At 73.9% G+C, this 56,028-nt stretch carries 52 protein-coding genes and 2 pseudogenes (2 of these 54 cut by a window edge); 24 read left to right on the forward strand and 30 right to left on the reverse strand.

All coding sequences use genetic code 11. The features are described from left to right. On the reverse strand, positions 1-1,219 hold the 5' portion of the coding sequence (locus BMX65_RS09080) for a family 2B encapsulin nanocompartment shell protein (protein ID WP_074999645.1). The gene continues 194 nt to the left of window position 1, outside the view; 1,219 of the gene's 1,413 nt are visible here — the first part of the coding sequence; it begins with the start codon at positions 1,217-1,219; its stop codon lies beyond the left edge, outside the window. A gap of 493 nt (positions 1,220-1,712) precedes the next feature. Here BMX65_RS09080 and BMX65_RS09085 point away from each other — a divergent pair, with 493 nt between their 5' ends. Then, positions 1,713-2,315 carry an Rv1733c family protein gene (locus BMX65_RS09085; protein WP_074999646.1) on the forward strand — a complete coding sequence of 201 codons (603 nt, stop codon included), beginning with the start codon at positions 1,713-1,715 and terminating at the stop codon, positions 2,313-2,315. A gap of 184 nt (positions 2,316-2,499) precedes the next feature. Beyond that, positions 2,500-4,989: a right-handed parallel beta-helix repeat-containing protein gene (locus BMX65_RS09090; RefSeq protein WP_074999647.1), complete on the forward strand. Its 2,490-nt coding sequence runs from the start codon at positions 2,500-2,502 to the stop codon at positions 4,987-4,989. Here the strand turns inward: BMX65_RS09090 and BMX65_RS09095 are convergent. Beyond that, the gene (locus BMX65_RS09095) at positions 4,959-7,466 is read right to left on the reverse strand and encodes a hypothetical protein (protein WP_074999648.1); all 2,508 of its coding nucleotides are present in this window, start codon (positions 7,464-7,466) and stop codon (positions 4,959-4,961) included. The two genes, BMX65_RS09090 and BMX65_RS09095, sit on opposite strands and share 31 nt — an antisense overlap. Before the next feature lie 224 nt (positions 7,467-7,690). Here BMX65_RS09095 and BMX65_RS09100 point away from each other — a divergent pair, with 224 nt between their 5' ends. After that, positions 7,691-8,548 carry a DeoR/GlpR family DNA-binding transcription regulator gene (locus BMX65_RS09100; protein WP_074999649.1) on the forward strand — a complete coding sequence of 286 codons (858 nt, stop codon included), beginning with the start codon at positions 7,691-7,693 and terminating at the stop codon, positions 8,546-8,548. Positions 8,549-8,765: 217 nt separating this feature from the next. On the opposite strand, the gene BMX65_RS09105 is transcribed toward BMX65_RS09100, so the two are convergent. Then, positions 8,766-9,905, reverse strand: coding sequence for a PLP-dependent cysteine synthase family protein (locus BMX65_RS09105; RefSeq protein WP_074999650.1), 1,140 nt, complete (start codon positions 9,903-9,905; stop codon positions 8,766-8,768). 154 nt (positions 9,906-10,059) lie between these two features. Between BMX65_RS09105 and BMX65_RS09110 the strand changes: the two genes are divergently transcribed. Both BMX65_RS09110 and BMX65_RS09115 read left to right on the forward strand, forming a co-directional pair. Continuing rightward, the gene (locus BMX65_RS09110) at positions 10,060-10,371 is read left to right on the forward strand and encodes a hypothetical protein (RefSeq protein ID WP_074999651.1); all 312 of its coding nucleotides are present in this window, start codon (positions 10,060-10,062) and stop codon (positions 10,369-10,371) included. A 142-nt stretch (positions 10,372-10,513) separates the two neighbouring features. Beyond that, on the forward strand, positions 10,514-11,104 hold the full coding sequence (locus BMX65_RS09115) for an ATP-binding protein (RefSeq protein WP_074999652.1): 591 nt from the start codon (positions 10,514-10,516) through the stop codon (positions 11,102-11,104). Positions 11,105-11,337: 233 nt separating this feature from the next. Here BMX65_RS09115 and BMX65_RS09120 read toward each other — a convergent pair whose 3' ends face one another. From BMX65_RS09120 to BMX65_RS09130, 3 genes are all read right to left on the reverse strand, one after another. Next, positions 11,338-11,625, reverse strand: coding sequence for an SHOCT domain-containing protein (locus BMX65_RS09120; RefSeq protein WP_074999653.1), 288 nt, complete (start codon positions 11,623-11,625; stop codon positions 11,338-11,340). Between the two features lie 160 nt (positions 11,626-11,785). Further along, a complete protein-coding gene (locus tag BMX65_RS09125) occupies positions 11,786-12,334 on the reverse strand; it encodes a GNAT family N-acetyltransferase (protein ID WP_074999654.1) in 549 nt (182 codons plus the stop codon). Positions 12,335-12,338: 4 nt separating this feature from the next. Beyond that, positions 12,339-13,568, reverse strand: coding sequence for an ROK family protein (locus BMX65_RS09130; RefSeq protein ID WP_074999655.1), 1,230 nt, complete (start codon positions 13,566-13,568; stop codon positions 12,339-12,341). A gap of 17 nt (positions 13,569-13,585) precedes the next feature. Between BMX65_RS09130 and BMX65_RS09135 the strand changes: the two genes are divergently transcribed. The 3 genes from BMX65_RS09135 to BMX65_RS09145 all read left to right on the forward strand — a co-directional run bounded on the left by BMX65_RS09135 (position 13,586) and on the right by BMX65_RS09145 (position 16,376). Beyond that, positions 13,586-14,875 (forward strand): MFS transporter, encoded by a 1,290-nt coding sequence (locus tag BMX65_RS09135; RefSeq protein WP_074999656.1) that lies wholly within the window; start codon positions 13,586-13,588, stop codon positions 14,873-14,875. 93 nt (positions 14,876-14,968) lie between these two features. Beyond that, positions 14,969-15,799: an alpha/beta fold hydrolase gene (locus tag BMX65_RS09140; RefSeq protein ID WP_074999657.1), complete on the forward strand. Its 831-nt coding sequence runs from the start codon at positions 14,969-14,971 to the stop codon at positions 15,797-15,799. 112 nt (positions 15,800-15,911) lie between these two features. After that, positions 15,912-16,376: a DUF4442 domain-containing protein gene (locus BMX65_RS09145; protein WP_074999658.1), complete on the forward strand. Its 465-nt coding sequence runs from the start codon at positions 15,912-15,914 to the stop codon at positions 16,374-16,376. Between the two features lie 85 nt (positions 16,377-16,461). Here BMX65_RS09145 and BMX65_RS09150 read toward each other — a convergent pair whose 3' ends face one another. The 4 genes and pseudogenes from BMX65_RS09150 to BMX65_RS09165 all read right to left on the reverse strand — a co-directional run. Continuing rightward, entirely contained in the window at positions 16,462-17,127 is a 666-nt protein-coding gene (locus BMX65_RS09150) for a response regulator (protein WP_074999659.1), read from the reverse strand. Positions 17,128-17,155: 28 nt separating this feature from the next. Then, positions 17,156-18,463 carry a sensor histidine kinase gene (locus BMX65_RS09155; protein ID WP_074999660.1) on the reverse strand — a complete coding sequence of 436 codons (1,308 nt, stop codon included), beginning with the start codon at positions 18,461-18,463 and terminating at the stop codon, positions 17,156-17,158. 118 nt (positions 18,464-18,581) lie between these two features. Continuing rightward, on the reverse strand, positions 18,582-19,289 hold the full coding sequence (locus tag BMX65_RS09160) for a TetR/AcrR family transcriptional regulator (protein WP_074999661.1): 708 nt from the start codon (positions 19,287-19,289) through the stop codon (positions 18,582-18,584). 118 nt (positions 19,290-19,407) lie between these two features. Continuing rightward, positions 19,408-19,620: pseudogene (locus BMX65_RS09165) on the reverse strand (endonuclease/exonuclease/phosphatase family protein); the annotation flags it as partial. Between the two features lie 315 nt (positions 19,621-19,935). Here BMX65_RS09165 and BMX65_RS09170 point away from each other — a divergent pair. Beyond that, a complete protein-coding gene (locus BMX65_RS09170; protein WP_074999662.1) occupies positions 19,936-20,388 on the forward strand; it encodes a nitroreductase family deazaflavin-dependent oxidoreductase in 453 nt (150 codons plus the stop codon). A 382-nt stretch (positions 20,389-20,770) separates the two neighbouring features. On the opposite strand, the gene BMX65_RS09175 is transcribed toward BMX65_RS09170, so the two are convergent. After that, positions 20,771-22,219 carry a geranylgeranyl reductase family protein gene (locus tag BMX65_RS09175; RefSeq protein WP_107437433.1) on the reverse strand — a complete coding sequence of 483 codons (1,449 nt, stop codon included), beginning with the start codon at positions 22,217-22,219 and terminating at the stop codon, positions 20,771-20,773. A 287-nt stretch (positions 22,220-22,506) separates the two neighbouring features. On the opposite strand from BMX65_RS09175, the pseudogene BMX65_RS09180 reads away from it, so the two are divergent. Then, positions 22,507-23,862 (forward strand): annotated as a pseudogene (locus tag BMX65_RS09180) (M20/M25/M40 family metallo-hydrolase); the annotation flags it as partial. 259 nt (positions 23,863-24,121) lie between these two features. Here the strand turns inward: BMX65_RS09180 and BMX65_RS09185 are convergent. Together BMX65_RS09185 and BMX65_RS09190 are read right to left on the reverse strand one after the other, a co-directional pair. After that, positions 24,122-25,168 (reverse strand): NUDIX hydrolase, encoded by a 1,047-nt coding sequence (locus tag BMX65_RS09185; RefSeq protein ID WP_074999664.1) that lies wholly within the window; start codon positions 25,166-25,168, stop codon positions 24,122-24,124. A 431-nt stretch (positions 25,169-25,599) separates the two neighbouring features. After that, positions 25,600-26,169, reverse strand: a complete 570-nt coding sequence (locus tag BMX65_RS09190; protein ID WP_074999665.1) for a TIGR03086 family metal-binding protein — start codon at positions 26,167-26,169, stop codon at positions 25,600-25,602. 63 nt (positions 26,170-26,232) lie between these two features. Here BMX65_RS09190 and BMX65_RS09195 point away from each other — a divergent pair, with 63 nt between their 5' ends. Next, positions 26,233-27,219 carry a helix-turn-helix domain-containing protein gene (locus BMX65_RS09195; RefSeq protein ID WP_074999666.1) on the forward strand — a complete coding sequence of 329 codons (987 nt, stop codon included), beginning with the start codon at positions 26,233-26,235 and terminating at the stop codon, positions 27,217-27,219. 26 nt (positions 27,220-27,245) lie between these two features. On the opposite strand, the gene BMX65_RS09200 is transcribed toward BMX65_RS09195, so the two are convergent. Further along, complete coding sequence (locus tag BMX65_RS09200) at positions 27,246-28,190, reverse strand: ROK family protein (RefSeq protein WP_074999667.1); 945 nt, start codon at positions 28,188-28,190, stop codon at positions 27,246-27,248. 357 nt (positions 28,191-28,547) lie between these two features. On the opposite strand from BMX65_RS09200, the gene BMX65_RS09205 reads away from it, so the two are divergent. Both BMX65_RS09205 and BMX65_RS09210 read left to right on the forward strand, forming a co-directional pair. Then, entirely contained in the window at positions 28,548-29,552 is a 1,005-nt protein-coding gene (locus BMX65_RS09205; RefSeq protein WP_074999823.1) for a LacI family DNA-binding transcriptional regulator, read from the forward strand. Positions 29,553-29,698: 146 nt separating this feature from the next. Then, positions 29,699-30,193, forward strand: a complete 495-nt coding sequence (locus tag BMX65_RS09210) for a MarR family winged helix-turn-helix transcriptional regulator (RefSeq protein ID WP_074999668.1) — start codon at positions 29,699-29,701, stop codon at positions 30,191-30,193. Between the two features lie 260 nt (positions 30,194-30,453). Here the strand turns inward: BMX65_RS09210 and BMX65_RS09215 are convergent, their stop codons facing one another. After that, positions 30,454-31,731, reverse strand: coding sequence for a DUF6986 family protein (locus tag BMX65_RS09215; RefSeq protein ID WP_074999669.1), 1,278 nt, complete (start codon positions 31,729-31,731; stop codon positions 30,454-30,456). 382 nt (positions 31,732-32,113) lie between these two features. On the opposite strand from BMX65_RS09215, the gene BMX65_RS09220 reads away from it, so the two are divergent. Next, a complete protein-coding gene (locus BMX65_RS09220) occupies positions 32,114-32,563 on the forward strand; it encodes a subtilase-type protease inhibitor (RefSeq protein ID WP_074999670.1) in 450 nt (149 codons plus the stop codon). Positions 32,564-32,680: 117 nt separating this feature from the next. On the opposite strand, the gene BMX65_RS09225 is transcribed toward BMX65_RS09220, so the two are convergent. The 3 genes from BMX65_RS09225 to BMX65_RS09235 form a co-directional block, all read right to left on the reverse strand. Then, positions 32,681-33,643, reverse strand: coding sequence for an electron transfer flavoprotein subunit alpha/FixB family protein (locus tag BMX65_RS09225; protein WP_074999671.1), 963 nt, complete (start codon positions 33,641-33,643; stop codon positions 32,681-32,683). Between the two features lie 90 nt (positions 33,644-33,733). Next, positions 33,734-34,525, reverse strand: coding sequence for an electron transfer flavoprotein subunit beta/FixA family protein (locus tag BMX65_RS09230; protein WP_074999672.1), 792 nt, complete (start codon positions 34,523-34,525; stop codon positions 33,734-33,736). Between the two features lie 210 nt (positions 34,526-34,735). After that, positions 34,736-35,092 (reverse strand): TlpA family protein disulfide reductase, encoded by a 357-nt coding sequence (locus tag BMX65_RS09235; RefSeq protein ID WP_239501892.1) that lies wholly within the window; start codon positions 35,090-35,092, stop codon positions 34,736-34,738. A gap of 175 nt (positions 35,093-35,267) precedes the next feature. On the opposite strand from BMX65_RS09235, the gene BMX65_RS09240 reads away from it, so the two are divergent. Then, positions 35,268-35,987: a lysophospholipid acyltransferase family protein gene (locus BMX65_RS09240; RefSeq protein ID WP_074999673.1), complete on the forward strand. Its 720-nt coding sequence runs from the start codon at positions 35,268-35,270 to the stop codon at positions 35,985-35,987. Between the two features lie 340 nt (positions 35,988-36,327). On the opposite strand, the gene BMX65_RS09245 is transcribed toward BMX65_RS09240, so the two are convergent. Both BMX65_RS09245 and BMX65_RS09250 read right to left on the reverse strand, forming a co-directional pair. Then, positions 36,328-37,644 (reverse strand): MFS transporter, encoded by a 1,317-nt coding sequence (locus tag BMX65_RS09245; protein ID WP_074999674.1) that lies wholly within the window; start codon positions 37,642-37,644, stop codon positions 36,328-36,330. Next, complete coding sequence (locus tag BMX65_RS09250; RefSeq protein ID WP_074999675.1) at positions 37,644-38,627, reverse strand: NAD(P)/FAD-dependent oxidoreductase; 984 nt, start codon at positions 38,625-38,627, stop codon at positions 37,644-37,646. Before BMX65_RS09250 ends, BMX65_RS09245 begins: the two co-directional genes overlap by 1 nt. 92 nt (positions 38,628-38,719) lie before the next feature. On the opposite strand from BMX65_RS09250, the gene BMX65_RS09255 reads away from it, so the two are divergent. Continuing rightward, positions 38,720-39,298 (forward strand): helix-turn-helix domain-containing protein, encoded by a 579-nt coding sequence (locus BMX65_RS09255; RefSeq protein ID WP_074999676.1) that lies wholly within the window; start codon positions 38,720-38,722, stop codon positions 39,296-39,298. A 144-nt stretch (positions 39,299-39,442) separates the two neighbouring features. Here BMX65_RS09255 and BMX65_RS09260 read toward each other — a convergent pair whose 3' ends face one another. From BMX65_RS09260 to BMX65_RS09275, 4 genes are all read right to left on the reverse strand, one after another. Then, positions 39,443-40,024, reverse strand: coding sequence for a transglutaminase-like domain-containing protein (locus BMX65_RS09260; protein ID WP_074999677.1), 582 nt, complete (start codon positions 40,022-40,024; stop codon positions 39,443-39,445). Between the two features lie 92 nt (positions 40,025-40,116). Then, the gene (locus tag BMX65_RS09265) at positions 40,117-41,226 is read right to left on the reverse strand and encodes a threonine aldolase family protein (RefSeq protein WP_079171783.1); all 1,110 of its coding nucleotides are present in this window, start codon (positions 41,224-41,226) and stop codon (positions 40,117-40,119) included. Beyond that, positions 41,205-41,987, reverse strand: a complete 783-nt coding sequence (locus BMX65_RS09270) for an SDR family NAD(P)-dependent oxidoreductase (RefSeq protein ID WP_019357324.1) — start codon at positions 41,985-41,987, stop codon at positions 41,205-41,207. Before BMX65_RS09270 ends, BMX65_RS09265 begins: the two co-directional genes overlap by 22 nt. A 53-nt stretch (positions 41,988-42,040) precedes the next feature. Further along, complete coding sequence (locus tag BMX65_RS09275; protein ID WP_074999679.1) at positions 42,041-43,453, reverse strand: DUF6421 family protein; 1,413 nt, start codon at positions 43,451-43,453, stop codon at positions 42,041-42,043. 266 nt (positions 43,454-43,719) lie between these two features. Here BMX65_RS09275 and BMX65_RS09280 point away from each other — a divergent pair, with 266 nt between their 5' ends. Then, complete coding sequence (locus BMX65_RS09280) at positions 43,720-44,448, forward strand: glycerophosphodiester phosphodiesterase (RefSeq protein WP_107437447.1); 729 nt, start codon at positions 43,720-43,722, stop codon at positions 44,446-44,448. A gap of 57 nt (positions 44,449-44,505) precedes the next feature. On the opposite strand, the gene BMX65_RS09285 is transcribed toward BMX65_RS09280, so the two are convergent. Beyond that, positions 44,506-45,057: a GNAT family N-acetyltransferase gene (locus BMX65_RS09285; RefSeq protein ID WP_107437434.1), complete on the reverse strand. Its 552-nt coding sequence runs from the start codon at positions 45,055-45,057 to the stop codon at positions 44,506-44,508. 44 nt (positions 45,058-45,101) lie between these two features. Between BMX65_RS09285 and BMX65_RS09290 the strand changes: the two genes are divergently transcribed. Next, entirely contained in the window at positions 45,102-45,503 is a 402-nt protein-coding gene (locus BMX65_RS09290) for a VOC family protein (RefSeq protein WP_074999680.1), read from the forward strand. Between the two features lie 4 nt (positions 45,504-45,507). Here BMX65_RS09290 and pdxR read toward each other — a convergent pair whose 3' ends face one another. Then, entirely contained in the window at positions 45,508-47,073 is a 1,566-nt protein-coding gene (pdxR, locus tag BMX65_RS09295) for a MocR-like pyridoxine biosynthesis transcription factor PdxR (protein WP_074999681.1), read from the reverse strand. A 28-nt stretch (positions 47,074-47,101) separates the two neighbouring features. Between pdxR and BMX65_RS09300 the strand changes: the two genes are divergently transcribed. Further along, positions 47,102-47,707, forward strand: coding sequence for a LysE family translocator (locus BMX65_RS09300; protein WP_074999682.1), 606 nt, complete (start codon positions 47,102-47,104; stop codon positions 47,705-47,707). A gap of 183 nt (positions 47,708-47,890) precedes the next feature. Here BMX65_RS09300 and BMX65_RS09305 read toward each other — a convergent pair whose 3' ends face one another. Then, positions 47,891-49,126, reverse strand: coding sequence for an acyl-CoA dehydrogenase family protein (locus tag BMX65_RS09305; RefSeq protein ID WP_074999683.1), 1,236 nt, complete (start codon positions 49,124-49,126; stop codon positions 47,891-47,893). Between the two features lie 162 nt (positions 49,127-49,288). Here BMX65_RS09305 and BMX65_RS09310 point away from each other — a divergent pair, with 162 nt between their 5' ends. Next, positions 49,289-49,978, forward strand: coding sequence for a TetR/AcrR family transcriptional regulator (locus BMX65_RS09310; protein WP_074999684.1), 690 nt, complete (start codon positions 49,289-49,291; stop codon positions 49,976-49,978). Between the two features lie 73 nt (positions 49,979-50,051). On the opposite strand, the gene def is transcribed toward BMX65_RS09310, so the two are convergent. Continuing rightward, the gene (gene def, locus BMX65_RS09315) at positions 50,052-50,621 is read right to left on the reverse strand and encodes a peptide deformylase (RefSeq protein WP_074999685.1); all 570 of its coding nucleotides are present in this window, start codon (positions 50,619-50,621) and stop codon (positions 50,052-50,054) included. 117 nt (positions 50,622-50,738) lie between these two features. Between def and BMX65_RS09320 the strand changes: the two genes are divergently transcribed. From BMX65_RS09320 to BMX65_RS32795, 4 genes are all read left to right on the forward strand, one after another. Then, entirely contained in the window at positions 50,739-51,977 is a 1,239-nt protein-coding gene (locus tag BMX65_RS09320; RefSeq protein ID WP_074999686.1) for a Mur ligase family protein, read from the forward strand. Between the two features lie 70 nt (positions 51,978-52,047). Then, on the forward strand, positions 52,048-52,776 hold the full coding sequence (locus tag BMX65_RS09325) for a type 1 glutamine amidotransferase (protein WP_019357313.1): 729 nt from the start codon (positions 52,048-52,050) through the stop codon (positions 52,774-52,776). A gap of 128 nt (positions 52,777-52,904) precedes the next feature. Continuing rightward, positions 52,905-53,861 carry a cytochrome c oxidase assembly protein gene (locus BMX65_RS09330; protein ID WP_074999687.1) on the forward strand — a complete coding sequence of 319 codons (957 nt, stop codon included), beginning with the start codon at positions 52,905-52,907 and terminating at the stop codon, positions 53,859-53,861. 194 nt (positions 53,862-54,055) lie between these two features. After that, positions 54,056-54,229: a hypothetical protein gene (locus BMX65_RS32795; protein WP_158687595.1), complete on the forward strand. Its 174-nt coding sequence runs from the start codon at positions 54,056-54,058 to the stop codon at positions 54,227-54,229. 293 nt (positions 54,230-54,522) lie between these two features. Here BMX65_RS32795 and BMX65_RS09335 read toward each other — a convergent pair whose 3' ends face one another. After that, a complete protein-coding gene (locus tag BMX65_RS09335) occupies positions 54,523-55,062 on the reverse strand; it encodes a type 1 glutamine amidotransferase domain-containing protein (RefSeq protein ID WP_074999828.1) in 540 nt (179 codons plus the stop codon). 187 nt (positions 55,063-55,249) lie between these two features. Then, positions 55,250-56,028, reverse strand: the 3' portion of a protein-coding gene (locus BMX65_RS09340; RefSeq protein ID WP_107437435.1) for a DMT family transporter. It continues 136 nt past the right edge of the window; the window shows 779 of its 915 coding nt (coding positions 137-915); its start codon lies off the right edge, out of view; its stop codon occupies positions 55,250-55,252.

Raw genomic sequence — 56,028 nt, forward strand, 5'->3', positions numbered from 1 at the left:
CGGTGCGCATCGCCAGGACGGAGGTGCTGCCCTGCGGGGTGACCGGGATCTTGTTGCAGGGCAGGATGGGGACGCCGCGCCAGGCGGGCACCGAGTGCCCCTCGTGGTCGGCGGACTGCGGGTAGAGCCCACGCCTGCTGCACTCCCGGCCGATGGCGGCGATCGCCTTGGGGTGGGCCAGGATGACGCTGGGGTCCTTCCACACGGTGGCCAGCAGTTCGTCCAGGTCGTCGGGGGTGGGCGGACCGGAGCGGGTGTGGACGCGCTGCCGCATCCCGGCGTTGTGCAGCAGACCGATCTCGCGGTTGTTGACCAGTTCGTGCTCCTGGCGCTCGCGCAGCGCCTCGACGGTGAGCCGCAACTGCTCCTCGAGCTGGTTCATCGGGTGGTTGTAGAGGTCGGCGACCCTGGTGTGGACGCGCAGCACGGTCTGGGCGACTTCCAGTTCGTACTCGCGGGGGCTCAGCTCGTAGTCGACGAACGTGCCCGGCAGCGGCGCCTCCCCCAGGTGTCCGGAGGCCAGCTCGATCGCGGACTCGCCGTTCTCGGTGCGCCGGGAGGGGATGGAGGCGCCGGCGGAGGCCAGGTGGGAGCGGAGCGAGTCGGCACCGGCCAGGACGGTGTCGAAGGCGCCGCGCTCCAGGGTGAGGACGGTACCGCTGGTGAGCGCGGTCAGGGTGCGGTCCCAGGTGCCCGTCTCGCCGGTCATCAGCTGGTCGCCGACGAAGTCCCCGTCCGCGAGCACGCCCTGGGTGACGTCCTCGTCGTACCGGCCCCGGACCGACTGGCGCAGTTTGCCGTGTGCGATCAGTACCAGCCGGTCGGCGGGCCGGCCCTCTTCCAGGATCACCTCGCCGGGGCGGAAGTCGCGCTGCTCGCACCGGTCGGCGAGGCTCTCCAGCACCGCGTGGTCGTCGTAGCCGCGCAGCAGCGGGAGCTCGGTGAGCTCCAGCGGGACGACCCGGACCTCGGCGCCGGTGGAGACGAACTCCACCCGGCCGTCTCCGAGCGTATGGGACAGCCGCCGGTTCACCCGGAAGGTCCCGCCCGTCACCTGTACCCACGGCAGGGCCCGCAGCAGCCACCTCGAGGTGATCCCCTGCATCTGCGGGGGCGTCTTCGTGGTGGTCGCGAGATTCCGTGCCGCTTCCGTGGCGAGACTCTGCTGCGCCTGGTCCGCACTCCCGTTCCCGGAATTCCGCTCCGCCGCAGTCGTCATCCGACACCGCCAATCTTTGTTGATGCGCCGTCATATCGCTTGTTGCGGAATGAAGTTAAGTACGCGGCACGGGAAGCGGCAATCGCCCGAAAGAGACGGCTGCGCCCCGAATGCCCGCGCGATTCCCGGGTAAGATCACCAACTTTTCCTACCGAGCGTGACGACTGCGCGAGTGATCTCACTGTGTGCGACCTCCGTGTCGCACAGCGACCCTCCCCGCATCCGGGTCCGAGCAGATGTGCGGAAAACAACGGCGTACACACGTCCGACCCGCGCCCGGTGTCCGGCACCGGAAGGCGACTCAGTAAACTCGGCGGATCACGAGGGGAACGCAGTGCACCGGCGAGCCCGACGACCAGGAGAGGGGACCGACGGACCCGAAGACCCGGCAGCCGGTCGTGCGGCAGTCGGCCGGCTCGACGGCCCGTGGCCCGACGGCTCCTCTCGTGCGGGTACCGCACCCGGTGCACGGACGGCGAGAGGGGGTGCAGCGGTGCGCACTGTCGCCGGTCTGTGGCGCTGGCGGAGCAACCCGCTGTGCCGGCGCACCGACCGCCGGGAGGCATGGCTGTCCTTGTGCGCCGTGCTGCTGATCGCCCTCGCCGCCCCGCTGGCGGGATGGGCCGCCGCGGAGACCGCCCACGCGGCGCTGCTGCGCACCGCCCACGAGCAGCAGCACCAGCGGTCGCGGATTCCGGCGACGGTCCAGCGCGTGACGGTGCTGCCGCCGTTGGACTCCGAGACCGAGACCGGCGCCGGGGCGCAGAACCGCCACCGGATCACGGCCCGGTGGGAGGGACCGGACGGCACCCCGCACACCGGGGTCATCGTGCTCCGCCACCCTGTGGAGCCCGGCTCCCGCTTCCCGGTGTGGACGGACGCGCACGGGCGTCTGACCTCCCGTCCGATGAGCACACACAGCGCCCGGTCCTACTCGCTGCTGGCCGGGCTGGCCATCGGCGCGCTCGCCGCCGGAGGGCTGGAGGCCGCCAGGCGACTGACCGTACGGCTGCTGCTGCGGCGCAGGTACGCGCGCTGGGACGAGGAGTGGGTGCGCATCGGCCCCGACTGGGGCCGCACCGGAACCAGCACCTGAGAAACGCCCCTTCCCGGCATGTCCCGTTCCGAACGGGTGTCCGCGCCGGTCACTCGGTCGGACCCGTCACCGCAGAGCACCAGCGCACGCTACGGTGGTGCGGCCGGCCCGGACAGCGCACGCAGTGCTCCGTGCGACCGGCGCAACGCATCTCCGCACGAACGAGGTTGGGGCACAGCACTCCATGGCACAGGGCTCGGTCCAGGTGACGCACAGCGGCACGTCGCGGTGGCGGCGGCGCACGGGCGAATACGCATCGTTGTCCGCCGCACTGGAGGTGGCGGGCGACGGCGACGTCCTCACCGTGGCACCCGGCACCTACCGGGAGAACCTGGTCATCGAGCGCATGGTGACCCTGCGCGGCCCCGAACGCGGCGGCTCCGGACCGGTCAGGATCGCCCCCGCGGACGGGGTGGCGCTCACCGTGCGCTCCGCCGCGCTGGTCCAGGACCTGCAGATCGAGGGCCAGGACTCGGCCGTGCCCGCCGTGCTGGTGGAGGACGCGGCACCGGAACTGGCCGGGCTGCGGGTGATGACCCGCTCGGCCTCGGGGATCGAGGTGCGCGGCAGCGCGCGGCCCACGGTACGGCGCTGCACCGTGGACAATCCGGCCGGTCTCGGCTTCAGCATCACCGGGGGCGCCGGGGGCGTCTACGAGGAGTGCGAAGTGGTGGCCGCGGGCCAGTCCGGTGTCCTGGTGAGAGACGGCGCCCGGCCCCGGCTCGCGCACTGCAGGGTGCACCTCGCCTCGGGCGCGGGCATCGCGCTGCAGGGCGAAGGCAGCACCCTGGAGGCGCTGGACTGCGAGATCTACGAGATCAAGGGCAGCGGCCTGCGCGTCGCCGGGCGCGCCAGCGGGCACTTCACGGACTGCCGGGTGCACCGGACCTCGACCGACGGGGTCACCCTGGACACCGACGCCGTGCTCACCCTCGCGGACTGCGACATCCACGACATCCCGGAGAACGCGGTCGACCTGCGGTCCCGCTCCGTGCTGACCCTGACCCGCTCCACGGTGCGCCGGTTCGGCCGCAACGGCCTGTCCGTGTGGGATCCGGGAACCCGCGCGGACGCCAACGGCTGCGAGATACACGAGAGCACCGGCGACTACCCGGCGGTGTGGGTCAGCGACGGTGCCACCGCGGTACTCGACACCTGCCGGGTGCACTCGGTGCCCGACGCGCTGTTCGTCCTGGACCGGGGCTCGCGCGCCGACGTCCTGGACAGCGACCTCTCCCAGGTGCGCGGCACCGCCGTCTCGGTGAGCGACGGCGCCGTCGTACAACTGGACGACTGCCGCATCAGCAAGGCCGCCACCGGCGCCTGGTTCCGCGACCACGGCAGCGGCGGAGTGCTCAACGGCTGCACCATCGACCAGGCGGCGACCGGCGTGATCGTCACCAAGGGCGCCGATCCCACCATCGAGCGCTGCACGGTCAGCGGTTCCGGCGAAGCCGGGTTCTACGTCTCCGCCGAGGGGCGCGGGACGTTCCACAACTGCCGGGTGTCCGGCTCGCGCGGCTACGGCTTCCACGTGATCGACGGCTGCCGCACCACGCTGCGCCGCTGCCGCACCGAGCGCTGCACGCGCGGCGGCTACGAGTTCGCCGAGGAGGGGCCGACCGTCGAGGACTGCAGCAGCGACGAGAGCGCCTCCGCGGTCACCGCTGCGCCCGCCGCGCCCTCCCCGGCGCCCGTCTCCCCCACCCCGCCCGCCGAGGGTCCGGCCGGGCTGCTCACCGCGCAGGCCGCGGTGCCCCGGCAGCGCTCGGAGAGCCCGTCACCGACGGCGCCGACGGCGGCAGCCGCACCCGGCGACGGCACGGCCGGCGAGAACGTGGAGGACGCGGCGGAGGAGGCACCGCGCCCCGCCAAGGAAGTGCTGGGGGAACTCGACGGGCTGGTCGGGCTGGACGCCGTCAAGCGCGAGGTCCGGGCACTCACCGACATGATCGAGGTCGGCCGCAGGCGGCAGCGTGCCGGGCTGAAGGTGGCGTCCGCACGGCGGCACCTGGTCTTCACCGGATCGCCCGGCACCGGCAAGACCACGGTCGCCCGGCTCTACGGCGAGATCCTGCACTCGTTGGGGGTGCTGCGCCGCGGGCATCTGGTGGAGGTCTCCCGCGTGGACCTGGTCGGCGAGCACATCGGGTCCACGGCGCTGCGCACCCAGGAGGCGTTCGAGAAGGCCAAGGGCGGTGTGCTGTTCATCGACGAGGCGTACGCGCTCGCCCCGCAGGACTCGGGCCGCGACTTCGGCCGCGAGGCCATCGACACCCTGGTGAAGCTGATGGAGGACCACCGGGACGACGTGGTGGTCATCGTGGCGGGCTACACCACCGAGATGGAGCACTTCCTGGCCGCCAACCCCGGTGTGGCCTCACGCTTCTCCCGCACGATCACCTTCGGCGACTACGCCCCGGAGGAGCTGCTGAGCATCGTCGAGCAGCAGGCCGAGGAGCACGAGTACCACTTGGGCGGCGGCACGCGGCAGGCGCTGCTGGAGTACTTCGGGCAGCTTCCCAAGGGCCCCTCGTTCGGCAACGGGCGCACCGCGCGGCAGACGTTCGAGGCGATGGTCGAGCGGCACGCGGGCCGGGTCGCGCAGCTTCCCGACCCGAGCACCGAGGACCTCACCCTGCTCTACCCCTCGGATCTGCCCGGCCCGGTCTGAGCGGCCGGCGGGTCCGCCGCACCGGACCCCCGCCGGTCCGGCTGCCGACCGGGCCGCCGGTCGGCGTCCTGGTCCTGCCGCGGGCACGGGCAGGCGCCGGTTGCGGGGAGAGCCCGCCGGGCGCGGTCCGCGAGGCGGGCCAGCAGCCCCGCCCGCTCCTCGGCGAAGGCCGGGTCCGCCTGGTAGTCCCCGTGCGCCAGGACCGGTTCGGGCAGCGGCAGCGCACGGGTGCGGCCGTAGGCGACGGGGTCGCGCAGCGGGCCGCGGTCGACTCCGCGGCAGTCCTCGGGCGGTCCTGGCTCGGGAGCGTCGGCGCGCTCGGGCCGCACCGGACCGCCGATCGGGTCGGTCAGCCGCCACAGGTTGCGCCAGCACTCCAGATCACCGTGCAGGGCGGCCAGCCGGTGGGGGCCGAAGTAGGCGGGGAACCAGCGCCCGTAGAGCCGTTCCAGGGGTGAGCCGTAGGTGAGGAGCGCGACCTGGCGGCGGGTGCCGGGATCCAGTTGCCAGACCGCCGCGGCCGCCAGGACGCTGCCCTGCGAGTGGCCGGAGATCACCAGGCGCCGTTCGGGCCGCCGGTCGGTCCACATCGCCATCCGCCAGGCCAGGTCGGGCACGGCGCGTTCGGCGTAGCAGGGCGGCGCGAACGGGTGGGCGCAGCGCGGCCAGAAGGTGCCCACATCCCACAGGATGCCGATGGTGCGGCGGGCCGAGGCGTCCCGGTAGGCGCGGCGGCCCCAGGCGAGGAGCAGGACGAAGGCGAACCCGACCAGCCAGGAGCCGAGGGCCTGCACGGCGTCGGCGGACCCCGCCACGACGCCCGGCGCTCCGTCCGTCGCCTGCCCGGGCACCTGGCCGGTCAGCAGCGTGCCGAGCACGGCCGCACCGCCCATGACGAGTGTGGCGGCGGCGACGGCCGCCACCAGCCGGGGCGCCCGGTCGGTGAGTCCGGCGCGGGCGATGGTGGCGGCGATCCGGCGGGAGCGGGACGGGTCGGGCAGCGATTCGGGGTACCCGGCCGCCACGTCGTCGGTGAGCCGCCGGGTGTCGCGCCACACGCGCACGGCGGACCAGCCCGCCAGCAGCAGCACCAGGACCAGCAGAACGGGGATGACGGACGCCTGCCAGGTGAGGATGGTCGGCGGTCCGGCGATGCGGCCGCCGCTGCCGCCGGACGCGCCGGGGCCGTCGAGCCAGTCCCCGACCCGTTGGCAGACCCCGCCGGAGAGCACGCCGCCCAGCGCGCAGGCGAGCATCGCCACGCATCCGGAGGCCGTCCCGCGCAGCGCCGTGCGGGGGACCCGCGTGCGGCGGTGCAGTCGCAGGCCCAGCACGCCGAGCGCGACCACGAGCGTGCCCTGGAGCACCGCGAGGACGCTGAACGTCTCGTCGCCGGGGAGGGTGCCGCCGGAGGTCCAGTCCGGACGGCTCCAGCCGGTGTGCACGACGGCCGAGAGCAGTACGGCGAGGGAGGCCGGGGGCAGCCCGCGCACCGCGAGCGAGTCGACGCCGTCGTCCGGTGCGGTCTCCTTGCGGCCCCGGCCGCAGACGACGAACAGCACCCAGGCGGCTCCCGCCAGCACCAGCCCCGTCAGCAGCCGTCCGGTGAGGTCCAGCGGGGTGCTGCCGCCGGGCGCCCGGTCGTGCCCGGCGGTGGCCGCGGTGAGCGCGGCGGCGACGGTCAGGAATCCGGCGGCGGTGTGCGCGGCACGCAGCCGGGCGACGAGGCGCTTGCCGTACCAGAAGCCGGGCAGCGACAGCGGTGGCCGCCCCTCGGCCGCGGGGGCGCCTTCGGGAACGGTGCGCTCCAGCGGCGGCTGGGATTCGTAGGCGCTCCAGGTGCGGTGCGAGAGCCACCACAGCAGCACGGTCACGGCAGCGGGCAGCACGGCGGCGAGGGCGAGCCGGCGGCCCGGCTGGCTCCACCAACTGCCGGGGTCCGCGGGTTCTTCGGGCGCGGCCAGGAACGCCAGCCAGGAGTGTTCCCCGGCGCAGCGGGCGGCCCCGGCGCACTGCCAGGCGACCAGGTCGAGCGCGACCTCGCAGGCCGCGGCGACCAGCAGCACGGTCAGGGAGAGGGCCAGCAGCCGCACCAGCAGGCCGTGCAGCCGTACGGTGCGGGCACGGCCGCAGGAGGCGGGCCGGGTCCAGTGGGCCAGATTGGCCACCATGAACGGCAGCAGGATCAGCCACAGGGCGCGGGCGCCGTTGCCGGAGGTCAGGTTCGACCAGCAGTACGCCTCCGGTACCGCTCGGCCCGTGTAGTCCTCCGGGCGCTGCTCGGCGTCCGTGTCGTCCGTGCGCCGGTGGATCGCCGCCGTGCCGTCCCCGGTGACGCGCTCGGTGCGCGGGTCGCCGAGCATCTCGGCGGCGGACGTCCCGCCCACTCCGTGTACGAGCAGTTCCAGCGCGAGGCCCGGCGGGCTGCCGGGTGCACTGGGTGCGCCGGGTGCGTTGGCTGGGTGGTCTGTCGGCACTGCGCTTCCCCCGGTTCCCCCGAACGGTGTGTCAGCTTCGTGTCGGCTCCGGTGCCAGCATCACTGCCCGCGGCGCCCTGTGCCAGCCCCCCACGGGTGAGAGCGGGGTGCGCGGGGCTCGATCGAGACAGCGGCGCGGCTGTGGCGCGCGTGGGAGGATGGGCCGACCGGTGGCCTCCCCACAGCCCCGACACCCGGTCACGAAAGGAACGGAGACAGCGGCAGTGAGCGACAACCAGAACCTCCTCGCCGAACAGCGGCGCGCGCTGATCCTGGAGGAGGTACGGCGCCGGGGCGGCGCCCGGGTCAACGAGCTGACCAGGAAGCTGTCGGTCTCGGACATGACGGTGCGGCGCGACCTGGACGCGCTGGCCCGGCAGGGCGCCCTGGAGAAGGTGCACGGCGGCGCCGTGCCGGTCGCCGAGGCCAGCACGCACGAGCCGGGGTTCGAGGCGAAGTCCTCGCTGGAGCTGAGCGCGAAGGAGGACATCGCGCGCGCTGCGGCCACCATGGCCCAGCCCGGCAGCGCGATCGCCCTCTCGGGCGGTACGACGACGTTCGCGCTGGCGCGGCACCTGCTGGAGGTGCCGAACCTGACGGTGGTCACCAACTCGGTGCGGGTCGCCGATGTCTTCCACGCGGCGCAGCGGAGCGGCACCGGGGCCGGGACCGCGGGGAGCCGTCCGGGCGCGGCGACGGTGGTGCTGACCGGCGGGGTGCGGACGCCCTCGGATTCGCTGGTGGGTTCGGTGGCGGACGCGGCGATCCGCTCGCTCCACTTCGACGCGCTGTTCCTGGGGGTGCACGGCATATCGGTGGAGGCGGGGCTCTCCACCCCGAATCTGGCGGAGGCGGAGACGAACCGGCAGTTCGTGGGCTCGGCCCGGCGGGTCATCGTGGTCGCGGACCACACCAAGTGGGGCACGGTGGGGCTGAGTTCGTTCGCCTCGCTGGACCAGGTGGACGCGCTGGTGACGGACAGCGGGCTGCCGTCCGGGGCGCGGGAGGAGATCCAGGAGCGGCTGCCGGAGCTGGTGGTGGCCGGAGAGCAGGACGGCGAGGGGTTCGCGGGCGCGTTCTGAGCCGGGCCCGCGCCTGCCCGCGGCGGCTGCCGGGGGGCGGTGCCGGGGGGCGGTGCCGGGGGGCCGGGTGGTGGAGCCGGGTGGCTCTGCCGGCGCCGCGCGGGGCTGCACACGGCCCGTCGGCGGGCCGGTGCGGCACGCCCGGCCGACGGAGTTCGCGGACCCCGCCGGGCTTCGCGGGCTCTCCCGCGCCGCCCGCGGGCCGCGGCGGGAGCCGCTAGTGCGGCTCCACCCACTCCCCCGAGGCCAGGAACCGCTCCAGGGTGCGCGTGTAGGGAGCGATGTCCAGGCCCTGCCGGGCCAGCCAGGAGTCCGCGTAGTACTTGTCCAGGTACCGCTCGCCCGGGTCGCACAGCAGGGTGACGACGCTGCCCTGCTCGCCGGCGGCCAGCATCCGGGCGACGATCCGCAGGCTGCTCCACAGTCCGGTGCCGGTGGACCCGCCGGCCCTGCGGCCCAGCACCCGGTCCAACTGCCGCACGGCGGCGACGCTGGCGGCGTCCGGGACCTTCATCATCCGGTCGACGGCGGCGGGCACGAAGCTGGGCTCCATCCTGGGCCGTCCGATGCCCTCGATCCGGGAGCCGCAGTCACTGGTGGCCTCCGGGTCGCCGCGCGTCCAGCCGTCGAAGAAGCAGGAGTTCTCCGGGTCGGGGACGCAGACCCGGGTGTCGTACTGCATGTAGCGGATGTAGCGGGCGAAGGTCGCCGAAGTGCCCCCGGTTCCGGCGGTGGCGACGATCCACGCGGGTTCCGGGTACCGCTCCCCGGCGAGCTGCTGGTAGACGGACTCGGCGATGTTGTTGTTGCCCCGCCAGTCGGTGGCCCGTTCGGCGTAGGTGAACTGGTCCATGAAGTGGCCGCCGCTCTCCGCGGCGAGCCGTGCCGAGACCTCGTAGACGGTACGCGGATCGTCCACCAGGTGGCAGGTGCCGCCGTGGAACTCGATCAGCCGGGTCTTCTCGCTGCTGGTCGTGCGCGGCATCACCGCGATGAACGGGACGCCGATCAGCTTGGCGAAGTACGCCTCGCTCACCGCCGTGGAACCGCTGGACGCCTCGATGACGGGCCGCCCCTGCCGGATCCAGCCGTTGCACAGCGCGTGCAGGAACAGCGAGCGGGCCAGACGGTGCTTGAGGCTGCCGGTGGGATGCGTCGACTCGTCCTTGAGGTACAGGTCGACGCCCCACTCCTCGGGCAGCGGGAAGGCGAGCAGATGGGTGTCGGCGCTGCGGCCGCTCTCGGCCCGCACCTTGCGTACCGCTTCCTTCAGCCAGCCGCGGCGGTCCGGGTCGCTGCGGTCGACGTCCTGGGTGGGGAGGGCGGGGACGGGTGGGGCGGGGTCGGTGGTGCTCACAGGCCGATCATAGAGGGGGGTCGGTAGACAGCGGCGGACATGGGCATGCTCCCGGCAGGGGTCGGGCTCTCCGGGGGTGTACGCGCACCGCCCGGGGGTACCCAGACACCTCTGCTGGGCAGATCCGGTGGGAGCCGGTGGGAGGCGGTGTGCGGTGGCGGAGCCGGAGTTCGACGCGACCGGGGTGGGGATCAGCCGGATGCTCCGCTCCCTCACCCGGGCCGGCCACGTGCTGGTGCGGGACGGGGAGCTGGTGCTGCTGACCAGTTACGGCAGCGAGATCGACAGCGCGCCGGTCGACGAGGTGCGGATCAGCGGCTACGGGCTGCGCGACCAGGCGCTGGCGACGCTGCGCGGCAGAAGCTATCTGCTGCGCCTGGGCCGGGGGCACCGGGAGGGTCTGCTGTCGGCCCTGCGCACGGCGCGGGCGAAGGCCGCCGCGGAGCGCGGTGTGCTGGGCCGGTGAGAGAGCACTTGCCGCCGTTCCGTGACCGGATCGTCGCAGCGCGTTTGCGCCTCGGCCCGTCCACTCCCATCCTGGCTCTGTAGCGCACATCACATGTGATCCGTCCCCGCCACCGGCGGCCCCTCGTGAGGGAGTCACAGTCGTGATCAGTCCACCGAGCAGCACCCGTACACCGCCCTCGGCGCGGCACTGCGCCGTGGAGTTCCAGGCGCTGCCCCCGCGCATAGGGCAGGTCCGAAGAATCGTCTCCGCGCAGCTACGGTACTGGCGACTGGATACCGTCCTGGACGTCGCGGCCCTCCTGCTGACCGAGTTGCTGGCCAACGTCCACCGGCACGCGGATCCCGGGGCCGGCGGCGCCGGTCCGGCTCCCGCCGACAAGCACTGCACCGTGGAACTGTCCCTGGTCGGGGACCGGCTGACGGTCTCGGTGCACGACCACGACCCCCGGCTGCCCCGGGTCCGCGGCGCGGCGTCCGACGAGTCGCTGCCCACCAGTGGGCGCGGGCTCGCGCTGGTGGCGTCGCTCAGCGAGAGCTGGGGGGTGCGGGCCCGGCCCGACGGCTCGGGGAAGACCGTGTGGTTCTCGCTGCCGGTCCCGGCCCCGGAGCCGGCCGCGCGGGTCCGGGGCCGTGCGGGCCGTGCCGCCCGGGACGCCGCCGCACCGGAGCCGCCGTCCGGTCCGGCCCCGGTGCCGCCCCCCGCCGAGGTGGAGCCGGCGGCAGCGGGCTGAGCGGGCAGAGACGCCCGGTACGGCCCCGGCGACGGCCACCGGTACCGGCTTCCCTCCCTGCCCGCACGCCATGGCCTGCAGTGGGCCGCGGGTCCGCCGGACCGAGCGGAGCAGGACCGGCTCCCTGGTGCGCGCGGGCACCGCGAGGGTGCGGGGGTCGGCGGCGCGCCGCGCACCGCCGACCCCCCCAGCGCAGGTCGAGGGCGAGGGTCATCGGGCTGCGGCGGTGCCGCTCATCGCCTGCTGCCCGCGCGCTCCGCGTTCCGCTCGCGGCTGCTCTCGGCCAGCACGGAGGTGCGCCGCCAGTACTCGTCCTCGTCGATCTCGCCCTGTGCGAAGCGCCGGTCCAGGAGGTCCAGCGGGCTCTCGGTGCCGTGCGCGGCGTGCTGCGGCTGCCGCCAGGGGCCGCGGCGGCGCCGGAGGAAGACGCCGGTCGCGACGAGGGCGGCCCAGATGAGCGGGAAGAACAGGATCCAGGGGCCCGGTCCCCCCGCGCCGTGCCAGTGGGCCAGGGTCTGCATGGTCGTCAGCTCCTCGGTAGCGGTCGGTGGTGCCTTGCGCTACCGAGACTGCGCGCGGGGAGGGGCTCGGGGCGTCGTACGGCCGGCGGCGGTACGGGTACCTCTCCGGAAGTACCGCGGGGGTGCCGGGCTGCTCCGCGGCGGACGCGGCCCGGCGGGGCTACTCCGCCGGGAGAAGGTCCCGGCGGCTCTGGGCGGCGGCCTCGCGGCGCATGCACACCCGGGGCCAGCGGTCCAGCCCGGCGGCGGTCTCCCGGGACCGGATCTCGCGCAGTCCGGGGCCGAGTTCGTGCGCGGCGAGGGTGCGGAAGCCCAGGCGCGCGTAGTAGGGCGCGTTCCAGGGGACGTCGGTGAAGGTGGTGAGGGTGAGTGCGGGTATCCGCTCGGCCGCCGCCCGGACCGCCAGGTGGTCGAGGAGGGCGCGTCCGATGCCGCGCCGGGCGCGGTCCGGGTGGACGGAGAGCTGCTCGACGTGCAGGCAGCCGTCGACCGGTTCGGTGAGCGCGTAGGCGACCGGCGGGCCGCCGCCGTCGTCGTCAGTGGCGACCCACAGTCCGCCCGCTTCCGCGAACTCGCGCAGGCACTGCCGGGTGGGCGGCTCGTCGTCGGCTATCTCCGGCATGCCGATGCCGCGGAACCACCGGCCCGCCGCCCGTTCGATCTCCTGGAGCCTGCCGAGTTCGCGGGCGGTACCCGCTCGGATGCGCATGGGGTCATCCTCCCAGCACCGCGAGCGGGTCATCGAGCACCGGCTGCCAGGCCAACTCGGCGGCTCCGACGAGGGAGTTGTGCGCCAGTTCGCTGGGCAGGACGGGGACACCGCCGCTGCGTCCCCACAGGCTGCGGTCCGCGACGACACCGCGCAGCCGTTCGCCGTCGGCCTCGACCAGAGCGCGATGCAGTCCGGCGAGCACGATGCGGTCGGGGTTGAGGATGTTGACGAGCCCGGCGAGTCCGAGCCCGAGCCGGTCGACGAGCCGGCCGGCCGCCTCCCGGACCGCGGGGTCGGTGCCGTACTCCGTGCGGAGCAGTTCGGCGGCCTGGGTCAGCAGGGAGGTCCCGGGGCTGGCCGGGCGCCCGGCGGCGGCGAGGAGCGCAGCGGGGTCGGTCTCCACGTCCAGGCAGCCGCGGCTGCCGCAGTGGCAGGGGCGGCCCTCCGGATCCACCGTCAGATGGCCGACCTCCAGGGCCAGGCCCGAACTTCCGGTGTGCAGCCGCCCGTCCAGTACGAGCGCGCCGCCCACGCCGTGGTGCCCGGTGCCGACGACGAGCAGGTGGCGGGCCCCGCGTCCGGCGCCGTGCCGGTGCTCGGCCAGCGCGGCGACGTTCAGGTCGTTGGCGGCGAAGCCGGTGACGGTGGCGGCGTCCGCGCCGGTGACTCCGGCCTCGGCGAGGCAGGCGCGGAAGGTGTCGCGCACCGGGGCGCCCGCCTCCCAGGCGAGGTGCAGCGGATTGAGCGCGGTGCCCTCCGGTTCGGCCACCGCGGAGGGCACGGCGAGCCCCGCGCCCACGCAGCGCCGCCTGCCGGAGCGCAGCAACTCGGCGCCCGCGGCGACGACTTCGCTGATGACCTGCGCGGGGTCGGCGTCCACCGTGCCGCAGCCGGGCGCCGTGGCGACGATGCGCCCGCCGAGGCCGACCAGCGCCGCGCGGTAGCCGTCCGCGTGGATCTGCGCGGCGAGCGCGACGGGTCCCGCGGGGTCGACGGCGAGCCGGTGCGAGGGCCGGCCCTGGCTGCCCACGGGTGCGGTGGGGTGGGCGTCGACGCTGATGAGCCCGAGGGCCTCCAGTTCGGCGGCGACGGCTCCCGCGGTCGCGCGGGTCACCCCCAGTTCGGCCGTGAGCACGGCGCGGGTGGGCGCCTGCCCGGTGTGGACCAGCTCCAGTGCGGGCCCCAGGGCCGAACGCCCTCTTTCCAACCTCGTTGTACGTGTCCGGGTCACGCCTCTATTCTCTCTTTGTGCCGACACTAAACAAAATACGGTCGGCGCTCGCCGGTGCGAAGGAGCGCGGCGGCCGGTCGCCCGCCGCTCCCCACCACCCGGACCTGCGCCGCTTCCGCCACGCCCTGACCGCCTTCTTCGCTCTCGATGGTTTCCTCTTCGCCGGATGGGTCGTCCGGATCCCCGCCGTCAAGGCCCGGACGGGCGCCTCGGACAGCGACCTCGGTCTGGCGCTGCTCGGCCTCTCGGCGGGCGCCGTGGTCACCATGATGGCGACCGGACGGCTGTGCTCCCGCTTCGGCAACCAACCCGTCCTGCTCGGCTGCGGATTCCTGCTGCCCCTCAGCGTGGCACTTCCGCCGCTCACCCGCTCGCCGCTCGCCCTCGGCCTCGTGCTGCTGGTGTTCGGCGCCGGGTACGGCGGGATGAACGTCGCCCTCAACAGCACCGCGGTCGACCTGGTGGCCGTGCTCGACCGCCCCGCGATGCCGGGCTTCCACGCCGCCTTCAGCCTCGGCGGCATGCTCGGTGCGGGCCTGGGCGGCCTGCTGGCGGGCGTGTTGAGCCCCACCCGGCACCTGCTGCTGCTCGCCGCCGCGGGGCTGGCCCTGGCCGCACTCGCCGCCCGGCCGCTGCTGCGCTTCCCGCTGCCCGCCGCCGGACGGCCGGAGCGCCTCCGCCGCGCCGGGCCGGCCCCGGGAGCCGACACCCGGCAGGCGGAAGCGGACCCCGCACCCGCCCCGCGCCCGCCTCGCCGCGTACGCAGGGCAGTCGCCGTCCTGGGAGCGATCGCGCTGTGCACCGCGTACGGCGAGGGTGCGCTGGCCGACTGGAGTGCGCTGCACCTGACGGACGACCTGGGCGCCGGTCCGGCCCTCGCCGCCGCCGGCTACTCGGTCTTCGCCGGGGCCATGACGGTGGGGCGGCTCTCCGGCACGACGCTCGTCGAACGCCTGGGGCCGGGCCGCGTACTGGTCGGAGGCGGGGCGCTGGGCTGCTGCGGCATGCTGCTGGGCGCGCTCGCACCGTCGGTGTGGGCGGCCCTCGCGGGTTTCGTCCTGACCGGCCTCGGCCTGGCCAACGTCTTCCCCATCGCCATCGGACGGGCCGGAGACCTGGCGGGGCCCGGCGGGGTGGCGGCGGCCTCCACGCTCGGGTACGGCGGAATCCTGCTGGGCCCGGTGGCGATCGGCTTCCTGGCGGAGCGGTTCTCGCTGCAGGCGGCACTGCTGACGGTCGCACTGCTGGCGGGAGCCGCCGCACTGACCGCGGCGGCGGCACGGCGTGCCGTCCTGCCGGACGGGTGAGCAGACCGGCCGGACTCCACCTGGCCCGATCCTTGCGTTCATCGTCGCTCCAGCCAGTGGTCCGGCAGCCCCGCGGCCCGCAGAGTGATGCGCATGAACGACACCTGGACGCTGGACCGCACCTACGAGAGCGCTCTCGGGACCGTGCACTGGGCCGCCCTCGGCGACCCCGCACTGCCGCCCGCCGTACTGCTGCACGGGACGCCCTGGTCCTCCTACACCTGGCGGAACGTCGCCCGGAGCCTGGCCGGACGACACCGCGTCCACGTGTGGGACATGCCCGGATACGGGGCTTCGGCCAAGTACGAGGGGCAGGAGGTGTCGCTGCGCGCCCAGGGCGAACTGTTCGCCGGGCTGCTGGACCACTGGGGCCTGGAGCAGCCCGCCGTGGTGGCGCACGACTTCGGCGGCGCCGTGGCCCTGCGCGCGCACCTGCTGCACGGTGCGCGCTACTCCCGGCTGGCACTGGTCGACGTCGTGGCTCTGGCTCCCTGGGGGTCACCGGCCTACCGGCTGCTGGGCGAGCACTCCGAGGTGTTCGCCCAGCTCCCGCCCGCACTGCACGCGGCACTGGTGCGGGAGTACGTCTCCTCCGTCGGCGGTCCCGGCCTGCCCCAGGGCGTCGTCGCAAAGCTGGCCGAGCCGTGGCTGGACCCGGCGGGGCGGAGCGCCTTCTACCGGCAGATCGCACAGAACGACCAGCGCTGGACCGACGAGATCGAGCAGCGGTACGGCGAACTGGCGCTGCCCGTCCTGGTCTGCTGGGGCACCGACGACGCCTGGATCCCCGTCGACCGCGCGCACCGGCTGGCCGCGGCGATCCCGGGCGCCCGGCTGCGGCTGCTCGAGGGCGCCGGACACCTGGTCCAGGAGGACGCCACCGCGGAGCTGACAGGAGCGCTCGCCGACTTCCTCGAGGAGTGAGCGGGTGTCACCGGCCGGACGGCCCGCAGCTCTCCGGCCGGGTGCCGGCCCGGCGCGGAAGTGATCACCGCCACCTATTACTCGGGAGTAGCAGCGTGGTAGCTTCGCGGCCATGGCTCATGTGCTGCGCACCCCGAAGGGGTTGCTGCGCGCCCTGAACTGGTACCCGCCGTACCGGTTCGCGGGCATCCGCGTCCTGGAGATCGCCGACGACTGGAGCAGCGCCCGGGTCCGGCTGAAGCTCGGCCGGCTGAACCGCAACTACTTCGGCACCCAGTTCGGCGGTTCGCTCTACTCCATGAGCGACCCCTTCTGGGCGCTGCTGGCGGTCAACCGGCTCGGCCCGGACTACGTGGTGTGGGACAAGAGCGCGGAGGTCGAGTTCGTCTCCCCCGGCCGCGGCGACGTCTACGCCGACTTCAAGCTCACCGAGGACCGGCTGGAGGAGATCCGCGCCGCCACGGCGGACGGCTCCAAAGCGCTGCCGTGGTTCGAGTCGACCGTCACCGCGGCCGACGGCACCGTGGTCGCCCGCGTCCGCAAACAGCTCTACGTGCGCCGCAAACGGGACAGATGACGAGGCCCGGTCCGCTCCGCGCGCCCGATGCGCAAGTCCGGCCCCGCGGAGCCCCGGCTCCCCGCGCGGAGTCCGGCCGCGGCGGTCAGCCGAGCCAGCCCGGGCGCACCAGGCCGGACTCGTAGGCCAGGACGACGAGCTGGGCGCGGTCGCGGGCGCCCAGCTTGACCATCGTCCGGCTCACATGGGTCTTGGCGGTCAGCGGTGAGACGACGAGCCGGCGGGCGATCTCCTCGTTGGAGAGTCCGATCCCCACCAGCGCCATCACCTCCCGCTCACGCTCGGTGAGTTCGGCCAGCCCCTCGACCGCGGCGGGCTCCTTGGAGCGGGCCGCGAACTCCTCGATCAGCCGCCGCGTGACACCGGGCGACAGCAGCGCGTCCCCGCCCACCACGGCGCGGACCGCCCGCAGCAGTTCGTCCGGCTCGGTGTCCTTGACGAGGAACCCCGAGGCTCCCGAACGCAGCGCCTCGAAGACGTACTCGTCCAGCTCGAAGGTGGTCAGCATGACCACCTTGACCGCGCTCAGCTCCGGGTCCGAGGTGATCCGCCTGGTGGCCACCAGGCCGTCGACCAGCGGCATCCGGATGTCCATCAGGACCAGATCGGGAGTGTGTTCGCGTACCAGCGCGACCGCCTCCGCGCCGTCGGCCGCCTCGCCCGTCACCTCGATGTCGGGCTGCGCGTCCAGCAGTGCACGGAATCCGGCGCGCACCAGAACCTGGTCGTCGGCGAGCAGCACACGGATCACGGTCTCTCTCCTCGGTTCGCCGGGGCGCTCACTGTAGCGGCGCCTGCTGCTCGCCGGAGCGCAGCGGAAGCGTCGCGCGCACCCGGAAGCCGCCGTCCGCGCGCGGCCCCGCCTCGACGGTGCCTCCGAAGGCGGCGATCCGCTCGCGCATCCCCACCAGCCCGTTGCCGCCGCCGGTCGGCCCCGAGCCGGTGGCCGGGCCGTCGTCGTCGACGCGCAGCTCCAGCACGCCGCTGCCGTAGCGGACCCGCACACGGGCGGTGCGCGACCCCGAGTGGCGCACGACGTTGGTGAGCGCTTCCTGGACGACGCGGAACGCCGCCAGGTCCTTCCCCGGCGCCAGCGGCACCGGCGTGCCCTCGGTTCCGGTGGTCACCTGCAGCCCGGCGCTCGCGGCCTGCTCGGCCAGTTCACCGAGCCGGTCGAGGCCCGGGGCCGGCGCCCGGGGCGCGTCCCCCGGCGTCCGGAGCGTCGCGAGTACCTGGCGGACCTCGCCGAGCGCCTCCTTGCTGGCGGACTTGATGGTGCCGAGCGCGGTGCGCGCCTGCTCCGGGTCGGAGTCGAGGAGCGCGAGCCCGACACCCGCCTGGACGTTGATCACGGAGATGCTGTGCGCCAGCACGTCGTGCAGCTCGCGGGCGATCCGCAACCGCTCCTCGTCCGCCCGGCGCCGCGCGGCCTCCGCCTCTTCCCGTTCCCGGCGCGCCTGCTCGGCGACGCGGACCCGGGCCAGCTCGCCGGCGGTGCACAGCGCCACCATCCAGACGGCCATGAACAGGTCGGTTCCCCAGGCCCCCGGACCGTCCTCACCCGGTGGCAGCCACCGGTAGAAGGCGTGGGCCGCCAGCAGCCGGCCCACCAGCAGCATCCCCAGCGCACTCCAGGTCGCGTACCGGTGGCCGGCGACGAGCGCACCGAACCCGGCGACCACGACGCTCAGCAGCACCGGCCCGTAGGGGTATCCGGCCGCCAGGTACCCCAGCGTCACCGCCGAGGTCCCGAACACGGCGGTACGCGGGAAGCGTCGGCGCAGCAGCAGAAGAAGCGGCCCGAGCGCCAGCAGCAGCCGGGCCGCGGGATCCAGGTCCGCAGCCGTGCCCCGCTGGTTGTGCGCGGCGAATCCCGAACCGGCCTGCTGGATCGCGAGCACGGCGAGCGAGGAGGGCCAGGGAAGGCGCCGCCGCTGCCCCGGACCGGACCCGAACCGGGGCCACCACCGGGGAGGCGTTCCCGGTGTCCCGGGCGACCCCGCGGCCGGTGCCGCCCCGGGGCCGGCGGCCCCGGGCTGTTCCGCGGCGCCGCCGGCCGGGCTGGAGGAGGAGGGTGTGCTGGTCACGCCCTGCACGCTAGCCGTGGCGCGGGCAGCGCGGCGTCAGCCGGGCGCGGTGGTTGCGCCTACTCCGCGGGGAGTAGGCGGGTGGTCTGCGGTGCGGAACAGCCCGGCGGGGTGCGGCTCAGCGGCGGAGGCCCACCTGGTCGGCGAGACGCTCGGCGGCATGGTCGAAGAACGCGTCGCGCGCGTCGATCACGTTGGCGAACTGCCCGAACAGCTCGAAGCCGACCAGGCCGAAGAGCTGCGCCCACGCCGCCACCGCCTCCGCGGCCACCGCCGGGGGCAGCGGCACCTCCAGCTGGGCGACCAGCCGCTCGGTGTCGCCCAGCACCGCCTCGGGCGCGGCCGCGGCCCGGGCGGGCGCGCGCAGCGCTCCGACCGCGTAGGCATCGCTCAGCACCGTCAGCATGGCCAGAGCCGCGCGGGCGGCCGGCCGGATGGTGGTGGACGGTGCCGCGTACCCGGGCACGGGCGAGCCGTAGAGCAGCGCGTACTCGTGCGGATGCGCCAGGCTCCAGCCGCGGACGGCGCGGCAGACGGCGAGCCAGCGGACGAGGTGCGAGTCCCCCGCCGACTCGGCATCGGCGAGCGCCTCCTCGGCCGCTCCCCCGAGCGCGTCATAGGCGTCCGTGATGAGCGCGGTCAACATGTCGTCGCGGCTGGGGAAGTAGCGGTAGAGCGCGGAGGAGGCCACGCCCAGCTCGCGGGCGACGGCGCGGAGGGAGAGCCGGGAGGCGCCCTGCTCCGCGAGCTGGCGGCGCGCCTCTTCCTTGATCGCTTCGGTGATCTCACCCCGGGCCCGCTGCCGGGCACCCTGCATCCTGCTCATGCGGAGCAGTGTGCCAGCAATGCGAGCAGTGCTCAATATCGAGAGCGCCGCTCACCCGTCCCGGGCAGGTGCGGCTCCGGACACGCCGACGACAGGACACCTGCGGGCCGTCCAGCGCTCACCAGCTGATCGCCGCCGCCACCGGCCGGTGGTCGCTGCCCGTCGCCGGCAGCAGCCACGCGCTCTTCGGCTCGACTCCGCGGACCAGGATCCGGTCGATCCGCGCCATCGGGAACCTCGCGGGCCAGCTGAAGCCGAACCCGTCCCCGGCGACCTCCTGGGCGGAGCGCAGCCGGGAGGTGAGGCCGTCGAACGCACGGTCGTCCATGGTGTGCCGACGAGGCGCCGCCGGACCGGCCCGACGCCCCGAGCTGCACGGGGGATCCACCGGGTGCAACGCCGTGGCCGGGCCGGGGCCGGCGCCGGAACCGGGGCCACCGGAGCCGGGGCTGGGACCGGGACCGGGACCGGGGACGTCGGTCGTCCCCCGGTCCCGCCCCGCGAGAGCACTGCTCTTGTTTTGGAGCACGAGTAGTGCAACACTGATTCACAACGAGAGCAGCGCTCTCGTTTCGGATCACCGATTCCACAGCAGAGCTCCCAGGGGCCCGCGCCCCATCCGCCCACTCCTCGACGGAGGACACCGATGTCACCCGAGTCGTACGTCAAGCGCCCCGGCTGGTTCACCAACAAGGTGCTGAACCGGACCGTCTCCTGGCTCTCCAGGAGAGGTGTCAGCCTGGCGGGTTCGCGTGTACTCGCGGTCAAGGGCCGCAAGAGCGGCGAGTGGCGCCGCACGCCGGTCAATCCGCTGCACCACGACGGAGGGCTCTACCTGGTCGCGGCCCGCGGGCACGTCCAGTGGACGCGGAACATGCGGGCGGCGGGCGACGGTGAGCTGTTCCACGGCCGACGGGGCCGGCACTTCACCGCCGCCGAGGTACCCGACGCGGAGAAGCCGGAGATCCTGCGGGCCTATCTGCGCAAGTGGAAGTGGGAGGTCGGAGCGTTCTTCGAGGTGGGCCCGGACTCCTCCGACGAGGAGATCCGGGCGGTGGCGGACCGCCATCCCGTCTTCCGGCTCACCCTGACCGACTGAGAGGCGCACCGACCGGGCACACGGGGTCGGTTCGAGACACCCCACCACTCGGGACGCCCCGCAGCGCGCGGCCTCCCGGAGTGCGGCCCTCCCCCGGACCGTGCAGTCGGCCGAGGCACTGCAGCCCGTCGGAACCGTGTCGGGCCACGCAGACGACCGGAGCCCCGCGTGGCCGCGGAGGAGGGGCAGTGCGCCCCTCCAACTCCCGCCCGTCCAACTCCCGCCCGGGGCCGGCAAGCGCCGTACCCGCAGCAGGCGGCCCGCAGCAGCACCGGAGCACCAAACGCCCGGAGCACCAGCACCAGCACCAGCACCAGCACCAGCACCAGCACCAGCACCAGCACCAGCAGCGGACCGTCCGCCCGCGGCGACGGTTGCGCGGCTACGCCGGGCGGCTCCCCGCGGCCGGCTCGTCGCCGTCCCCGCCGCCGTCGCGTCCCTCGCGGCCGTCGGCCGTGTCGCCGTCACCGGTCCCGGACGCGGAAGCGGCCTCCCCCGGCCCGGATGCGGACGCGCCGTCCGCCGCCCGGGCTTCCGCGGCCTCGCGGCGGTCGAAGGTGTCCAGCGCCCGCCGGGCGAGCGGGTGGACACGGACGACCTCGGCCAGGGAGGTGGCACCGCGGGCGAAGCGGGCGAAGACATTCCACGCGGGACGGAACCCGGTGAGCGCGGCGTGGAAGACCCCGGGGCGGCGCGAGAAGATCCGCAGCAGCCGCCGTCCCACCGCCATCTCGACACCGAGACCGGCCTTGATCGCGAAAGCGTAGTTGAGGGCCTGCCGACGCGCGTCCACCGCGTCGTGCGCCTCGGCGATCCGGACGGCCCACTCCCCCGCCAGGCGCCCCGAGCGCAGCGCGAAGGAGATGCCCTCACGGGTCCAGGGTTCCAGCAGACCGGCCGCATCCCCGCAGACCAGCACCCGGCCGCGGGAGAGCGGGGAGTCCTCGGCCCGGCAGCGGGTCAGATGCCCGGAGGAGACGCGGGGTTCGAAACCGGCCAGACCGAGGCGGCCGATGAAGTCGTCGAGGTAGCGCTTGGTGGCAGCGCCCTCGCCGCGTGCCGAGATGACCCCCACAGTGAGGGTGTCGCCCTTGGGGAAGACCCAGCCGTAACTGCCGGGCAGGGGACCCCAGTCCACCAGCACCCGCCCCGCCCAGTCCTCCGCCACGCTGTCCGGGACCGGGATCTCGGCCTCCAGGCCGAGGTCGACCTGGTCCATCCGGACCCCGACGTGGGCTCCTATCCGGCTGGCGCTCCCGTCGGCGCCGACCACGGCGCGGGCGAGGACGGGCTGCTCCTCACCCGCCAGGACGACGGCGACCGTGCGGCGGTCGGGCACGGCGGGGCCGTGCTGTTCGACCCGGGAGACGGAGGCGCCGGTGCGGATCTCCGCACCGGCCTTGACCGCGGACTCGACCAGGCCGTTGTCGAACTCGTCCCGGTTGACGAGCCCGAAGAGCATGTTGCGCGAGCGCCGGGTACGGGACAGCTTGCCGTTGAGGGCGAAGGTCACGGCGTGCACACGCTCCCGCAGCGGCAGGTCGAAGCCGGGGGGCAGCGCGTCGCGGGACGGGCCGATGATGCCGCCGCCGCAGGTCTTGTAGCGGGGCAGCTCGGCCTTCTCCAGCAGCAGCACGCTGCGGCCCGCGACCGCGGCCGCGTAGGCGGCCGAGGCCCCTGCGGGCCCGGCGCCGACCACGACCACATCCCAGACGGGGCGCTCTTCGCCACCGCCCGCCGCGCTCTCTTCGAGGGGCTCGTCCGCCTGACCCGCTCCGGAGTCCCCCGCAGGCTCGATGTCCTCGTTCCCGGCTGCGTGCTCGCTGCTCACGATGTGTTGTACTCCCGCTTGACCTCGGCGTACGGATGGCCCACTGCATCCTACGGGGCCGCCCATGTGCGATACACATGTCTCCGTACACGTGTGCCAACGTCGCGCCCACAAGGAGCGTTCCCATGCAGCACCCCCCGTCCGACCCGACGGCTATGCCCCGCTCATCCGCTTCCTCGGCTTCCTCCGCTTCCTCGGCTTCCTCTGGTTCCGCTGATTCCGCTGCTTCCTCTGCTTCGTCCGCGCACTCCGGACCGGCGGCGCCGGGCTCCGGCGCCGGCCGGGGAGTCGCCGCGACGGTCGCCTCGCTGATGCCGCGGGCGCGGACGGAACTCGCCGAACTGGTGGCGTTCCGTTCGGTGGCGGATCCGGAGCAGTTCCCCAGGAGCGAGTGCGAGGGGGCGGCGGACTGGGTCGCGGAGGCACTGCGCGCCGAGGGCTTCCAGGACGTGGCCGCCCTCGAGACGCCGGACGGCACCCGTTCCGTGTACGGATACCTGCCCGGCCCGGCGGAAGCCCCCACGGTGCTGCTGTACGCGCACTACGACGTGCAGCCGCCGCTGGACGAAGCGGCCTGGCACACGCCGCCGTTCGAGCTGACCGACGGTGCCGACGGCCGCTGGTACGGGCGGGGCGCGGCGGACTGCAAGGGCGGGTTCATCATGCACCTGCTGGCCCTGCGGGCCGTGCGGGAGAACGGCGGGCTGCCCGTCTCGGTGAAGATGATCGTGGAGGGCTCCGAGGAGCAGGGCACCGGCGGTCTGGAGGCGTACGCGCGACAGCACCCCGAACTGCTGACGGCCGACACCATCGTCATCGGGGACGCGGGCAACTTCCGCTGCGGGCTGCCCACCGTGACGGCCTCGCTGCGCGGTATGACCCTGCTGCGGGTCCAGGTGGACACCCTCGAAGGCAACCTGCACTCAGGACTGTTCGGCGGAGCGGCACCCGACGCGCTGGCGGCGCTGCTCCGTACGCTCGACTCGCTGCGGGACGCCGAGGGCAACACCGTCGTCGACGGCCTGGCGGCGGACGCCCGGTGGGAGGGGATGGGCTATCCGGAGGAGGACTTCCGGCGGGACGCCAAGGTGCTGGACGGGGTCGGTCTGAGCGGTGGCGGGGCCGTCGCCGACCGGCTGTGGGCACGGCCCGCGGTGACGGTCCTGGGCATCGACTGCCCGCCCGTGGTCGGTGCGACCCCCTCGGTGCACGCCTCGGCACGCGCGCTGATCTCGCTGCGGATCCCGCCGGGCACGGATGTGGAGAAGGCCATCGAACTGCTGGTGGCGCACGTGGAGTCGCACGTGCCGTGGCAGGCGCGGGTGTCGACGGAGGTCGTGGGCAAGGGCCAGCCCTTCACCGCGGACACCTCCAGCCCGGCGTACACCGCGATGGCCGCGGCGCTGAGCACGGCCTACGACGGGCAGGAGATGCAGGTCGCGGGGATGGGCGGCTCGATCCCGCTGTGCAACGCGCTGGACGCGCTCTACCCGGACGCCGAGATCCTGCTCATCGGGCTGAGCGAGCCCGAAGCGCAGATCCATGCCGTCAACGAGAGTGTGGACCCCCGCGAACTGGAGCGGATGGCGGTGGCCGAGGCGCTGTTCCTGCGCGGCTACGCCGAGCAGGCCGCGGGGGCCTGAGCCCGGCCCCGAGCCCGGCGGTCTCCGCGGCGGACTCGGACGGGAGTCCGCCGCGGCTCGGGGGCGGCGGGCTCGGCGCGTCCCGCGCCACAGCCTCGGCGCCGTCCCGCACGGCGGGCCCGGCAGCGGCCTCCCCGGCGGAACCGGCCCCCGCGCAGCTCGCCGGAGGCGGCCGGCGAGTGCCGGGAGGACGAGCACCTGGAAGCCGACCCGGACGGCGATGGGGCGGCCGTCGGGGCGCGAGGGGCGCCCCGACGGGTCAGCGCAGCAGCTTGCCCGGATCGGCCGCGCCGGTCGGAACGCCGCCCTCCAGGTAGAGCGGCTGTCCCGCGCGGCGGGCCCGCAGGGCGCAGCGGAGCCGCTCCAGCCGCACCGGAGGCAGCAGTTCCGCCGCCTCGTCCTCGGTGACGAACCGCCAGCCGCGGAGTTCGGCGCTGGGCAGCAGGAGGGCCGCGGCCTCCCCCGGGGCGAGCCGTCCGCCGTCGAAGAGCAGCCGCATCCCGCCGAACCCCGGCGGCTGCGGCGGCTCCCAGTCGGCGACGAGCAGCGCGAGCTCACCGGCCAGCCGCAGTCCGAGTTCCTCGAACACCTCGCGCACCCCGGCGGCGCTGGGGGCCTCCCCGCGCTCCACGACGCCGCCGGGGAACTCCCAGCCGGGCTTGTAGGTCGGGTCGACGAGCAGCACCCGGTCGCGGTCGTCGAACAGCAGGATTCCGGCCGCGACCGTCTCGGCCGTCGGCTCGGGAGTCTGCACGATGTCCACGGCACCCTCCCCCGCGCCGATCGCCTCGGCAAGGCGCTCGGCGGTGTGCCGCGGGCCGAGGTGGGTGGTGTCGATGGTGTGTGCTTCCGCTTCGATCCAGGGCAGCGCCTCCTGGTAGGGGCCCAGATGGCTCAGGCACCACGCCCTGGTGGTACCGCCGTCCGCGGCGGCGCGGGTGTCGATCCGCTCGCGCAGCACGGCCTCCTCGGCGTGCAGCAGCAGGTGCTGTACGGGGATGCGGCGCGCGGCGAAGGCGCCGAACATCTCGTCCCGGTACTCGCGGCGCAGCAGCGTCATCGGCGTGATCAGCGGCCCTGGGACCTCGCTCAGCAGAGCGGCGGCCGTGTCCGCCACGAGCCGCCGCCACGAGCGCAGGTCCTGGAAGTCGGCTACCTGTGCCAGGTGTTCCTTCGGCAATATCCAGCGCAGCTCCGCGCCGATGACTTCGGGATCGTAGAGCGTGCTGCCTGGGAGCAGGTCCAGGAGTTCGTACGCCGCAGTGGTCTTGCCCGCGCCGAAAGCGCCGTTCAGCCAGACGATCACGGTGTTTCCCCCTCATCCGTTGTCCCCGTTCAGTTGCCCGCATCACCCGGTGCGGGAAACGCGCCGGGGCGGCTCTCCCGGCGCTGAACGAGGCACGGCGCCCGCGCCCCGGCGCGTACGGCAGGCGCGTGCGACCCCTGAGGGGGGAATCGGTGTCCACGGACGGAGGCATCCGGCCATCCGGCCCTGAACCGGGCGACGGCGCGTCAGCCGCTGGACGGTCGGAGCGCCGGCATGCACTCCGACGGTCCACGTCCGGTGGGCCGAGCGGCCGCGGTCCACGTCCGAGGGACGCCCCGGCGACGGTCCGGCAGCCGCCCGGCAGCGGCCTCGCGACGGCCCCGCAGCGACCCGGCAGCCGCCTCGCGACGACCCGGCAGCGGCCCGGCAGTCGGCCGCCGCCGACTGCCGGGGAAACGGCGCGACCGGCGTCAGCGGGAGGACCAGCCGGGGTCGCGGCCGGAGACCATGAGCAGCCGTTCGAAGGGGGTGGCCCCGGGAGACGGAGGGATCTCCTCGCCGAAGACCCCCGCCTTGCGGGCCATGGGAGCCATTTCCGCGAAGGCGGGCCCGGCTTCGTCGAGCGCGGCCGGATCGGGCCGGTAGTCCTGGTCCGTGGCGCGGGCGAGGTCCCAGCCGTGGACCAGCAGATCGCCCATCACCATGTGCGCGACGGTGCGCTGCGGCAGCCCCATGCCCTGGGAGACGCCCTCCAGCGCGTCGGGGGCCGACCACGCCTCGGCCAGCTTGACCGTCTCCTCCCGGAAGCGGGTGCGCCAGTCCCCCGCAAGCCGGTCGGGGGTGCTGCTGAAGTCCGCGGTGCCCCGGACGGCCAGCGCCTGGAAGCCGATGACGACGTGGAAGAGATGGTTGAGCAGAGCCCGCACATCGTAGTCGGCGCACGGTGTGGGCAGGCCGAGCTGCTCGTCCCGCACCCCGCGGACCACGGGGTCGGTCGCGCGGGCGGCGCTGTCGATGAGGGGGGAGATCATGTTCGTCATACCGCAACGCTAGGTCCGGGCCTGCGGCAGCGACTTGAAGAAACACGACATAGGATCCGCGTCATGGCAGGTCGCAGCGGTCACGCGGGGAGCGGGAGCACCGGCCCCGGGGACGGTGGCGATGCTCCGCGCCGGGACACCCGGGGCATCGTGCAGGGCCCCGGTCTGCTGGCGCGGGTCGACTTCCGGCGCAGGCTCCCGGCCGGACCGCTGCGCCGCTGGATCGAGCACTACTGGCTGATCGACTGGGATCTGGAGCAGCCCTACGTCGCCCGGGTCGTACCGCACCCCTGTGTCAACCTCGTCCTCGAACGGCGCGGCCCGGCGGATGCGGTGCCGGCGACGGGGCTGGTGTCCGGGGTGGGCACCGGCGTGTTCTCCACCGAGCTGAAGTCCGTCGGACGGGTGGTCGGAGCGCAGTTCCGGCCCGGCGGCTTCCGGCCTTTCCTTCCCGCGCCACGCTCCCTCGCGCAGTTCACCGGTAAGAGGCTGGCGCTCGACGAGGCGTTCGGCCCGGCCGGTGCTGTGCTGCCGGACCGGGTGCTGGAACCCGAGCGGGAGGGCGAGCGGGTGGCCGCGCTCGACGCCTTCCTGCTCTCCCTGCGCCCTGCCGCCGACCCGGCGGCCGAGCAGGCGATGGCCCTGGCGCACCGGGTGCGCACGGACCGGTCGGTGCTGCGGGTCGAGCACCTCGCCGCGGCCGCGGGCCTCTCCGTGCGGAGCCTCCAGCGGCTGTTCGCCGCGTACATCGGAGTCACTCCGAAGTGGACGATCCTGCGGTACCGGGTCCACGAGGCGATGGAGCGCGCCACCGGTCCCGGAACGGACTGGGCCCGGCTCGCCGCCGAGCTCGGCTACAGCGACCAGTCGCATCTCATCCGCGAGTTCACCGCCGCGGTGGGCGTCTCCCCCGCGGCGTACGCCCGCGCCGCGGCGGCGGAGCCGCGCCCTCCGGCCTCCCCCGGCCCGGCGGACCCCCGGTCGGGGGACCACGCTCCGGAGCCGGGGCACCCGAGACCCGGTGCCGGAGGGCAGGACCGGCTGCCCTGACCGGTACCTGCGGCCGGGGTGGCGGCTCAGACCGTGCCGGTCTCCAGCAGTTTCCAGCCCGCAGCGCCCGCACCGATCAGCCCGGCGTCGGTACCGGTGGCGGCGGGGGCCAGCGCGAGCCCCTGGATGTAGGGCAGGGTCGCGTACCGCTTCAGTTCCGTACGCAGCGGGGTGAAGAGCACCTCGCCCGCGCGGGCCACACCGCCGCCGACGACCGCGATCTCGACCTCGACGAGGGCGGCGGTGGCGGCGATGGCGGCCGCCAGGGCGCGCGCGGCCCGTTCGAAGGCGGCGCGGGCGGGCGGGTCGCCCGCGCGGGCGGCGGCGGCCACGCCCGCGGCGGTGGCGTCCTGGTCGGGCCCGGGGCGCCAGCCCGCCTCCAGGGCGCGGCGTGCGATGTTGGTGCCGCTGGCGACGGTCTCGACGCAGCCGTAGGAGCCGCAGGGGCACAGGGCCCCGTCCATGTCGACACTGATGTGGCCGATGTGCCCGGCGTTCCCGGTGGGCCCAGAGTGGAGGGCGCCTCCCAGGATCAGGCCCCCGCCGACGCCCGTCGAGACGACCATGCACAGGGCGTCGGAGTGGCCCTTGGCGGCGCCCTGCCAGTGTTCGGCCGCCGCGATCGCCGGGCCGTCACCGATGAGTGCGACGGGGAGACCGCCCGCCCGGTCCCGGACGGCGGACACGAGCGGGTGGGCGCGCCAGGCGGGGATGTTGACCGGGCTGACGGTACCGGCCTTGGTGTCCACGGGGCCGGCGCTGCCGATGCCGACCGCGCCGACCCGGTACCAGTGCGGGGTGGCGGTCAGTTCCCCGAGCACCTCGTCCACGGTCGCGGCCAGCCGCTCGGCGCTCTCCTGCGCGGGAGTGGGCCGCTGAGTGCGGGCCAGGAGCCCGCCACCGCTGTCCACCAGGGCACCCGCGATCTTGGTGCCACCGATGTCGAGCGCGGCGACGAGGTCGTTGGGCATGGGTGGTCGGCTCCTGCGCGTGCGGGGCGGGCCCGCACGGTGCGCGGGGCGGACCGCACAAGTCTTGCAAGACTTCCGTGATCTGACAACGTTGTCCAGACCTGCCGCGTCACCGCCGCTATGCTGCTCCGTACCGCGATCACCGAACGTACCCGCAACGCCGGACCACCCCTCGCCGGACAGCAGCCGCCCCGCCCCCACGCCGCACCGCGCCCCGCTCCCCGCTCCCCGCTCCCCAGGACAAGGACAGCACCCGTGGCCGCCGACGCCTCCGACCCCGCCCGCCCCCCGCTCCCCGCGAGCCCCCACGCCGCAGGGGCGCACCGCGGCGGGCGCCGCCACGCGGGCCGGCCGACGATGAAGGACGTGGCCGCACAGGCCGGTGTCGGCCTCAAGACCGTCTCCCGTGTCGTCAACGGCGAGGCGGGGGTCTCCCAGGACACCGAGCAGCGGGTGCAGGAGGCCATCACCTCGCTCGGCTTCCGGCGCAACGACAGTGCCCGCGTGCTGCGCAAGGGGACCACGGCCAGCATCGGCCTGGTGCTGGAGGACCTCGCCGACCCGTTCTACTCGCCGCTCAGCCGGGCGGTGGAGGAAGTCGCCCGTGCGCACGGGGCGCTGCTGATCAACGGGTCCAGCGCGGAGGACCCGGAGCGGGAGCAGGAACTCGCGCTGGCGCTGTGCGCCCGCCGCGTCGACGGCCTGGTGATCGTCCCGGCCAGTGACGACCACCGCTATCTCGCCCCCGAGATCGCCGCGGGTGTCGCCACCGTCTTCGTCGACCGGCCCCCGGGGCGGATAGCCGCGGACCTGGTGCTCTCCGACAACTTCGAGGGCGCACGCGAGGGCGTCGCCCATCTGGTCGCCCACGGGCACCGGCGGATCGGGTACATCGGGGACCGGCCCGGGATCCACACCGCGGAGGAGCGGCTGCGCGGCTACCGGGCCGCAATGGCCGAGGCGGGGCTGCCGGTGGCGGAGTCCTGGGTGGCACCCGGCCGCACGGACGCCGACCGGGTACGGTCCGACGCGGTCCGGATGCTGGAGGGCGGCCGCGGCGGCGAGCCGGTGACCGCGTTCTTCTCGGGCAACAACCGGGTGACGGTCACGCTCGTGCGGGTGCTGGCCGCGCCCGAGCGGCGGGAGCGGCCGGTGGCGCTGGTGGGGTTCGACGACTTCGAACTGGCCGATCTGCTCTCGCCGCCGGTCACGGTCGTCGCCCAGGACCCGGCCGACCTCGGCCGCAGTGCGGCCGAACTGCTCTTCAGGCGGCTGGACGGCGCCGACGACGAGCCCCGTACGGTCTCCCGCCCGACGACGCTGATCGTCCGGGGCTCGGGCGAGATCCCGCCGAGCGGCTGAGCGCGGCCGGGCGGAACGGCGGCGCACCGGCCGCCCGGAGCCCGCGGCGCACCCTTCGGCACGCGTCCGCACCCGCCCGCACCCACCGCCTCAACCGGCACGGACGGGGCCGCCGGTGTCCCCAACTCCCGTGCTTAAGTGGGTACATGGCTGACAAGACCCCGGAAGGGACCCCCGCGGCGGCACCCGCAGGGCCGTCCGCTCCCGCCACGCTCACCGCGGCGCCCGGTTACCAGGTGCGGCGCCTGTATCAGGCGTATCTCGCGGGGTGGTTGCGGACGGTCGGCCCGACGCTGACCGGTCCGCAGTTCGCCGTCCTGACCACAGTGGGGGTCAGCCCCGGCTGCGACCAGAGTTCGCTGGCCTCCGCCGTCGCCCTGGACACCTCCACCATGGCGGACCTCGCCCGGCGCCTGGAGGACCGTGGTCTGCTGGAGCGGCGGACCGCGGCGGCGGACGGCCGCCGCAAGCTGCTCTTCCTCACGGCGGAGGGTGAACGGACGCTCCGCGAGGCCGACGGACGGGCGCGGGAGCTCAACGAGCGGCTCCTGGCTCCCTATGAGCCCGCGGACCGCGAGCGGCTGCTGCGCGAACTGACCGCGCTGGCGGACGACTGGGAGCGGCTGAGCACCGGCATCTGAACAGCGGGCACGCCGCACGGCCGGTCCCGGGACAACGGACGGGGTGGCCGGCGCCGACCGACCCCGAGCGGCCCCGAGCGGCACGACCCGGAGTCCGCGGACACTCCCGGCCCGCGGGCCGAGGCAGCCCTTCCGGCCGCGCAGCAGCGCACGGCCGCGGCACCGGGCCCACGCACCGGGCCCACGCACCGGTCCCGGGCCGCCATGCGGGCCCGGGCGGCCGCGCGAGACCTGGGCGGCCGCCCGGAGAACGGGCGGGCTCAGCGCCCCGCGAGGCGGTCGAGCCCGGAACGGTCGAGCCCGGAGACCGCGGTGACCTCGGCCGTGTCGAGCGCGCCGCAGTCGAGGCCGCGCAGCAGGTAGCCGCTGAGCGCGCGGGCGGTCGCCGGCTCGTCCATCACCTCACCCCCGGCCTGTGCGACATAGGCGGCCAGCCGCTCGCCGGCCCGCCGCATGCCCTCGCGGTAGAAGGCGTAGACGGCGGCGTAGCGGGTGGGCAGGTGGCCGGGGTGCATGTCCCAGCCCTGGTAGTAGGCGCGCGACAGCGAGCGCCTGACCAGGGAGTGGTGCAGCCGCCAGGCGTCGTGCACCTGTTCCTGGCCGCCGGTGGGGATGACGTTGGTGGAGCCGTCGGAGAGCCGGACCCCGGTTCCCGCCGCGGCGACCTGCATGACGGCCTTGGCGTGGTCGGCCGCCGGGTGGTCCATGGCCTGGTAGGCGGCGGAGACTCCGCACGAGGCGCTGTAGTCGAAGGTGCCGTAGTGCAGCGAGGTGGCGCGGCCCTCGGCGGCGTCGATCAGCCGGGCGACGGTGGCCCGGCCGTCCGCGCCGAGGATCGACTGCGTGGTCTCGATCTGGATCTCGAACCCGATGCGGCCCGGCGCCAGACCGCGGGCCTGCTCGAACTCCGCGCACAGCCGGGCCATCGCGGTGACCTGCTCGGGGTAGGTCACCTTGGGCAGCGTCAGCACCAGTCCGCCGGGCAGCCCGCCCGCCTCCATGAGACCGGTCAGGAACAGGTCGAGGGTGCGGATCCCGCGGTCGCGGACGGCTGCCTCCATGCACTTCATCCGGATGCCCGCGCAGGCGGGAGCGGGTCCCGGGGCGCCTTCGGCGAAGGTGTCGGCGATCAGTGCGGCGGCCCGGACGGCGGCGGTGTCCTCCTCGTCGTCGGGCCGGACACCGTAGCCGTCCTCGAAGTCGATGCGCAGGTCCTCCACGGGCTCCCGGCGCAGCTTGTCCTGGATCCGCGTGTGGACCGGCCCGGCCAGCGCCTCGTCCATGCCGAGGACCCGGGCGAGGGAAGCGGCGTCCGGCGCGTGCGCGTCGAGGAGTGCCCGGGCGGACTCGCCCCATTCCCGTACGGTGCCGGGCGTAACGGTGTCGGCGGGGACATAGACGGTGTGCACCGGCTGCCGGGTGCTCGGCTCCCCCGGGTAGCGGCGGGCGAGTTCGGCGTCCACCGGCTCCAGCAGCCGGGACACCCCTTCCAGTACGCCGCTGCCCAAGCTGGTCCCGGCGGTCCCGCCCTGCGCCATCTGTACTCCCTCTCCCGTACTCCGACCCGATATCAACAAAACGTTGAAGTCGGTGCCGTGACGCTAATGGCGGCCTGACCAGCCAGTCAAGGGTTCCCCGTGGACGGGCGCGACGGAGTGGGCACGGGAGGCGGGGAACGGCTCCGACCACGGTTTCCGGTCGTCGTGAAACACGACGATCAGGCCATCCGGGCGGCACGCGCGCCCGGGCCAGGGGTATTGCCGCAGGCCGCGGGGGCGAGAAGGCGTCACTTTACGCCACTGATTCAATGCGAAACGTTACCGAAACAAGAAGGGTCGATGTGCTTTGTTCACGCGGACTCGGCAAACTCACTTTCGCCGATAGATCCGGCACTTACCTCAAAGCGGAAGGAAGCACACAATGCGGAAGACCGCACCCTGGCGCACCGTCCTCACCACGGCGGCTGCTGTCACGGGCGCCGTCAGCGCCCTCGCGCTCACGGCAGCACCCGCCGAGGCCGCGCCTGCCAAGGCCACCTCGCTGTACGCCCCCTCGGCCCTGGTGCTCACCATCGCGGACGGCGAGAGCGCCGCGACCACGGCACCCCAGCGTGCCGTCACCCTGAACTGCATGCCGGCGCCGTCCGGCAGCCACCCCGCCGCGCAGGACGCGTGCGCCCGACTGCGGGCCTCCGGCGGGAACTTCGACGCCCTGGCGGAAGGCGGCGAGCAGACCTTCTGCACCAAGGAATGGCGGCCCATCGTGGTGACCGCCCAGGGCGTGTGGCAGGGCGAGCGCGTCAACTACGAGCGCACCTTCGCCAACGCCTGCCAGAAGCGCGTCGAGGGCAGCTCCGTCTTCGCCTTCTGACCGACGCCCCGGAAGCCGCCGACGGAGCCCACCCGGCTCCCTGGAGGCGGCGCGGGATGAACACACTGAGCCCCGCACCGGACCGGTGCGGGGCTCAGCCGTCGAGCTGCCGGGGAGTCAGCCCTTGCGGGCCTTGATCTCCTCGGTGAGCTGGGGGACGACCTGGAAGAGGTCGCCGACGACGCCGTAGTCGACCAGGTCGAAGATCGGGGCCTCGGAGTCCTTGTTGATGGCCACGATCGTCTTCGAGGTCTGCATACCGGCGCGGTGCTGGATCGCACCGGAGATACCGGTGGCGATGTAGAGCTGCGGCGAGACGCTCTTGCCGGTCTGGCCCACCTGGTGGGAGTGCGGGTACCAGCCGGCGTCGACCGCGGCGCGGGAGGCGCCCACCGCGGCGCCCAGCGAGTCGGCCAGGCCCTCGATCAGCGGGAAGTTCTCGGCGCCGTTGAGGCCGCGGCCGCCGGAGACCACGATCGCGGCCTCGGTCAGCTCGGGGCGGCCGGTGGACTCGCGCGGGGTGCGCGAGGTGACCTTGGTGCCGGTGGCGGTGTCACCGAAGCCGACCGCCAGCTCCTCGACCGCGCCGGCGGCGGGAGCCGCCTCCGGGGTGGCCGAGTTGGGCTTGACGGTGATGACCGGAGTGCCCCTGGTGATCCGGGACTTGGTGGTGAAGGCCGCGGCGAAGACCGACTGCGTGGTCACCGGGCCCTCGTCACCGGCCTCCAGGTCGACCGCGTCGGTGACGATGCCGGAGCCGAGGCGGACCGCGAGCCGCGCCGCGATCTCCTTGCCCTCCGCGGAGGAGGGCACCAGCACGGCAGCCGGCGAGACGGCGTCGTAGGCCGCCTGCAGCGCGTCCACCTTCGGGACGACGAGGTAGTCGGCGAACTCGGGCGCGTCGGCGGCCAGCACCCGGGTGGCGCCGTACTCGCCGAGCGTCTTGGCGGCGTCCGCGGCGTTCGGGCCGAGGTGCACGGCGACCGGTTCGCCCAGCCGGCGGGCGAGGGTCAGCAGTTCGAGGGTGGGCTTGCGGACGGCGCCGTCCACGTGGTCGACGTAGACAAGGACTTCAGCCATGGGGTGCTCTCCTGCGGAAGATCAGAGGGAGGTCGATGGGACGAGGGTGCGGCCGGTTCCGGGCGGAGCCGCCGCCGCGGCCGGGCCGCCTCAGACGAACTTGCGCTCCGCGAGGAACGCGGCGAGCTGCTTGCCGCCCTCGCCCTCGTCGTCGACGACGGTGCCCGCGGCACGCGGGGGACGCTCGGCCACGTCCTCGACCTTGGTCCAGGCGCCTTCCAGGCCGACCTCTTCGGCCTCGATGTCCAGATCGTCGAGGTCCAGCGACTCGACGGGCTTCTTCTTGGCGGCCATGATCCCCTTGAAGGAGGGGTAGCGCGCCTCGCCGGACTGGTCGGTGACGGAGGCGACCGCCGGGAGCGGGGCCTCGAGCTGCTCGGTGGCGGTGTCGCCGTCGCGGCGCCCGGTCACCTTGCCGTCCGCCACGGAGACCTCGGACAGCAGCGTCACCTGCGGCACGCCCAGCCGCTCGGCCAGCATGGCGGGCAGCACGCCCATCGTGCCGTCGGTGGAGGCCATGCCGCAGACGACCAGGTCGTAGCCGGTCTTCTCGATGGCCTTGGCAAGGACGTAGGAGGTGCCCAGCGCGTCGGTGCCGTGCAGGTCGTCGTCCTCGACGTGCACGGCCTTGTCCGCGCCCATGGACAGCGCCTTGCGCAGGGCGTCCTTGGCGTCCTCCGGGCCCACGGTGAGCACGGTGATCTCCGCGTCGTCGACCCCGTCCGAGTCGGCGATCTGCAGCGCCTGCTCGACCGCGTACTCGTCCAGCTCGGAGAGCAGGCCGTCGACCGACTCACGGTCGGTGGTCCGGTCCTCCGCGAAGTGCCGGTCACCGGTGGCGTCGGGCACGTACTTCACACAGACAACGATCCTCAAGCTCACGCCGGCTCTCCTACTGCTTCGACTCACGGGTTCCGGTCCGGTGGGACCGGGCGTCCGTCCACAATATTACTCGTCAGTACATCCAGCACGTTCCCCGTTCTCAAGACCGTCGAACTGTGACGTTGCCAACCGTCGCCGACGGAGAGCGGGAACAGCCCAACTCCATCACGCAGGACGGTGCGAAGCGAGTGCCCCGGGGCAGGATCTCGATCACTCCGGATCCGCGGCGGCCGGGGACGGGTCGACGGCGGCACCCAGCGCCGCGATGACGTCCGCCTTGCGCGGCTGCCCCGTCGCCCGCTTGACGATCCGCCCGCCGGCGTCGAGGACGAACACCGTGGGTGTGCCGGTCACCCCCAGCTCGCGCACGAGCGCCAGGTGGTCCTCGGCGTCGACCTCGACGTGCGCGACGCCCTCGACCATGGCGGCCACCTCGGCGAGCGTGCGGCGGGTGGCGCGGCAGGGCTGGCAGAAGGCGCTGGAGAACTGCACGAGAGTGGCCCGCTCCCCCAGCCGCGACCCGGCACCGATCAGCTCGGCGCTCAACCGCTCCACCCGCTCCACCACGAGGGCCCTCCGTTCTGTGACTCCTGCGATTCCCGCGATTCCCGCGATTCCCGCGTGCATACGGACAAGTCTGCCGCGAGGGTAGCCAGGAGCAACGCTTTGGGGAACGATCTGCCGGAGTCGGAAGTTACGCCCCCGTAAGTACCGGCATCCCGAGACGAAGGGTTCCCCCGACGTGGCAGATCTCCTCTACCCGCCGGTGATCGGTGCGGCACGAGCGTGGTTCAAAGCTCTCGACCTGCGCTTCGACATCCGCGGCACCGAACATGTGCCCTCCCGCGGCGGCGCCGTACTGGTGAGCAACCACATCAGCTACCTGGACTTCCTCTTCACCGGCCTCGCGGCACGTCCCGCAAAGCGGCTGGTGCGGTTCATGGCCAAGGAGTCGGTCTTCCGGCACAAGGTCTCCGGACCGCTGATGCGCGCGATGAAGCACATACCGGTGGACCGCTCGCGGGGCGAGAACGCCTACGAGCACGCACTGCAGGCGCTGCGGTCCGGCGAGGTCGTGGGCGTCTTCCCGGAGGCGACCATCTCCCCTTCCTTCACGCTGAAGGACTTCAAGACCGGCGCGGCCCGGCTGGCGCAGGACGCCCGGGTACCGCTCGTCCCGATGGCGCTGTGGGGCACCCAGCGGTTGTGGACCAAGGGCCACAAGCGGGACTTCGGCCGCAACCACTTCCCCGTCGGCATCCGGGTCGGCGAGCCGATCGAGGCGGAACGGCACGAGTCGGCGCGCGGCGTCACCGAGCGGCTGCGCGAGCGGATGCAGGAACTGCTGGAGACGGCGCAGCGCGCCTACCCGGCCACGCCCCGGACGGCCGACGACGCCTGGTGGCTGCCGGCCCACCTCGGCGGCAGCGCACCCACACCCGCGCAGGCCCGCACGCAGTGACCGGGTGACCGGCCCAGCGCAACCGGATCTGCCCGATGCGCCGGCGGCGGGCCGGGTACCGGCTGCAGCGGGCCCGGTGCCCCTCCCCGTCGTCCCGGGCGGCGTCCGCGAGCAGCGGCAGCAGCGGCGGGGCCGTCGCCGGCACCCCGTCCGGCGTCCCCGTCCGGCAGCGCGCCGAGCCGCTCCAGAAGAGCACCGCTGCCTCGCCCTGGGCCATCCCGCGCAGCCCGGCGGCGCCCTCCTCGGGGGAGGCCATGCCGCAGACGACCAGGTCCTGGCCGGTCCTCTCGGGCCGCGCACGGGGTGGGCGCGCCCCGCACTCGGGCGCGCCCACCCCCGGCTACTGCGTTCGTGCGGACGGGCCGGGCCGCGGGGCGGCCTCCCCCACCTGCGCCGTGTCGGCCTCAGCCCGCAGCGCGGGGCCGGTGGCCCTCGCCGCGTCCGCCGCCGCATGGGGCCCCGAGCGGGTCTGCCGGGCTCGGTCGAGGAGGATGAGCGGTACGGCGGCCGCGGCGAGGGCGGCCCCGATCAGGCAGACCGACGGGAGAGCGGCGCCGCGGGCGAGCGAGGCGGCCGCGAGGACGGGGGTGATGCTGATGCCCAGTTGGAAGGCCGAAACGGTGGTGGCCCCGGCGAGGGTCGGCGCCTCTGCCGCGATGGCGAAGACCCGTCCGTAGAGAGCGGGATTCAGGACGAACGCGGCGATGCCGGCCAGGAAGACCGTGGGCACCACCGCCCACACCCGGTGGATCGCGGCGACCATCACGACCGACAGGAGCACGGTCGCCGAAGCGCCGGTGAGGAGCGCCAGGTGCGGGCGCCGGTCGGAGACACGGCCGCCGATGGACAGACCGACGAAGGCTCCGAGTCCGAACAGCGCCAGGACCCCCGGGACGGCCGCCTCGGAGAGAGCGGTGATCTCCTCGAGCATCGCCGCCAGGTAGTTGAACGTGATCATGTAGGCCGCAGTGGTGAGGATCGTGATCCCGTAGATGCCCCACAGCGCCGGTCTCCGCATCGTGGCGAGCTCGCGCGGCACGCTCGGCCCGGCGGACCGCTCGGTGCGCGGAGCGGCGGCGGGAAGTCCGGACAGGCAGCCGAGGATCCCCGCTGCCGTCAGGGCCACGACGGCCCAGAAGCCGCCGCGCCACTCGGTGAAGTGGCTGAGCAGTGTGCCCGCCGGACCGCCGGCGACCATGGCCACACTCAGCCCGCTGACCACGACTCCGGAGGCGCGGGCGTTGCGGTCCGGCGTCACCAGGCTGATCGCGGTGGCCGACGCGACGGCGAAGTAGCCCGCGTAGGCGATGCCCGAGATCACCCTGGTGACCAGCAGGACCCGGTAGTCTCCCAGCAGCCCGACGGCGACACAGGCGGCGAAGACGCCCTGGGTCACCACCAGCGCGGTGCGGCGGGGCCAGTGCAGACTGAGCACGGCGAACGGTGGCCCGCCGACCACCACACCGAGTGCGAACGCGGTGATCAGGAACCCGGCCGAGGAGAGCGTGATGTCCAGGTCCTCGGCCACGGCCGGCAGCACACCGGCCATCAGGAACTCCGCGCTTCCCATCGCGAACAGGCTGAACCCCAGCAGGTACACGCCGACAGGCAGCCGGTCGGGGCGGCTGGTGCGGGAGGTCTCCGCGGTGCCCGCCATCAGAGCGCACCTCCCGGGTGGGATCGCTCGCCGCGGACCGCGGCGGACAGCTCCCGTTCGAGCAGCCAGGCACTCATGGTGATGGCGGTGGTCGAGCCCGCCCCCGCGGCGGCGACGACCTGCGCCCGGGGGTTGACCACGTTCCCGGCCGCCCAGACCCCGGGGATGTCCGTGGCGCCCTGCGCGTCGACGGCGACGAGTCCGCTCACCGGGTCCCTGCCCGCTCCCAGCATGGTCAGGGTCGCGTCGTGCGGCGCGGGGCGGGGCGCCACGAAGATCGCCTCGCACCCGAGGGACTCACCGTTGTCCAACTCGATCGCGACCGGGCTCCCGTCCGGGGCACCGGCGGGTGCCCCGACCCGTGTGACGCGCCCGTCGACCAGGCGCACCCCGTACGCCGTGAGGCGCTGCCGTTCGGCGGCGCCGACCTCGATGCCGTTGACGCAGAACGTCACCGTCGGGCTGTAGCGGCGCAGCAGCGCGGCCAGATGTACCGACACCGCCGCCATCGGGCTGCCGAGCACGGCGAGGGAGCGTCCCCGTACTTCGTAGCCGTGGCAGTGGGGGCAGTGGTGCACCTGGGATGCCCACCGCTCGGACAGTCCGGGGATGTCGGGCAGTTCGTCGGTCAGCCCGGTGGCGACCAGCACCGACCGGGTGCGCACCGCGTGCTCGTCCCCGAGCCGCAGCTCGAACGTCCCGTCGGGGGCGCGCCGCGCCCCGGCCACCGATGCCCGCAGGAGCGTCCCGCCGTACCGGCCGAACTCGCTCTGCCCGGTCGCGACGAACTCTCCCGGCGCCATGCCGTCCCGGGTCGGATACCCGTGCATGTGCTCGGCCGGCCCGTTGCGGGGAGCGCCGCCGTCGACGACCAGCGTCGCGAACCGCGCCCGTGCGAGCACGATCCCGGCCGCCAGCCCGGCGGCCCCGCCGCCGATGACGACGGCGTCCCATGTGCTTCCTGCAGCGGTTGCTGCGTCCATTTCGGATCACCTCCACCGACAGAATCGGGAGGCCGTTCCGTTTTCGACAAAGTCTCTTGCCGATTCCGGGACACATTGAGTTGACTGCGTCCATGGACCAGCAACCGAGCGTCGGCGCCGTGATCGAGCAGATCGCTCCCCGGCTGCGACGCGCCCGCCAGAAGAAGGGCGTCAGCCTGGCCGACCTGGCGCGCGCCACCGGTATCTCGACGAGCACGCTGTCGCGGCTGGAGTCGGCGCAGCGCAAGCCGAGCCTCGAACTGCTCCTGCCGATCACCGGAGCGCTCGGCATCCCGCTGGACGAGGTCGTGGTCGCACCCCGGATACTCGACCCGCGGGTGCCGCAGCAGCCCACCAAGAAGGACGGCCGGGTGCTGATCCCGCTCTCGCGGCAGCAGGGGGAACCCCGCGCCTACAAGATGACCATTCCCGCGCACGACGATCAGCCCCATCTGCGGACCCACGCGGGCCACGAGTGGCTCTACGTGCTCCGCGGGCAGCTCCGCGTCCGGCTGGGCGACCAGGACTTCGTCGCGGGAGCCGGTGAAGCGGCCGAGTTCGACTGCCGGATTCCGCACTGGTTCGGCGCGGCCGGACGCGGCGACGTCGAAGTGCTGAGCCTCTTCGGAAAGCAGGGCGAGCGCATCCACCTCCGCACCCCGCGACGCTGACGCGGGAGCCTGCCGTGCGTCCGCCGGACGGCGCTCGCAGACGGGAGGCCGACCGGCCGGAGGCGAGGCCGCCGGCGGGCCGGCCGCGGACGCGCCCGGCTCCGGCGGGGCCGGTGGGTCGGCCCCGCCGCCCGGCCGATGCGGCTAGAGCGCCGTGTCCAGCAACTGCCACAGCCGGGCCGGACCCGTGGCCTGCCGCAGCGCCCGCACCACCACCGGGTGCGGCTCGGCGTAGAGCACGGGGTAGTCGCACTCCCCCTTCTCCGGCCACACCGGAAAGGCGAGTTGTTCGCGGTCCAGCCTGAACTGGGCGTTCACTCCCGGCTTGTTGCCCCGCGCGTCCTGCCGCACCCAGTGCCGCGAGCCCGGGAGCCGCACCGCGATCAGCCCGTGGAGGACGTTCAGCTTCTGATAGCAGAACCCCGCGGGGACGCCCTCCGCACGCAGCAGGGCGACCAGGGCGTGGGACTTGGCGTGGCAGATGCCGACCCGCTGGGCGAGCACGTCCGAGGCCCGACAGGTGATCCGCCAGTCCTCGACGTCGGCGGAGTGCGGGATGGTGTCGCGGACGAATTCGTAGGCGGCACGGGCGTACGCGGCCGTGTCGCCGTCGGCGCCGGAACGCAGCCGCGCTGCCGTCTCCCGCACCAGGGGATGGGTGTGGTCGACGACGTCGTCGGCAGCGAGGTAGGCGGACTCGTCAGCGGTGACGGGAGTGAGCTTCATGCCGCGCCAGCGTACGGCGCGGTCCGCCGTAACTCAATACAATTACGACGGACCGCATAAGTATTCGGGCGGCATTCGGGGAGCCCGGTGCGCTACCGCCCCATCTCGTCGCGGAGCGCGGCCAGGAAACCGTCCACGTCCTGCTCGGTGGTGTCGAACGAGCACATCCAGCGCACCTCGCCCACCGCCTCGTCCCAGAAGTAGAAGCGGTAGCGCTTCTGCAGGCGTTCGCTCACCTCGTGCGGCAGCCGCGCGAAGACGGCGTTCGCCTGCACCGGATAGCGGATCTCCACACCGGCCACCTCCCGCACACCCGCCGCCAGGCGCTGGGCCATCGCATTGGAGTGCCGTGCGTTGCGCAGCCACAGGTCGCCCGAGAGCAGGGCCTCCAACTGCACCGATATGAAGCGCATCTTGGAGGCGAGCTGCATCGACAGCTTGCGCAGATGCTTCATATGGCGGACCGCGTCCGGGTTCAGCACCACGACGGCCTCGCCGAAGAGCATGCCGTTCTTGGTGCCGCCGAAGGAGAGGATGTCCACGCCCGCCGCGTTGGTGAACGCGCGCATCGGGACGTCCAGCGCCGCCGCCGCGTTGGCGATCCGCGCCCCGTCGAGGTGGACGAGCATGCCCCGCTCGTGCGCGTGGTCGCACAGGGCGCGGATCTCCTCCACCGTGTAGAGCGTGCCCAGTTCGGTGTTCTGGGCGAAGGAGACCACCTGCGGCATGGCCCGGTGCTCGTCGTCCCAGCCGAACGCCTCCCGGTCGATCAGCTCCGGCGTCAGCTTGCCGTCCGGCGTGGGCACGGTGAGCAGCTTGAGGCCGCCGACCCGCTCGGGCGCCCCGCATTCGTCGACGTGGATGTGCGCGGTGTCGGCGCAGATCACCGCGCCCCACCGGTCGGTCACCGCCTGCAGCGCGACGACGTTGGCACCGGTCCCGTTGAAGACCGGGAACGCCTCGGCGCGCTGCCCGAAGTGGCTGCGTACGACGGTCTGGAGGTGCTCGGTGTAGTCGTCGGCGCCGTAGGCCGACTGGTGCCCGCCGTTGGCCAGCGCCAGCGCCGCGAGGATCTCGGGGTGCGCGCCCGCGTAGTTGTCGCTGGCGAACCCGCGGATCTCCGGGTCGTGGCGGCGCTTGGCGTCGGTGCCCGGCGACTCCCCGGGGCGGCCGGGACGGTTCAGGGGTTGGGCGTCAGCCACAGGCGGGTTCCGTTCAGCTCTTCGGCGGGCTCGTTCCAGGTGTCGGCGACGGCCTTGGCGAGGTCCTCGACATCCGTGAAGCCCGCGAACTTCGCGTTCGGCCGGTCGGCCCGCATCTGGTCGTGCACCAGCGCCTTGACCACCAGGATGACAGCGGCCGCCGCCGGCCCGCTCTCGCCCCCCGCCTTGCGGAAGGAGTCGCCGAGCGCCAGTGTCCACGCCTCGGCAGCGGCCTTGGAGGCGGCGTAGGCGGCGTTGCCGGCGGTCGGCTTGCTGGCGCCCAGCGCGCTGATCAGCAGGAACCGGCCGTCACCCGCGCGTTTGAGCGCGCCCTCGAAGGCCAGGGAGGTGTGCTGGAGGGTGCGCACCAGCAGGTTGTGCAGGGTGTCCCAGTCGGACAGATCGGTCTCGGCGAACGAGGCCGAGCCGCGCCAGCCCCCGACCAGGTGCACCAGGCCGTCGATCCGGCCGAACTCCTTTTCCGTCTTGTCCGCCCAGGCCCGGGTCTCCTCCAGGCTGAGCAGGTTGACGGTGTCGCCCGTGACGGTGGCTCCCCCGTGCGCGAAGCGCGCGGCATCCACGGCCTGGGCGAGGCGCTCCGCGTCCGCGTCGCAGGCCACGACGGTGGCACCCTCCTCCGCGAGCCGCAGCAGTGTCGCCTGCCCGGCGGGGCCGGCCGCCCCGGCGACCGCGACCACCCGGCCCTGGAGGCTCCCCTCGCCGTTGCCCTCGTACCCGCGCCGTGTCGTGCTGTCCGTCATCTCCGTCGCCTCCTCGTGCTCCTGCCCACCGCTGCGCCCCTGGGGCGACCCGCTCACGCGGCGGCCCGGACCGGGCCGTGCGCGGTGATGCCCTCGGTCGATGCGATCACACTGCGGAGCTTCTTCGCGAGGGCTTCGTAGAACATGCTGAGCGGAAACTCGTCGGGCAGCACCTCGTCGACCAGCTTGCGCGGCGGAAGGGTCAGATCCAGCGCGTCCGGGCCCTTGGCCCAGGTGGAGCCGGGATGCGGGGCCAGGTAGCGGGAGACCAGCTCGTACGCCTTGAACCAGTGGACGATCTTGGGCCGGTCGATACCGGCGCGGTAGAGCTCCTCGATCTCCTCGCGCAGCGCGACGGTGACCCGGCGGGCCAGGTCCCAGTCGATGGAGAGCTTGTTGTCCCGCCAGCGCAGCGCGTCGTGCTGGTGGAGGTAGGCGAACAGGAGCTGCCCGCCGAGGCCGTCGTAGTTGCGCTGGCGCGCCCCGGTGACCGGGAAGCGGAAGAGCCGCTCCAGGATGACGGCGTACTGCACGTCCCGGCCCTGCGGCAGGCCGTCGCCCTCGAGCTTGACCGCCTCGTGGAAGGCGGTCAGGTCGCAGCGCAGCTCCTCCAGGCCGTACATCCAGAACGGCTGCCGCTGCTTGATCATGAACGGGTCGAACGGCAGGTCGCCGTGGCTGTGGGTGCGGTCGTGCACCATGTCCCACAGGACGAAGGTCTGCTGGCAGCGCTCCTGGTCGGCCAGCAGGTCCCGGGCGTCCTCGGGCAGCTCCAGGCTGGTGACCTCGCAGGCCGCCTCGACGACCCGACGGAAGCGGGCCGCCTCGCGGTCGCAGAAGATGCCGCCCCAGGTGAAGCGCTCGGGCGCCTCGCGGACGGCGATGGTCTCGGGGAAGAGCACGGCGGAGTGCGTGTCGTAGCCCGCGGTGAAGTCCTCGAAGGTGATCCCGCAGAAGAGCGGGTTGTCGTAGCGGGTGCGTTCCAGCTCGGCCAGCCAGTCGGGCCAGACCATGCGCAGGACGACCGCCTCCAGGTTCCGGTCCGGGTTGCCGTTCTGCGTGTACATGGGGAAGACGACCAGGTGCTGGAGGCCGTCGGCGCGGTTGGCCGCGGGCTGGAAGGCGAGCAGCGAGTCGAGGAAGTCGGGCACACCGAAGCCGTCGTCGGCCCAGCGGCGCAGGTCGGCCACCAGGGCGCGGTGGTAGTCGGCGTCGTGCGGCAGCAGCGGGGAGAGCTCCTGCACAGCGGCCACCACCCGGTCCAGCTCGGCCCGGACGTCCGCGCGGGCGGGAGCGCCCTCGGCGTCGAAGTCGATCGAGCCGTCCTTGGACTGGGCGGGCCGGACCGCCTCCACGGCGGCCTTGAGGACCGACCAGGCGGGGTGCACGGCCACACTTTCGGCGGCTCCGCCCGAGGACGGCGAAACACCGCCCGGTGCGGGCGCGGGCGAAAGAATTTCCGTCATGTTGACCCCTCCACAGGAGAAACTCGCGTAGGAGAACCGTATCCGGGCGGGCGTCCGCACTCAAGGGGAGGAAGCAGAAGAATATCCTGCACAAGCCCCGGGTAGGCCGTCATTTTTCCGGTGCAGTGCCGATGACACCGCTGCCTTTCCCACCTTTCCCAGTTCCCTCCGCTCCGTACGGTATGCGGGGCGCGCCCGGAGCAGTGCCTGCGGGGCGGGCCGCTAGGGTGGCGGCCACCGCCGTCCCCGCCGAAAGCGAGAGCGCCGTGCCACTGCTCACCGTCGGACACCGCGGAGTGATGGGCGTCGAGCCCGAGAACACGCTGCGCTCCTTCGTCCGCGCCGAACGCGAAGGGCTCGACGTCCTCGAACTCGACCTGCATCTGAGCAGCGACGGCGAACTGGTGGTGATGCACGACGCGGACGTGGACCGCACGACCGACGGCAGCGGGCCGATCGGCGGCCTCACCCTGGCCGAGCTGCGCCGGCTGGACGCGGGGCGGGGCGAGCGGGTACCGGTCTTCGACGAGGTCGTGGACGCGGTGTCCAGCCCGCTGCAGGCCGAGATCAAGGACCGGGCGGCGGCACGGGTGCTCGCCGAGACGATCAGCAAGCGGGACCTGCACGACCGGGTGACCGTCATCTCCTTCCACGCCGAGGCGCTGCGCGAGACCCGCGAGCACCTGCCGGAGATGCCGCTGGTGCTGGTGGCCGGGCGCTCCTCGCCGACGGCCCCGGAGCGCGCCCGGGAGCTGGGCGCGGGGATGGTCTCGCTGGAGCTGCGGCACCTGGAGGCGGACATCGTCGAGCGGGCGCATGCCGCCGGGATCCGGGTGATCAGCTGGACCGTCAACACCGAGGCGGAGCTGGCCCGCGCCCGCGAGCTGGGGCTGGACGGCGTCGTCACCGATCTGCCCGCGATCGGGCAGGCGGCCCGGCGTCCGCTCGGCCACGGAGCGCACCGGGATCCGGCACCCGAGAGCACCGCCTCCTGAGCTCGCGGCCCGCAGCCGGTCCGGGCCGGCCCGGACCGGCTGCGGGCCCGCCAGGATTCACCCCAGCGGCTTGACCAGCAGTTCGAAGGCCAGGTCGGGCCGCTGCGGCAGACCGAAGCGCTCGTCACCGTAGGGGAAGGGACTCAGCTCGCCGGTGCGCCGGTAGCCGCGCCGCTCGTACCAGGCGATCAGCTCCTCGCGCTGCCGGATCACCTGCATCCGCATCCGCTCGACGCCCCACTCGGCCCCGACCGTCCGCTCCGCCTCGGCCAGGACCGCGCGGCCGACGCCGCCGCCCTGCAGCAGCGGACTGACCGCGAACATGCCGAAGTACGCCTCCGCACCGCGGTGTTCGAGCTGGCAGCAGGCGACGAGAGCGCCGTCCCGCTCGACGACCAGCAGGATGCTCTTCGGGTCGCGGACGACCGCGGCGACGCCCTCCGGGTCGGTGCGCTGTCCTTCGAGCAGGTCGGCCTCGGTGGTCCAGCCCGCCCGGCTCGTCTCGCCCCGGTAGGCGGACTCCACGAGTGCGGTCAGAGCCGGGATGTCCGCCTCGGCGGCGCGGCGGAAGGTCAGGGGCAGCTCGCCCCGCTGCGCGGTGTCGCTCATGCCTGCCGACCCTATCCGGAGCACCGCGGAACTAGAGTGCGGGCATGGTGCATGTACTGAGCAGCCGGGTACTGCTGCGGCCCACCGACCCGGACAGGTCGCGGGCCTTCTACGGGCGGACGCTCGGCCTGGAGATCGCCCGCGAGTTCGGCACCGGACCGGAGCGGGGCACCGTCTACTTCCTGGGCGGCGGCTTTCTGGAGGTCTCCGGGCGCAGCACGGAGACCTCCAGAAAGCCGCCGCCCACCCTCCAGCTCTGGCTCCAGGTCGCCGACGCGGCAGCCGCGCACGAGGAGCTGCGCGCGGCGGGCGCGGAGATCCTGCGCCCGCCCGTCCAGGAGCCGTGGGGCCTGATCGAGATGTGGATCGCCGACCCGGACGGGCACCGGCTGGTCCTGGTGCAGATTCCGGCCGACCACCCGCTGCGCTACCGGCCCGGTATCTGACCGCTCAGGAGCCGCGCCCCGGCCCGGCGGACGGCAGCAGCCCGGCGAGCACCGCGACTCCCTCCGCGACGGCCGAGGGGGTGGCGGCGGCGTAGCCGAGGACGAGGCCGGGGCGGCCGGGGCGCTGGGTGTGCCAGGACAGCGGCTGGGTCTTGACGCCGTGCGCGAGGGCGCGGGAGGCGAGCGCGGTGTCGTCGACGCCGGGCGGGAAGGTGACCGTCAGATGCAGCCCCGCCGCGGCGCCGTGCACGCGGGCCCTGGGCAGGTGGGTGCGGAGCGCCGCGATCATCGCGTCGCGGCGGACCCGGTGGCGGCGCCGGACGAGCCGTAGCTGGCGTTCGAGGGCTCCGGACTCCATCAGCCTGGCGAGCGCGAGCTGCGGCAGGACGGCGTTGCCGAGGTCGGCGAAGCGTTTGGCGTCGGTCAGCGCCGCGCGGTGACGGGCGGGCGCCAGCAGCCAGCCGATACGGAGCGCGGGTGCCAGGAGTTTGGAGACGCTGCCCAAGTAGCAGACCCGGTCCGGCGCCAGCGCTCCCAGCGCGGCCACCGGCGCCCGGTCGTAGCGGTGTTCGGCGTCGTAGTCGTCCTCGACGACCAGACCGCCCTCGCCCGCCCAGCGGACCAGCTCGCGCCGCCGCTCGCCGCCGAGCACGACGCCGGTGGGGAACTGGTGCGCAGGCGTCAGCAGTACGGCGGACGCCCCGGAGGCGCGGAGCGCGTCGACGCGTACGCCGTCGCCGTCCACGGGCACGGGCGGGGTCTCCAGCCCCCAGCTGTGCAGATGCTGGCGCGCCCCGAGCGAGGAGGGGTCCTCGACGGCGAGCCGGTCGACTCCTCGGGCCCGCAGCACCTGCGCCACCAGACCGAGCGCCTGCGCGGTACCGGCGACGACGATGATCTCCTCGGGCGCGGCCGTGATACCGCGGTTGACGCGCAGCCATCCGGCGACCGCGCGGCGCAGCTCCGGGGCGCCGCGCGGGTCGCCGTACCCGAGGGCGCCGGAGGCCGCCTCGGCCAGCACCGCGCGCTCGGCGCGCAGCCAGGCGGTACGGGGGAACGCCGCGAGATCGGGGAGCCCCGGCGACAGGTCGATCCGCGCCGGCGCGGCGCGGAAGGTGTCGAAGACGTCGGCCTGCGGCGGGGTGTCGAACACCCCCGCGGCCGGACGGGGCCCGGCGGTCCCTGCGGGGCCGGCCGCGCCGACCGGGTCGGCCGCGCCGCGCGCGCCGTTCAGCGGGGTCGCGGCCACCACTGTGCCCGAGCGGCCGCGGCCCACCACGTGTCCGTCCTCGACCAGACGGCGGTAGGACTCGGTCACCACGCCGCGCGAGACCTTCAGGTCGGCGGCCAGGACCCGGGTGGCGGGCAGTCGGCTGCCGGTGGGCAGCCGGCCGTCGGCGATGGCGCGCCTGATCTGTCCGACCAGCCAGTCGGACAGGCCACCGCGGGGTGCCTGGTCCGCGGTGAGCTGGAGGAAGTCGGAGGCCGCCGGTGTACCGGCAGCGTTTCCGGCGCCGGGCTCCCCTGCTTCTTTGGTCCGGTCGACCGGAGATCCTTTGGCTCTGTTCACCGGCCCATTGTGCCGGGAGGGTCGGGGCATGGAGTTCCTGCTGACCGCACTCGTCGTCGTACTGACCCCGGGCACGGGGGTGCTGTTCACGATCGCCGCCGGGCTCGCGCACGGCAGGCGCACCAGCCTGGTGGCGGCCCTGGGCTGCACGCTCGGCATCCTGCCGCAGGCGCTGGCGACGCTCTGCGGCCTGGCCGCGCTGCTGCACACCAGCGCGGTGGCCTTCCAGGTCCTCAAGTACGCGGGCGCGGCCTATCTGCTGTGGATGGCGTGGGGCACGCTGCGGGACACCAGCACGCTGAGACCGCCGGACGAGCCGGGGGGCGCTCCGCGCTCGGCGTCCCGGGTGGTCGGGTCCGCCGTTCTGCTCAACTGCCTCAACCCGAAGCTGACCCTGTTCTTCCTGGCCTTCCTGCCGCAGTTCGTCCGGCAGGACGACCCGCACGCGGTGTGGCGCATGGCGGAACTCAGCGGCGTGTTCATGCTGCTGACGCTGCTGGTCTTCGCCGGCTACGGACTGGCGGCCGCGGCCATGCGCGACCACATCATCTCCCGGCCCCGGGTGGTCAGATGGCTGCGCCGCTCGTTCGCCGGGGCGTTCGCGGCGCTCGGTGCCCACCTCGCCTTCTTCTGACCGTTCCGGCGGCCGGAATCCGTCCCGCGACCGGTGACCGCACGCGCCGCGGCCGGTGACCGCACCGCGACCGGCCCCGGCGCGGCTGCGGGTCGGGGCCTGGGGCCTGGGGCCTGGGGCCTGGGGCCTGCACCACGCCCACCGCCCCTCCGCAGGACGGAGGCGGGGCCGGACAGCGGCGGGTCAGCGGATCGGCATGCCCGAGAGGGTGCGGGCGATGACCAGGCGCTGGATCTCGCTGGTGCCTTCGAATATCGAATAGATGGCCGCGTCCCGGTGCATGCGCTCGACCGGGTACTCACGGGTGTAGCCGTTGCCCCCGAGGAGCTGGACGGCCTGCGCCGTCACCTTCTTGGCCGTCTCGCTGGCGAACAGCTTGGACATGGAGCCCTCGGCGGACTCGAACCTGCGGCCCGACACCCCCATCCAGGACGCACGCCACACCAGGAGCCGGGCGGCGTCGATGCTGGTGCGCATGTCGGCGAGCTGGAAGGCGACGCCCTGGTTGTCGATGATCGGGCGGCCGAACTGCTCGCGCGTCCTGGCGTAGTCGAGCGCGACCTCGTAGGCGGCGCGCGCGGTGCCGACCGCCATGGCGCCGACGGCGGGGCGGGACGCCTCGAAGGTGGCCATGGCGGCGTTCTTGACCCGCTCGCCGCTGCCCTTCCTGGCCCGCTCGCGGGCGCGGGCGAGGCGCTCGTCGAGCTTCTCCTTTCCCCCGAGGAGGCAGTGGCCGGGTACCCGGACGCCGTCGAGGACGACTTCGGCGGTGTGGGAGGCGCGGATGCCGTGCTTCTTGAACTTCTGGCCCTGCGAGAGTCCCGCGGTGCCGGGCGGGACGATGAAGGAGGCGTGCCCCTTGGAGCCGAGTTCGGGGTCGACGCTGGCGACCACCACGTGGACGTTGGCGATGCCGCCGTTGGTCGCCCAGGTCTTGGTGCCGTGGAGCACCCACTCGTCGGTGGCCTCGTCGTACGTGGCGCGGGTGCGCATGGCGGCCACGTCGGAGCCCGCGTCCGGCTCGGACGAGCAGAAGGCGGCGACCTTCACGTCCGCGGCGTCGCCGTACATCTGCGGAACCCAGGTCCCGATCTGCTCCTCGGTGCCGTTGGCGAGCACGCCGACCGCGGCGAGGCCGGTGCCGACGATGGAGAGCGCGATGCCCGCGTCGCCCCAGAACAGCTCCTCCATCGCCATCGGGATGCCGAGGCCGGTGGGATCGAAGTACTGCTGGGCGTAGAAGTCGAGCGAGTAGAGGCCGATCTTGGCCGCCTCCTGGATGATCGGCCAGGGGGTCTCCTCGCGCTCGTCCCACTCGGCGGCCGCGGGGCGCATCACGTCGGCGGCGAATCCGTGGAGCCAGTCCCGGACTTCCTTCTGGTCGTCGTTGAGATCCAGTGCGAACTCGGTCTCGGCCATCGTCGGGGTCCTCCGCCTGTAGAGGTTCGTTACCATCGGTAATCCGCAGTCTGTTACCCGCGAGTAGGGACTGTCAACTCCCGCTCACCACCGCATCCGTGCACGTGAGGGTGTTACGTTTCGGCGCGGCAGGAGCAGCGGACAGGGGCGGGGAGAAGCACCATGGGGACTACACCGACAGACCGAGCCGACCGGAGCGACCGGGCCGACCGGGCCGACCGGGCCGACCGGGCCGAGAGCACCGGGCAGCGCCGCCGGGAACTGCTGGAGGCCGCAGAGCGGGTCGTGCTCCGCGAAGGCCCGGGGGCCTCCATGAACGCGATCGCCGCCGAGGCGGGCATCACCAAGCCCATCCTCTACCGGCACTTCGGCGACAAGGGCGGCCTCTACCGCGCGCTCGCCTCCCGGCACACCGAAGCACTGCTGACCTCGCTGCGGGCCGCGCTCGACGCACCCCGGGAGCGGCGGGAGCGCGTCGAGGCCACTCTGGACACCTATCTGGCCGCCATCGAGGCACATCCGCAGGTCTACCGGTTCCTGATGCATCCGGCCGAGGGCGGCTCGTCCGGCAGCGAGCGGGGATTCGACGTGGGGCAGCACTCCGCCCCGCTGCTGCGACAACTGGGCGAGGAACTGGGCGAGGTGATCGCCGAACGGCTCGACCTGGGCCCGGAGGGCGAGGAGCTGGCCCGGGTGTGGGGGCACGGCATCGTCGGCATGATGCACGCCGCCGGGGACTGGTGGCTGCGCGAGCAGCCCTGCGACCGGGCCCGGCTGGTGAGGCACCTGGCCGATCTGCTGTGGGGCAGGCTGGCCGCCGCAGGTGACCGGGTGGGAGGCGCCCGGTTCTGACAGCCGCGCGGCCGCCCGGCACCGGGACGGCGCCGATCCGCTCCGCAGGCGGTGCGGCCCCGCGTGGGAGCCGTCAGCCCCGGCCGGAGCCCTCCGGGGCCGGGCGCGACCACGACGCCCTGCGTACCGCCCGCAGTGTACGGCGCCGGGCCGGACCGGTGAGCCGCTCGGTGTAGACGCGGCCCTCCAGGTGGTCGCACTCGTGCTGGAGGCAGCGCGCGAAGAAGCCGGTGCCCTCGATCCGCACCGGGGCCCCGGTGAGATCCTCGCCCTCGACGACGGCCAGGTCGGCGCGCGGGGTGGGGGCCTCGAGGCCGGGCAGCGAGAGGCAGCCCTCAGGGCCGCGCACGGTCACCCCCTCGACACGCACCAGCCGCGGATTGACCACGTGGCCCCGGTGGCGCCGGTCCTCGTCGTCGGGGCAGTCGTAGACGAACACCCGCAGCGGCACCCCGATCTGGCAGGCGGCCAGCCCGACCCCGCGGGCCGCGTACATCGACGCGTACAGGTCCTCCACCAGCGCGGGCAGCGCCCGGCGGGCGTCCCCGTCCACCGGGCGGCCGGGGGTGTGCAGCACCGGGTCGCCGTAGGTACGCAGCGGATGCACCGCACCCGTACTGCCGGGGATGGGGCCGCGTCGCATGCCCGCCAGCCTACGCCGGAGCCCGCGGTGCCGATCTTCCCAGGGTGGCGCGGTCAGGGGTGCGGCCGGATCTCGGTAGGCTTCTCTTCTACGCGAGGGGCAAGGAGGTTCACACACATGGCAGGCAACACGGAGCCGCTGTCGCCGCGGTCCCGGCTGGCCGTGACGGCGGGCAAGGCGGCCGCGGCGGTGTCGCGGGCTGCGGGCCGCGGCAGCGGGTCGGTGATCGGCGGCAAGGTAGCGCTCAGACTCGACCCCGACCTGCTGCAGCGGCTTGCCCAGCACCTGGACGTGATCCTGGTGTCCGCCACCAACGGCAAGACGACGACCACCCGGCTGATCGCCGAGGCGCTGCGCGCCAACGGCGAGGTGGTCTCCAACGCGCTGGGCGCCAACATGCCTGCCGGAATCACCTCGGCACTGGCCGGCGGCTCCAGCGCCCGCTACGGCGTCATCGAGGTGGACGAGAAGTATCTGTCCGGTGTGGCCAAGGACGTCACGCCCAAGGCCATGGCGCTGCTGAACCTCTCGCGTGACCAGCTCGACCGCGCCGGTGAGACCCGGATGCTCGCCGAGCGCTGGCGCGAGGGCCTCTCGGGGCAGCAGGCAGTGATCATCGCCAACGCCGACGACCCGCTGGTGGTCTGGGCCGCCTCCTCCTCACCCAATGTGGTGTGGGTCGCCGCGGGCCAGGAGTGGAAGGACGACGCCTGGTCCTGCCCGGCGTGCGGCGGGGTGATGCAGCGTCCCGGCGACGACTGGTTCTGCGCCGAGTGCGGCTTCCGCCGCCCGACGCCGACCTGGGCGCTCTCCGGCGACCACGTCCTGGACCCGCACGGCTCGGCCTGGCCCATCCACCTGCAGCTCCCGGGCCGTGCCAACAAGGCGAACGCCGCCACCTCCGCGGCCGTGGCCGCCGCCTTCGGGGTGCCCCCGCAGGTCGCGCTGGAGCGGATGTACGCGGTCAAGGCCGTCGCGGGACGGTACGACGTGGTGCAGTACCAGGGCCGGGACATGCGGCTGCTGCTGGCCAAGAACCCCGCCGGCTGGCTGGAGACCTTCTCGCTGATCGACCCGCCGCCCACCCCGGTGATCCTCTCGGTGAACGCGCGCAGCGCCGACGGCACCGACACCTCGTGGCTGTGGGACGTCGACTACGGGCGGCTGGCCGGGCACCCGATCTGCGTCATCGGCGACCGCAAGCTCGACCTCGCGGTCCGGCTGGAGGTCGCGGGTGTGGACTTCCAGGTGTGCGAGAGCCCCGAGGACGCGGTACGCCGCTGCCCGCCCGGGCGGATCGAGACGATCGCGAACTACACCGCGTTCCAGGACCTGCGGCGCGCCGTCGGCAACTGATCACCCGTATCTTGGGGATCCGGGCCCTCGCACGCCCGACCCTTTCGACCCGCTCAAGGAGACTGGCGGCATGAGTGACACGAGTCTGCGTCTGGTATGGGTCTACCCGGACCTGCTGAGCACGTACGGCGACCAGGGCAACGCGCTCGTGGTGGAGCGGCGGGCGCGGCAGCGCGGGCTGGACGTCCAGCGACTGGACGTCCGGTCCGACCAGCCGATCCCGACGTCCGGCGACATCTATCTGATCGGCGGCGGCGAGGACCGTCCGCAGCGGCTGGCGTCCGAGCGGCTGCTGCGGGACGGCGGTCTGAACCGGGCCGTGGACAACGGCGCCATCGTCTTCGCGGTGTGTGCCGGGTACCAGATCATGGGCCACGAGTTCGTCAACGACCTCGGGGAGCGCTCCGCGGGGCTCGGGCTGCTGGACGTGGTCAGCGGCCGCGGCGAGGCCGAGCGGTGCGTGGGCGACGTCCTCGGCGACGCCGACGAGCAGTTGCGCCTCCCCCAGCTCACCGGCTTCGAGAACCACCAGGGCGTCACGCACCTCGGCCCCGGCGTGCGCCCGCTCGCCCGGGTGCAGCTCGGCCACGGCAACGGGACCGGCGACGGGACCGAGGGTGCCTGGCGGGACACCGTCTTCGGGACGTACCTGCACGGTCCGGTGCTGGCGCGCAACCCGCAGATCGCCGATCTGCTGATCAAGCTGTCGCTCGACGTGAACGCGCTGCCACCGACCGACGACACCTGGTACGAGGCGCTGCGCCAGGAGCGGATCGCCGCGGCGACACAGCCCGCCTGACCCGCCCCCGGCGCTGTCCGGCCGGAAAGCGGTGCCGACCCGCCCGTGTCGGCCGCCCCCGTGCGGGCGGCCGACACGGGCGGTTCTAGTCTGGTGCGGGCTTATCGGTCGGTTGCGGGAGAGTTCGGATGGATCACGGCGAGCACGGCATGACGATGGACCTGCCACCGTTCACGGTGGCGCGGGGTCTGGAGTTCACGGGTGAGCCCTTCTTCCTGTTCGGATGCCTGCTCGGGCTCGCACTGTACGGCTGGGGGGTGGCGCGGCTGCGGCGCCGCGGCGACGCCTGGCCGGTGAGCCGCACGGTGGCCTTCACGACGGGTGTGGCGACCGTGGTGCTGGTGATGTGCACGGGGCTCAACGACTACGGCATGGTGCTCTTCAGCGTGCACATGGTGCAGCACATGGTGATCAGCATGCTCTCGCCGATCCTGCTGCTGCTGGGCGCACCCGTCACCCTCGCGCTGCGCGCCCTGCCCTCGGCGGCACGCAGCCGGGGGATGCGCCGGGGCCCCCGGGAGGTGCTGGTGGCCTTCCTGCACAGCCGCTACGTGCGGGTGATCTCCCATCCCGCGTTCACCATCCCGCTGTTCATCGCCAGCCTGTACGCGCTCTACTTCACTCCGCTGTTCGACCTGCTGATGGGCTCCATGGCCGGGCACATCGCGATGATGGTGCACTTCCTCGCCGTGGGGCTGGTCTTCTTCTGGCCGATCATGGGGGTGGACCCGGGTCCGCACCGGCCGGGGTACGTGATGCGGATGCTGGAGCTGTTCGCGGGGATGCCGTTCCACGCCTTCTTCGGGATCGCGCTGATGATGGCCTCCGAGCCGGTGACGGAGACCTACGCGGACCCGCCCGCCTCGCTGGGGGTCAGCGCCCTCGCCGACCAGAACGCGGCCGGTGGGATCGCGTGGGCGTTCAGCGAGATCCCCTCGGTGCTGGTGCTGATCGCGCTGGTCTTCCAGTGGTACGTCACCGAGCAGCGGCAGGCCCGCCGCCGTGACCGCCGGGCCGACCGGGACGGCGACAAGGAACTGGTGGCCTACAACGCCTACCTCGCCGCGCTGCAGACCAAGGGGTGACCGCCCGTCGGCCCTGGGCACCCGGCCCGGGACCGCGCCTCCGGTCCGGGCCCTCGGGGGGCCGAGGAGTGCGACCGGTCGCCCCGGGTGCGCGGTGGCGCACGGGGCCCCGAACGGGTGACGATGGAAGTCGGCCGCGGCCCCTGTGCGTGCGCGCCGTGCATCCCGGGGCCGCCGGGAGGAGGACGGTTGTCATGGCTGGGTTGACGCGGATGCCGGTGTCCACGAAGGCGATGACCGTGTGCACGGTCGTGGGCCTGGTGGTGGTGACGGCGTACACCGCGGCACTGGGGAGCAGCGGATGGCTGTGGTTCTGCTGGGTGGTACTGGGGCTGGTCACCCTGGGTGTGTTCGCGACCAGGGACTGAGCCGGGGCTCCAGCGGCTGAGCGGAGCGGGCCGGGGGCGGGCCGGCCATGGAGCGGACCACTCCCCCGGGCCGGAGGGCCGGACCCGGTCCGGGCGGGCAGGCCGGACCGGCGGACCAGGACCAGGACCAGGGCCGGCGGGCCGTCCAGCTCCGGAACGTCGTGCGAGGGCCGGGCCCGCACCCTGGCATCAGGGTGCGGGCCCGGCCCTCGAACGTCGCGGGTGACCGGTCGGCGCACAGCACGGCGACCGGTCACCCGTCGGCCACCCGCACATCCCGAGGGCCGTGCCGGTCAGCCCCCGGCGGCGAACTCGGCCAGCAGCGCGTTGTCGAACGCCTGGAGGTCGTCCGGCCTGCGGCTGGTGATCAGCTTGTTGCCGCCGGCACCGCAGACCTTGACCTGCTCGTCGACCCAGGTGCCGCCTGCGTTGCGGATGTCGGTGCGCAGGCTGGGGTACGAGGTCAGGGTGCGCCCGCGCACCACGTCGGCCTCGATCAGGGTCCAGGGGGCGTGGCAGATGGCGGCCACGGGCAGCCCCGCGTCGAAGAACCCCCGCACGAACCCGACGGCGTTCTTGTCGGTGCGCAGCAGGTCCGGGTTGGCGACCCCGCCGGGCAGCACGAGCCCGTCGAAGCGGGTCGGATCAGCTTGGGAGACGAGCTGATCGACGGGGAAGGTGTCGGCCCGGTCCAGGTGGTCGAACGCCTGGACGGCCTCTCCGCGCGTGGAGAGCAGGACCGGCGTGCCGCCGGCCTGCTCGACGGCCTCCCAGGGAGCGGTCAGCTCGATCTGCTCGGCGCCCTCGGGCGCGACGAGAAAGGCCACTCGCACGTGCCTCACGTCCCTTCCGTCGTCTCGGGTGCGCACCTGCGGGTCCCCCGCCGAGCGCCCGCCTATGCCTCCGCGCCCGGGATCCGCGCCGGGGCCTCCGGTGCCGCGGACCCCGGGCGCGGACCCCGGGCGCGGACCCCGGGCGCGGGGACCGGGCGCGGGGACCGGAGCAGGGCCGGGAGGCGGGTCAGCCGGCCTCCCGCTGCCCGCCTCCGGGGGCGTCCGCCGCGTCGCCCGCCTCGGATTCGTGCTGCTTTCCGGACGGCAGCACCGGGTGGCGCCCCAGAATGAAGACTCCGACGACCACCGCCAGCAGCCCGATCACCTCGCCCGCCAGCGCACCCGGCGTGAGCCGGATGGAGTCCCCCAGGAAGCCGATCCCGCAGGCGATGCCGGCCAGCGGCTCCGCCGCCGTCAGGGAGGGCAGCGACATCCGCAGCGGGCCGCCCTCGAAGGCGCTCTGCACGAGCACCAGCCCGACCACGGCCAGCCCGACGATGGTGTAGCCCTGCCAGCTCAGCAGCACACCGACCAGCCCCGACGCGCTGTAGATGTCGCCGACGACCCGGGTCAGGGCGTCCTGCAGACCGTAGAGCGCCCCTGCGGCGGCAGCCAGCAGCGGCGGCTCCTTGAAGAGTTCGAGGTGCCGCGCGATGAGCACCAGCACCACGGCGATCCCGGCGAGGGTGCCGAACACCAGCCAGTGGCGCAGGGCGCCGGCCTGGTACTCCGTGCCCTCCGGCCGGCCCGCCACGATGAAGGCGGTCACTCCCCCGCTGAGCAGCACCACCCCGGCCCAGCCCGACCAGCCCAACCGCTGGCTGCTCAGCCGCCGCGCGAAGAGCATCGCGAAGAGCAGGTTCGTGGCCAGCAGCGGCTCCACGGTGGACAGGTGCCCCTTCATCAGGGCGAACGCGCTGGTGAGCTGACCGACCACCATGCTGGCGATGCCCAGCAGCCAGCGCG

It is taken from the genome of Streptomyces qinglanensis (assembly GCF_900111245.1).
In the GTDB taxonomy this organism is placed as follows: Bacteria; Actinomycetota; Actinomycetes; order Streptomycetales; family Streptomycetaceae; genus Streptomyces; species Streptomyces qinglanensis.

Coding starts and splice junctions, on each gene's coding strand:
- BMX65_RS32795 (WP_158687595.1), top strand. CDS start 54,056: ATGGCTGGGTTGACGCGGATGCCGGTGTCCACGAAGGCGATGACCGTG.
- BMX65_RS09160 (WP_074999661.1), bottom strand. CDS start 19,289: ATGAGCAGGATGCAGGGTGCCCGGCAGCGGGCCCGGGGTGAGATCACC.
- BMX65_RS09330 (WP_074999687.1), top strand. CDS start 52,905: ATGGATCACGGCGAGCACGGCATGACGATGGACCTGCCACCGTTCACG.
- BMX65_RS09325 (WP_019357313.1), top strand. CDS start 52,048: ATGAGTGACACGAGTCTGCGTCTGGTATGGGTCTACCCGGACCTGCTG.
- BMX65_RS09260 (WP_074999677.1), bottom strand. CDS start 40,024: ATGAAGCTCACTCCCGTCACCGCTGACGAGTCCGCCTACCTCGCTGCC.
- BMX65_RS09145 (WP_074999658.1), top strand. CDS start 15,912: ATGGCTCATGTGCTGCGCACCCCGAAGGGGTTGCTGCGCGCCCTGAAC.
- BMX65_RS09125 (WP_074999654.1), bottom strand. CDS start 12,334: ATGCGCATCCGAGCGGGTACCGCCCGCGAACTCGGCAGGCTCCAGGAG.
- BMX65_RS09215 (WP_074999669.1), bottom strand. CDS start 31,731: ATGGCGCAGGGCGGGACCGCCGGGACCAGCTTGGGCAGCGGCGTACTG.
- BMX65_RS09305 (WP_074999683.1), bottom strand. CDS start 49,126: ATGGCCGAGACCGAGTTCGCACTGGATCTCAACGACGACCAGAAGGAA.
- BMX65_RS09310 (WP_074999684.1), top strand. CDS start 49,289: ATGGGGACTACACCGACAGACCGAGCCGACCGGAGCGACCGGGCCGAC.
- BMX65_RS09140 (WP_074999657.1), top strand. CDS start 14,969: ATGAACGACACCTGGACGCTGGACCGCACCTACGAGAGCGCTCTCGGG.
- BMX65_RS09270 (WP_019357324.1), bottom strand. CDS start 41,987: ATGACGGACAGCACGACACGGCGCGGGTACGAGGGCAACGGCGAGGGG.
- BMX65_RS09285 (WP_107437434.1), bottom strand. CDS start 45,057: ATGAGCGACACCGCGCAGCGGGGCGAGCTGCCCCTGACCTTCCGCCGC.
- BMX65_RS09210 (WP_074999668.1), top strand. CDS start 29,699: ATGGCTGACAAGACCCCGGAAGGGACCCCCGCGGCGGCACCCGCAGGG.
- BMX65_RS09195 (WP_074999666.1), top strand. CDS start 26,233: ATGGCAGGTCGCAGCGGTCACGCGGGGAGCGGGAGCACCGGCCCCGGG.
- BMX65_RS09200 (WP_074999667.1), bottom strand. CDS start 28,190: ATGCCCAACGACCTCGTCGCCGCGCTCGACATCGGTGGCACCAAGATC.
- BMX65_RS09275 (WP_074999679.1), bottom strand. CDS start 43,453: ATGACGGAAATTCTTTCGCCCGCGCCCGCACCGGGCGGTGTTTCGCCG.
- BMX65_RS09190 (WP_074999665.1), bottom strand. CDS start 26,169: ATGACGAACATGATCTCCCCCCTCATCGACAGCGCCGCCCGCGCGACC.
- BMX65_RS09250 (WP_074999675.1), bottom strand. CDS start 38,627: ATGGACGCAGCAACCGCTGCAGGAAGCACATGGGACGCCGTCGTCATC.
- BMX65_RS09090 (WP_074999647.1), top strand. CDS start 2,500: ATGGCACAGGGCTCGGTCCAGGTGACGCACAGCGGCACGTCGCGGTGG.
- BMX65_RS09170 (WP_074999662.1), top strand. CDS start 19,936: ATGTCACCCGAGTCGTACGTCAAGCGCCCCGGCTGGTTCACCAACAAG.
- def (WP_074999685.1), bottom strand. CDS start 50,621: ATGCGACGCGGCCCCATCCCCGGCAGTACGGGTGCGGTGCATCCGCTG.
- BMX65_RS09255 (WP_074999676.1), top strand. CDS start 38,720: ATGGACCAGCAACCGAGCGTCGGCGCCGTGATCGAGCAGATCGCTCCC.
- BMX65_RS09290 (WP_074999680.1), top strand. CDS start 45,102: ATGGTGCATGTACTGAGCAGCCGGGTACTGCTGCGGCCCACCGACCCG.
- BMX65_RS09320 (WP_074999686.1), top strand. CDS start 50,739: ATGGCAGGCAACACGGAGCCGCTGTCGCCGCGGTCCCGGCTGGCCGTG.
- BMX65_RS09220 (WP_074999670.1), top strand. CDS start 32,114: ATGCGGAAGACCGCACCCTGGCGCACCGTCCTCACCACGGCGGCTGCT.
- BMX65_RS09205 (WP_074999823.1), top strand. CDS start 28,548: ATGAAGGACGTGGCCGCACAGGCCGGTGTCGGCCTCAAGACCGTCTCC.
- BMX65_RS09245 (WP_074999674.1), bottom strand. CDS start 37,644: ATGGCGGGCACCGCGGAGACCTCCCGCACCAGCCGCCCCGACCGGCTG.
- BMX65_RS09225 (WP_074999671.1), bottom strand. CDS start 33,643: ATGGCTGAAGTCCTTGTCTACGTCGACCACGTGGACGGCGCCGTCCGC.
- BMX65_RS09300 (WP_074999682.1), top strand. CDS start 47,102: ATGGAGTTCCTGCTGACCGCACTCGTCGTCGTACTGACCCCGGGCACG.
- BMX65_RS09120 (WP_074999653.1), bottom strand. CDS start 11,625: ATGCAGACCCTGGCCCACTGGCACGGCGCGGGGGGACCGGGCCCCTGG.